The organism is Thioalkalivibrio sp. ALE23, from assembly GCF_000378545.1.
In the GTDB taxonomy this organism is placed as follows: domain Bacteria; phylum Pseudomonadota; class Gammaproteobacteria; order Ectothiorhodospirales; family Ectothiorhodospiraceae; genus Thioalkalivibrio.
In genome coordinates this window covers 628,544-683,971 of the sequence record NZ_KB900031.1, presented here as the reverse complement: position 1 = coordinate 683,971, position 55,428 = coordinate 628,544, and the positions used below count along the sequence as shown (strand labels likewise).

General features: G+C 69.1%; 57 protein-coding genes and 1 other RNA gene (2 of these 58 only partly in view). 40 read left to right on the top strand and 18 right to left on the bottom strand.

Going from position 1 to position 55,428, the window contains the following annotated elements:
* From rapZ to F573_RS0103355, 13 genes are all read right to left on the bottom strand, one after another.
* Nucleotides 1–13, bottom strand: the start of a protein-coding gene (gene rapZ / locus F573_RS0103415; protein WP_019021463.1) for an RNase adapter RapZ. The gene continues 875 nt to the left of window position 1, outside the view; 13 of the gene's 888 nt are visible here — the first part of the coding sequence; it begins with the start codon at nt 11–13; its stop codon lies off the left edge, out of view.
* Between the two features lie 5 nt (nt 14–18).
* Nucleotides 19–1,059, bottom strand: coding sequence for an HPr(Ser) kinase/phosphatase (gene hprK / locus F573_RS0103410; protein WP_019021462.1), 1,041 nt, complete (start codon nt 1,057–1,059; stop codon nt 19–21).
* Nucleotides 1,060–1,061: 2 nt separating this feature from the next.
* A complete protein-coding gene (locus F573_RS0103405) occupies nt 1,062–1,526 on the bottom strand; it encodes a PTS sugar transporter subunit IIA (protein ID WP_019021461.1) in 465 nt (154 codons plus the stop codon).
* A gap of 4 nt (nt 1,527–1,530) precedes the next feature.
* The gene (hpf, locus tag F573_RS0103400; protein ID WP_018869833.1) at nt 1,531–1,869 is read right to left on the bottom strand and encodes a ribosome hibernation-promoting factor, HPF/YfiA family; all 339 of its coding nucleotides are present in this window, start codon (nt 1,867–1,869) and stop codon (nt 1,531–1,533) included.
* 3 nt (nt 1,870–1,872) lie between these two features.
* On the bottom strand, nt 1,873–3,396 hold the full coding sequence (locus F573_RS0103395) for an RNA polymerase factor sigma-54 (RefSeq protein ID WP_019021460.1): 1,524 nt from the start codon (nt 3,394–3,396) through the stop codon (nt 1,873–1,875).
* 84 nt (nt 3,397–3,480) lie between these two features.
* Nucleotides 3,481–4,221, bottom strand: coding sequence for an LPS export ABC transporter ATP-binding protein (lptB, locus tag F573_RS0103390; RefSeq protein ID WP_019021459.1), 741 nt, complete (start codon nt 4,219–4,221; stop codon nt 3,481–3,483).
* Nucleotides 4,218–4,760 (bottom strand): lipopolysaccharide transport periplasmic protein LptA, encoded by a 543-nt coding sequence (lptA, locus tag F573_RS0103385; protein ID WP_019021458.1) that lies wholly within the window; start codon nt 4,758–4,760, stop codon nt 4,218–4,220. The genes lptB and lptA overlap by 4 nt, the downstream gene beginning before the upstream one ends.
* Entirely contained in the window at nt 4,757–5,335 is a 579-nt protein-coding gene (lptC, locus tag F573_RS0103380) for an LPS export ABC transporter periplasmic protein LptC (protein WP_019021457.1), read from the bottom strand. The genes lptA and lptC overlap by 4 nt, the downstream gene beginning before the upstream one ends.
* Nucleotides 5,332–5,868 (bottom strand): HAD family hydrolase, encoded by a 537-nt coding sequence (locus F573_RS0103375; RefSeq protein WP_019021456.1) that lies wholly within the window; start codon nt 5,866–5,868, stop codon nt 5,332–5,334. The genes lptC and F573_RS0103375 overlap by 4 nt, the downstream gene beginning before the upstream one ends.
* Nucleotides 5,868–6,845, bottom strand: coding sequence for a KpsF/GutQ family sugar-phosphate isomerase (locus F573_RS0103370; RefSeq protein WP_019021455.1), 978 nt, complete (start codon nt 6,843–6,845; stop codon nt 5,868–5,870). Before F573_RS0103370 ends, F573_RS0103375 begins: the two co-directional genes overlap by 1 nt.
* Nucleotides 6,836–7,810: a calcium/sodium antiporter gene (locus F573_RS0103365; RefSeq protein ID WP_019021454.1), complete on the bottom strand. Its 975-nt coding sequence runs from the start codon at nt 7,808–7,810 to the stop codon at nt 6,836–6,838. Before F573_RS0103365 ends, F573_RS0103370 begins: the two co-directional genes overlap by 10 nt.
* A gap of 18 nt (nt 7,811–7,828) precedes the next feature.
* Nucleotides 7,829–8,776: an NAD-dependent epimerase/dehydratase family protein gene (locus tag F573_RS0103360; RefSeq protein WP_026300782.1), complete on the bottom strand. Its 948-nt coding sequence runs from the start codon at nt 8,774–8,776 to the stop codon at nt 7,829–7,831.
* 4 nt (nt 8,777–8,780) lie between these two features.
* Nucleotides 8,781–9,866, bottom strand: a complete 1,086-nt coding sequence (locus tag F573_RS0103355; protein ID WP_019021452.1) for an LLM class flavin-dependent oxidoreductase — start codon at nt 9,864–9,866, stop codon at nt 8,781–8,783.
* A 99-nt stretch (nt 9,867–9,965) separates the two neighbouring features.
* Here F573_RS0103355 and F573_RS0103350 point away from each other — a divergent pair, with 99 nt between their 5' ends.
* The 11 genes from F573_RS0103350 (at nt 9,966) to hisC (ending at nt 19,342) form a co-directional block, all read left to right on the top strand.
* Nucleotides 9,966–10,586, top strand: coding sequence for a hypothetical protein (locus F573_RS0103350; protein WP_019021451.1), 621 nt, complete (start codon nt 9,966–9,968; stop codon nt 10,584–10,586).
* Nucleotides 10,587–10,689: 103 nt separating this feature from the next.
* Nucleotides 10,690–11,523, top strand: coding sequence for an ABC transporter ATP-binding protein (locus F573_RS0103345; RefSeq protein WP_019021450.1), 834 nt, complete (start codon nt 10,690–10,692; stop codon nt 11,521–11,523).
* Nucleotides 11,516–12,298, top strand: coding sequence for a lipid asymmetry maintenance ABC transporter permease subunit MlaE (gene mlaE, locus F573_RS0103340; RefSeq protein WP_018869845.1), 783 nt, complete (start codon nt 11,516–11,518; stop codon nt 12,296–12,298). The genes F573_RS0103345 and mlaE overlap by 8 nt, the downstream gene beginning before the upstream one ends.
* A 17-nt stretch (nt 12,299–12,315) precedes the next feature.
* A complete protein-coding gene (gene mlaD, locus F573_RS0103335; RefSeq protein WP_018869846.1) occupies nt 12,316–12,774 on the top strand; it encodes an outer membrane lipid asymmetry maintenance protein MlaD in 459 nt (152 codons plus the stop codon).
* Between the two features lie 35 nt (nt 12,775–12,809).
* Nucleotides 12,810–13,502, top strand: coding sequence for a phospholipid-binding protein MlaC (locus tag F573_RS0103330; protein WP_019021449.1), 693 nt, complete (start codon nt 12,810–12,812; stop codon nt 13,500–13,502).
* Nucleotides 13,499–13,831, top strand: a complete 333-nt coding sequence (locus F573_RS0103325; protein WP_018869848.1) for a lipid asymmetry maintenance protein MlaB — start codon at nt 13,499–13,501, stop codon at nt 13,829–13,831. The genes F573_RS0103330 and F573_RS0103325 overlap by 4 nt, the downstream gene beginning before the upstream one ends.
* A 99-nt stretch (nt 13,832–13,930) precedes the next feature.
* Nucleotides 13,931–15,190 (top strand): UDP-N-acetylglucosamine 1-carboxyvinyltransferase, encoded by a 1,260-nt coding sequence (murA, locus tag F573_RS0103320; RefSeq protein WP_019021448.1) that lies wholly within the window; start codon nt 13,931–13,933, stop codon nt 15,188–15,190.
* 1 nt (nt 15,191) lies between these two features.
* Nucleotides 15,192–15,842: an ATP phosphoribosyltransferase gene (gene hisG, locus F573_RS0103315; protein WP_018869850.1), complete on the top strand. Its 651-nt coding sequence runs from the start codon at nt 15,192–15,194 to the stop codon at nt 15,840–15,842.
* Nucleotides 15,843–15,853: 11 nt separating this feature from the next.
* Nucleotides 15,854–16,921, top strand: coding sequence for a 3-deoxy-7-phosphoheptulonate synthase (locus F573_RS0103310; RefSeq protein ID WP_018869851.1), 1,068 nt, complete (start codon nt 15,854–15,856; stop codon nt 16,919–16,921).
* A gap of 22 nt (nt 16,922–16,943) precedes the next feature.
* On the top strand, nt 16,944–18,248 hold the full coding sequence (gene hisD / locus F573_RS0103305; RefSeq protein ID WP_019021447.1) for a histidinol dehydrogenase: 1,305 nt from the start codon (nt 16,944–16,946) through the stop codon (nt 18,246–18,248).
* A 32-nt stretch (nt 18,249–18,280) separates the two neighbouring features.
* Complete coding sequence (gene hisC, locus F573_RS0103300; protein ID WP_231384386.1) at nt 18,281–19,342, top strand: histidinol-phosphate transaminase; 1,062 nt, start codon at nt 18,281–18,283, stop codon at nt 19,340–19,342.
* Nucleotides 19,343–19,383: 41 nt separating this feature from the next.
* On the opposite strand, the gene F573_RS0103295 is transcribed toward hisC, so the two are convergent.
* Nucleotides 19,384–20,505 carry a trypsin-like peptidase domain-containing protein gene (locus F573_RS0103295; protein WP_019021445.1) on the bottom strand — a complete coding sequence of 374 codons (1,122 nt, stop codon included), beginning with the start codon at nt 20,503–20,505 and terminating at the stop codon, nt 19,384–19,386.
* Between the two features lie 426 nt (nt 20,506–20,931).
* On the opposite strand from F573_RS0103295, the gene F573_RS0103290 reads away from it, so the two are divergent.
* The 6 genes from F573_RS0103290 to F573_RS0103265 all read left to right on the top strand — a co-directional run bounded on the left by F573_RS0103290 (nt 20,932) and on the right by F573_RS0103265 (nt 25,824).
* A complete protein-coding gene (locus F573_RS0103290; protein ID WP_019021444.1) occupies nt 20,932–21,678 on the top strand; it encodes a Nif3-like dinuclear metal center hexameric protein in 747 nt (248 codons plus the stop codon).
* 233 nt (nt 21,679–21,911) lie between these two features.
* Nucleotides 21,912–22,517 (top strand): ubiquinol-cytochrome c reductase iron-sulfur subunit, encoded by a 606-nt coding sequence (petA, locus tag F573_RS0103285; protein ID WP_026300780.1) that lies wholly within the window; start codon nt 21,912–21,914, stop codon nt 22,515–22,517.
* On the top strand, nt 22,517–23,926 hold the full coding sequence (locus tag F573_RS0103280) for a cytochrome bc complex cytochrome b subunit (RefSeq protein WP_019021442.1): 1,410 nt from the start codon (nt 22,517–22,519) through the stop codon (nt 23,924–23,926). Before petA ends, F573_RS0103280 begins: the two co-directional genes overlap by 1 nt.
* A complete protein-coding gene (locus F573_RS0103275) occupies nt 23,926–24,663 on the top strand; it encodes a cytochrome c1 (protein WP_018869858.1) in 738 nt (245 codons plus the stop codon). Before F573_RS0103280 ends, F573_RS0103275 begins: the two co-directional genes overlap by 1 nt.
* A 100-nt stretch (nt 24,664–24,763) precedes the next feature.
* Nucleotides 24,764–25,390 (top strand): glutathione S-transferase N-terminal domain-containing protein, encoded by a 627-nt coding sequence (locus F573_RS0103270; RefSeq protein ID WP_019021441.1) that lies wholly within the window; start codon nt 24,764–24,766, stop codon nt 25,388–25,390.
* Nucleotides 25,387–25,824, top strand: coding sequence for a ClpXP protease specificity-enhancing factor (locus tag F573_RS0103265; RefSeq protein ID WP_018869860.1), 438 nt, complete (start codon nt 25,387–25,389; stop codon nt 25,822–25,824). The genes F573_RS0103270 and F573_RS0103265 overlap by 4 nt, the downstream gene beginning before the upstream one ends.
* A 9-nt stretch (nt 25,825–25,833) precedes the next feature.
* On the opposite strand, the gene F573_RS0103260 is transcribed toward F573_RS0103265, so the two are convergent.
* From F573_RS0103260 to F573_RS0103250, 3 genes are read right to left on the bottom strand one after another with little or no spacing between them, the layout of a single operon-like run.
* Nucleotides 25,834–27,207 (bottom strand): FAD-binding oxidoreductase, encoded by a 1,374-nt coding sequence (locus F573_RS0103260; protein WP_019021440.1) that lies wholly within the window; start codon nt 27,205–27,207, stop codon nt 25,834–25,836.
* Complete coding sequence (locus tag F573_RS0103255) at nt 27,204–27,560, bottom strand: YraN family protein (protein WP_019021439.1); 357 nt, start codon at nt 27,558–27,560, stop codon at nt 27,204–27,206. The genes F573_RS0103260 and F573_RS0103255 overlap by 4 nt, the downstream gene beginning before the upstream one ends.
* Nucleotides 27,560–29,383 (bottom strand): penicillin-binding protein activator, encoded by a 1,824-nt coding sequence (locus tag F573_RS0103250; RefSeq protein ID WP_019021438.1) that lies wholly within the window; start codon nt 29,381–29,383, stop codon nt 27,560–27,562. Before F573_RS0103250 ends, F573_RS0103255 begins: the two co-directional genes overlap by 1 nt.
* 105 nt (nt 29,384–29,488) lie before the next feature.
* Between F573_RS0103250 and rsmI the strand changes: the two genes are divergently transcribed.
* From rsmI to lpxC, 19 genes are all read left to right on the top strand, one after another.
* Complete coding sequence (gene rsmI, locus F573_RS0103245; protein ID WP_019021437.1) at nt 29,489–30,385, top strand: 16S rRNA (cytidine(1402)-2'-O)-methyltransferase; 897 nt, start codon at nt 29,489–29,491, stop codon at nt 30,383–30,385.
* 51 nt (nt 30,386–30,436) lie between these two features.
* Nucleotides 30,437–30,791: RNase P RNA component class A (gene rnpB / locus F573_RS14610), an RNA gene on the top strand.
* Between the two features lie 274 nt (nt 30,792–31,065).
* Entirely contained in the window at nt 31,066–31,506 is a 441-nt protein-coding gene (mraZ, locus tag F573_RS0103240) for a division/cell wall cluster transcriptional repressor MraZ (RefSeq protein WP_019021436.1), read from the top strand.
* Entirely contained in the window at nt 31,506–32,441 is a 936-nt protein-coding gene (gene rsmH, locus F573_RS0103235) for a 16S rRNA (cytosine(1402)-N(4))-methyltransferase RsmH (RefSeq protein ID WP_019021435.1), read from the top strand. The genes mraZ and rsmH overlap by 1 nt, the downstream gene beginning before the upstream one ends.
* The gene (gene ftsL / locus F573_RS0103230; protein ID WP_018869867.1) at nt 32,441–32,725 is read left to right on the top strand and encodes a cell division protein FtsL; all 285 of its coding nucleotides are present in this window, start codon (nt 32,441–32,443) and stop codon (nt 32,723–32,725) included. Before rsmH ends, ftsL begins: the two co-directional genes overlap by 1 nt.
* The gene (locus F573_RS0103225) at nt 32,713–34,425 is read left to right on the top strand and encodes a penicillin-binding protein 2 (protein ID WP_019021434.1); all 1,713 of its coding nucleotides are present in this window, start codon (nt 32,713–32,715) and stop codon (nt 34,423–34,425) included. Before ftsL ends, F573_RS0103225 begins: the two co-directional genes overlap by 13 nt.
* Nucleotides 34,422–35,939, top strand: a complete 1,518-nt coding sequence (locus F573_RS0103220) for a UDP-N-acetylmuramoyl-L-alanyl-D-glutamate--2,6-diaminopimelate ligase (protein WP_019021433.1) — start codon at nt 34,422–34,424, stop codon at nt 35,937–35,939. Before F573_RS0103225 ends, F573_RS0103220 begins: the two co-directional genes overlap by 4 nt.
* Nucleotides 35,936–37,309: a UDP-N-acetylmuramoyl-tripeptide--D-alanyl-D-alanine ligase gene (gene murF, locus F573_RS0103215; protein WP_019021432.1), complete on the top strand. Its 1,374-nt coding sequence runs from the start codon at nt 35,936–35,938 to the stop codon at nt 37,307–37,309. The genes F573_RS0103220 and murF overlap by 4 nt, the downstream gene beginning before the upstream one ends.
* Entirely contained in the window at nt 37,290–38,372 is a 1,083-nt protein-coding gene (mraY, locus tag F573_RS0103210) for a phospho-N-acetylmuramoyl-pentapeptide-transferase (RefSeq protein WP_019021431.1), read from the top strand. Before murF ends, mraY begins: the two co-directional genes overlap by 20 nt.
* On the top strand, nt 38,372–39,724 hold the full coding sequence (murD, locus tag F573_RS0103205; protein WP_019021430.1) for a UDP-N-acetylmuramoyl-L-alanine--D-glutamate ligase: 1,353 nt from the start codon (nt 38,372–38,374) through the stop codon (nt 39,722–39,724). The genes mraY and murD overlap by 1 nt, the downstream gene beginning before the upstream one ends.
* The gene (gene ftsW, locus F573_RS0103200) at nt 39,721–40,929 is read left to right on the top strand and encodes a putative lipid II flippase FtsW (protein WP_018869873.1); all 1,209 of its coding nucleotides are present in this window, start codon (nt 39,721–39,723) and stop codon (nt 40,927–40,929) included. Before murD ends, ftsW begins: the two co-directional genes overlap by 4 nt.
* Entirely contained in the window at nt 40,926–42,023 is a 1,098-nt protein-coding gene (murG, locus tag F573_RS0103195; RefSeq protein ID WP_019021429.1) for an undecaprenyldiphospho-muramoylpentapeptide beta-N-acetylglucosaminyltransferase, read from the top strand. The genes ftsW and murG overlap by 4 nt, the downstream gene beginning before the upstream one ends.
* Entirely contained in the window at nt 42,020–43,444 is a 1,425-nt protein-coding gene (murC, locus tag F573_RS0103190; RefSeq protein ID WP_019021428.1) for a UDP-N-acetylmuramate--L-alanine ligase, read from the top strand. The genes murG and murC overlap by 4 nt, the downstream gene beginning before the upstream one ends.
* Nucleotides 43,441–44,415: a UDP-N-acetylmuramate dehydrogenase gene (gene murB / locus F573_RS0103185; RefSeq protein WP_019021427.1), complete on the top strand. Its 975-nt coding sequence runs from the start codon at nt 43,441–43,443 to the stop codon at nt 44,413–44,415. The genes murC and murB overlap by 4 nt, the downstream gene beginning before the upstream one ends.
* Nucleotides 44,412–45,362, top strand: coding sequence for a D-alanine--D-alanine ligase (locus tag F573_RS0103180; protein ID WP_019021426.1), 951 nt, complete (start codon nt 44,412–44,414; stop codon nt 45,360–45,362). Before murB ends, F573_RS0103180 begins: the two co-directional genes overlap by 4 nt.
* Complete coding sequence (locus tag F573_RS0103175) at nt 45,359–46,138, top strand: cell division protein FtsQ/DivIB (RefSeq protein ID WP_019021425.1); 780 nt, start codon at nt 45,359–45,361, stop codon at nt 46,136–46,138. The genes F573_RS0103180 and F573_RS0103175 overlap by 4 nt, the downstream gene beginning before the upstream one ends.
* Nucleotides 46,139–46,152: 14 nt before the next feature.
* Nucleotides 46,153–47,388: a cell division protein FtsA gene (gene ftsA, locus F573_RS0103170; protein ID WP_018869879.1), complete on the top strand. Its 1,236-nt coding sequence runs from the start codon at nt 46,153–46,155 to the stop codon at nt 47,386–47,388.
* 77 nt (nt 47,389–47,465) lie between these two features.
* Nucleotides 47,466–48,635 (top strand): cell division protein FtsZ, encoded by a 1,170-nt coding sequence (gene ftsZ / locus F573_RS0103165; protein ID WP_019021424.1) that lies wholly within the window; start codon nt 47,466–47,468, stop codon nt 48,633–48,635.
* A gap of 119 nt (nt 48,636–48,754) precedes the next feature.
* Nucleotides 48,755–49,675 carry a UDP-3-O-acyl-N-acetylglucosamine deacetylase gene (gene lpxC / locus F573_RS0103160; RefSeq protein WP_081617416.1) on the top strand — a complete coding sequence of 307 codons (921 nt, stop codon included), beginning with the start codon at nt 48,755–48,757 and terminating at the stop codon, nt 49,673–49,675.
* 6 nt (nt 49,676–49,681) lie between these two features.
* Here lpxC and F573_RS0103155 read toward each other — a convergent pair whose 3' ends face one another.
* Nucleotides 49,682–50,125: a DciA family protein gene (locus F573_RS0103155; RefSeq protein WP_019021422.1), complete on the bottom strand. Its 444-nt coding sequence runs from the start codon at nt 50,123–50,125 to the stop codon at nt 49,682–49,684.
* Between the two features lie 51 nt (nt 50,126–50,176).
* On the opposite strand from F573_RS0103155, the gene F573_RS0103150 reads away from it, so the two are divergent.
* The 4 genes in view from F573_RS0103150 to F573_RS0103135 are tightly spaced (at most 58 nt apart) and all read left to right on the top strand, a layout consistent with a single transcriptional unit that may run on beyond the window.
* Nucleotides 50,177–51,046, top strand: a complete 870-nt coding sequence (locus F573_RS0103150; protein ID WP_019021421.1) for a M23 family metallopeptidase — start codon at nt 50,177–50,179, stop codon at nt 51,044–51,046.
* Between the two features lie 58 nt (nt 51,047–51,104).
* On the top strand, nt 51,105–53,909 hold the full coding sequence (gene secA / locus F573_RS0103145) for a preprotein translocase subunit SecA (RefSeq protein ID WP_019021420.1): 2,805 nt from the start codon (nt 51,105–51,107) through the stop codon (nt 53,907–53,909).
* Nucleotides 53,910–53,933: 24 nt separating this feature from the next.
* Nucleotides 53,934–55,151, top strand: coding sequence for a bifunctional glutamate N-acetyltransferase/amino-acid acetyltransferase ArgJ (gene argJ, locus F573_RS0103140; protein ID WP_019021419.1), 1,218 nt, complete (start codon nt 53,934–53,936; stop codon nt 55,149–55,151).
* Nucleotides 55,132–55,428, top strand: the start of a protein-coding gene (locus F573_RS0103135) for a Nudix family hydrolase (RefSeq protein ID WP_026300776.1). The gene runs 690 nt beyond the window's last position; the window shows 297 of its 987 coding nt (coding positions 1–297); the start codon lies at nt 55,132–55,134; the stop codon falls past the right edge of the window. Before argJ ends, F573_RS0103135 begins: the two co-directional genes overlap by 20 nt.

The window sequence follows — 55,428 nt, the reverse complement described above, 5'->3', positions numbered from 1 at the left end:
GCAGCAGACGCATGTCGGTCAGCCCTCGGGATCGGGGTTGGGGACCGTGGTGCTGGGCCCGCCGATGTGGAAGATGGATTCCTCCTGCTGATCCTCGCCCATCTGGCGCCGCTGGCGGGCGCGCAGGTCGTCCCCGGCGATGTAGCCCTGCATGTGCAGCAGGTGATTGCGGACCGCGGCCTCGATCATGACCGCGATGTTGCGCCCCGGCGCCACCGGCAGGCTGATCAGCGGGATGCGCAGGCCGAGGATCTCGCTCTCGCCGCGGCGCCCGTTCAGGCGATCGTCCGGCACCGGCGAGGGCTCGTTGTGATCGCGCAGATCGATGATCAGGCGCAGATACTTGCCGCCCTTGATCGCCGAGTCGCCGTACATCGCGCGGATGTTGAGCACGCCCAGGCCGCGCACCTCGAGCAGGTCCTGGAGCAGGGCGGGGCAGTGTCCGCGCACGATATCCGGGGCAATGCGCGCGAACTCGGGGGCATCATCGGCGATCAGCCGGTGGCCACGCGAGATCAGCTCGAGTGCGACCTCGCTCTTGCCGACGCTGGAGGCCCCCGAGATCAGTACACCGATCCCGAGGATCTCCATGAACACCCCGTGGCGCACCTCGAAATGGGCGAGGCGCTGCTGCAGGAAATAGCGCAGCAGCGCGATGACTTCGTGCGAGGATGTGCGTGTGCACAGGATCACCGGCAGGGGGTCGTCACCTGTCTGCGGCATGCGCGGGAACGGGCAGGTGTCCTCGGCGAAGATCACCATGGTAGTACCGGTGCGGGCCATTTCCAGCACCAGGTGGTCACGCTGCTCGTCGGACAGGCCGGCGATGTAGCGGGCCTCGTAGTCGCCGATGACCTGGATGCGGTTGGGGCGGATCAGGTTCAGGTGGCCGGCCAGCGGCAGGTCGCCATCCCCGAATCCCAGGAGTTCGCGGTCGCCCGCGGCCTCCTCTCCGTGGACGTAGCGCAGGTCCAGACGGCTCCCCATCGCCCGCGTGAGCGCGGCGATGGTGATGTTGCTCGCGGTGCCGTCGGCTGCCGCTTCCGCCCGGTCGGCCATGGTCAGGTGTCTCCCAGCGCCCGGCTGAGGGCCTGCTGGACCCCCGTGCTGTCCGCGGCGCGCCGGATGCCGGCGAGGGTGTCCGGCTGCGACAGCCCGCGCGCGAGCTGGGCCAGCAGGTCCAGGTGTTCGCTGGTGGCCTCTTCCGGCACCAGCAGGGCGATCAGGATGTCCACCGGTTCGTGGTCCATGGCTTCGAAATCCACGCCCTGATCCAGACGCAGGACCGCGATGCGGGGCGTATCCAGCTCGGCGAGACGGCCGTGCGGGATCGCCACGCCATGGCCGAGCCCGGTGGAGCCCAGTTTTTCGCGGGCCGACATGGCTTCGAACGCGGCACTGGCCGCCAGTCCGTCCGCGGCCCCGTCCACCAGCAGATCGGCGAGGGTTTCCAGCGCTCGTTTCTTGCTGGAGCAGTCGGTTTCCAGTCCGATGCGCTCCGGGGTGATGAGCTCGGCCGGATTCATCGGCTTACTCGGGTTGTTCGCGGTTGCGCTGGGCGCCCTCGGCGCGATGATGATCCTTGACCTTCTCCTTGTGCTTGATCAGCTGGCGGTCGACCTTGTCGATCAGGCCGTCGATGGCGGCGTACATGTCATCGTGGCTGGCCTCGGCGTGGATGTGGTTGCCGCTGACCTGCAGATTCGCTTCCGCCTTGTTGTGCAGCTTCTGCGTCTTCTCGTGGTTCAGCACCACGTGCACGTCGATCACCTTGTCGAAGTGGCGTTCCAGCTTCTGGAATTTCTCGTTGACGTAGTCGCGCAGGGCGTCGGTGATGTCGACGTGGTGTCCGGTGAGATTGATCTGCATGGGTCAGGCTCCTTTCGGTTTGCTTCCGGTCGGCATGGCGGCCATCTGGCGGCGCTCGCTGGAGGATGGCAGGTTCATGCCCTCCCGGTATTTGGCCACGGTACGCCGGGCCACGTTGATGCCCCGATCCGCCAGGATCTGGGCGAGGCGGGAATCGCTGAGCGGTTTGCCCGGCGTTTCCTCTTCGATGAGTTCGCGGATCATGGCACGAATCGCGGTCGCGGAGCATTCCCCGCCGTCGCTGGTGCCCACGTGACTGGAGAAGAAATACTTGAATTCGAACACCCCGCGGGGGGTGTGCATGTATTTCTGCGTGGTCACCCGCGAGATCGTGGACTCGTGCATCTCCAGGGCTTCGGCGATGTCGCGCAGGATCAGCGGCTGCATCGCCACCTCGCCGTGTTCCAGGAACCCCTGCTGGCGTTCGACGATCGCGCGCGCCACGCGCAGCAGGGTGTCGTTGCGGCTGTGCAGGCTCTTGATGAACCATCGCGCCTCCTGCAGCTGATCGCGCATGAAGGCGCTGTCGCGGGCATCGGAGACCTGGCGGACCATGCCGGCGTAGAGGTCGTTGATGCGAATGCGCGGGGCGATCTCGGGATTCAGGTCGACCTGCCAGCCCCGGTCGGTATGACGCACGTAGACATCCGGGACCACGTATTCCGGCGGTGTCTCGCTGATCTGGGCGCCGGGGCGCGGGTTGAGCGTGCGGATCAGGTCCAGCGCCGCGGCCAGTTCGTTGCCATCGCGTACGCCGCTCTGGCGCTGCAGGGCCTTGTAGTCACGCCGGGCAAGGGCGTCCATGCCGTGTTCCAGGAGCGCGCGCGCCGCCTCGCGCGAGGGGGCGTCCGGCGCCAGCTCGCCCAGCTGGACCTCCAGGCACTCGCGCAGATCCAGCGAACCGACCCCCAGCGGGTCGCAGTGCTGCAACCAGTGGCGTACGGCCTCGACCTCGTCGGTGTCGACGGGGGGGTCTTCACTCCGGCTGATGGTCTCGGCCAGGGTCTCGACGTCACCCTCGAGGTAGCCGTCGCCGTTGATGGTGTCGATCAGGGCGGCGCCGATGCGCTGGTCGCGCGGGGTCAGGTGCGACAGATGCAGCTGCCACAGCAGGTGATCCTGCAGCCCGCCGCCGCCGTCGTCGTCCGAGGTGTTCTCCAGCGGGTCGCGGTCGTCCAGACCGCGCGGGCTGGCGCTGGCGTCGTAGATGTCTTCCCAGCGGCTGTCGGTCACCAGCTCGTCGGGGATGACGTCCTCCGAGCCGCCGGCATCCACCGTTTCGCCGGTGCCGGCGTTGTCGCTGCCGCTCTCGCCGTCGTCGGTGTTCGCGTCGCTGTCGGTGTCCCCCGCGTCGGCACCGAGTTCGTCATCCTCGGCCTGTTCCAGCATGGGATTGCTTTCCAGCGCCTGCTGGATCTCGGCCTGGAGCTCCAGCGTGGACAGCTGCAGCAGCCGGATGGCCTGCTGCAGCTGCGGCGTCATGGTCAGCGTCTGACCGAGCTGCAGATTCAGCCCGGGCTTCAGCATGAGTTGGGAAAGGCGTTGGTCACCATAAGTGAATAGTAATCCCTTGCTGCGGGCTTGTGCACCGTCCGGGTGCGGCGGTCGGTGTCACAGGCGGAAGTTTTCGCCGAGGTAGACCTCGCGCACGCGGGTGTCGGCCAGCAGTTCGTCCGGCGTGCCCGCGCTCAGCAGGCGCCCCTCGCTGAGGATGTACGCGCGATGGCAGATGCCCAGGGTCTCGCGTACGTTGTGATCCGAGATTAGTACGCCGATGCCGCGTTCGGCCAGGTGGCGGATGACTTCCTGGATCTCGCCGACCGAGATCGGATCGACCCCGGCAAACGGTTCGTCCAGACAGATGAACCGCGGATCGCCGGCCAGCGCGCGGGCGATCTCGGCGCGCCGCCGCTCGCCTCCGGACAGCGCGATCCCGGGGCTGTGGCGCACGGTCTCCAGCTGGAATTCCTCGATCAGGGCGTCGCCGATGCGGCGGCGCTCGTGGCGGTCGAGTTCCGGGCGCAGTTCCAGCACCGCCTGCAGGTTGTCCTGGACCGACAGGCGGCGAAAGATCGATGCCTCCTGCGGGAGATAGCCCAGCCCGGCGCGGGCGCGTTCGTGGATGGGCGCCCGGGTGATGTCGCGCCCGCCCAGGGTGATGCGCCCGGTATTGGGCCGGATCAGTCCGACCAGGCTGTAGAAGCAGGTGGTCTTGCCGGCTCCGTTGGGTCCCAGCAGGCCGACCACTTCGCCGGGCACCAGGTCCACATCCATCGCGTCCAGCACGGTACGCTGGCCATAGCGCTTGCTCAGCTCGCGGGCGACCAGATGGCCGTCGGCCGCGGGGGTCATGGATTGTCCTCGCGTGGCTGCAGGCGGATGTGCACGCGCTCGTCGTCGGTGTCGCCGCGTTCGGCGCGGATCACGTCGCGTTCGAGATCGTAGGTGATGCGCTGCCCGCGGGCATCCTCGGCGGCGGTGATGACGCGTGCCCGTTCGGTCAGGATCACGCGTTCCTCGTCGAGGAAATAGTCGATGCGCAGCCCTTCGGCGATGCGCGTCTCGCCGGTCTCGGGATCGGGCGACTCCAGGCGTGCGGGCTCGCCGTGGGCCTCGATCTCGTAGGGGCGGCGCTCGCGCATGTGCACGATCACGCGGTCCGCTTCCAGCGTGGCATCGCCGCGCACCACGATCACGTCGCCGGTGTAGGTTCCGGTGCCCGCGCGTTCGTCCATCTCGGCGTGGTCCGCGGTGATCTCCACCGGCAGGGCATCCTCGCGGCCGGTCGCCGGCGGGGCCGCCAGGAACAGTGCGAGTATGCCCGCCACGGCAAGCAGCGGGGCCGGTCGGCGGATGCCCGCGCGGCGATGTTCGGTTGTGGCCGGGTTCATTCCGGGCGGTCCTCCTGCGGCAGGTCGCTGTACAGCGTGTAGACCTCGGCGAGCAGCTCAATGGTATCCGCTTGCGGGTCGGCGCGCAGGCCGGTACCCCTCTGGAACAGTCCCGGCTGTTCCAGGGTGCTCGGGGCCGACGAGGTCGTCAGCCGGGTGTCCAGCGCCACGCGCACGTCGCGCGACTCGATCACCGTGCGTACGCGCGCGTCGCGTTCGGGGCGCAGGCCGCGGGTGTGGCCGAAGGTATGCAGCAGTTCGCGATCGGGCTGATGTGCCGCGCGCGGGGCGCGCCAGGTCCAGTTCAGGCCCCGTTGGTCCAGCAGATCCAGCTCCGGGTCATCGATGAACTGGACCGCATCCCGGTCGTATTCGCGCAGCCGCGACCCCTGCAGGCGGTGGGTGGGCCGCCCGTCCTCGCCGGTGACATGCGCGGTAAACCCCTCGATCTGCAGCGTAGGTTCCGCGTCGGCCGCGGGTTCGGCGGGCGGCTCGGCCGCTGCCGGCCCGGCGAGCAGGCATCCGGCGGCCAGCAGCCGGGCGGCGAGCGGGGTGCGGCGCGGATCCGGGGTCATGCGTGCAGGTAGCTTTCGAGCACGGCCTCAAGGCGGCCGCGCGCGGCCAGCAGGTCCTCGCAGACTTCGCGGACCGCGCCGCGCCCGCCACCGGCCGTGGTGACCCATTGCGCGTGCTGGCGCACGAACGGATGGGCGTCGCCGACCGCGATGCCCAGGCCAACCCGTCGCATCGCCGGCAGATCGACCACGTCGTCGCCGACGAACGCGGCCACGTCGGCGCGGTGCCCGGTCTGCTGCAGCAGCTGTGCCAGTGCCTCCCCCTTGTCCCGCCGGCCCTGGATGCAGTGGCGGATGCCCAGATCCTGCAGGCGATGTTCGACGACCGCCGACTGCCGCCCGGTCAGGATCGCGACCTCCAGGCCTTCGTCCATGGCCATGCGCAGGCCGTGGCCGTCGCGGCTGTGGAAGGCCTTGTACTGTTCGCCACCGTCGCCGAGGAACAGCGCGCCGTCGGTCAGCACGCCGTCGACGTCCAGGATCAGCAGTCGGGTGCCGCGCTGCAGGCCGGCGAGATCGATGTCGTCATGCATCAGGCGACCCCCGCGCGCAGCAGGTCGTGCATGTTGATCACCCCCTGCAGCCGGCCGTCCGCATCGGCGACCGGGAGGGCGTTGATGCGGCGGCTTTCCATCACCTCCAGGGCCTCCGCGGCCAGCCAGTCGGCGCGGGCGGTGTGCCCGCCCCGGGTCATCACCTCGCCAATGGTCAGCGTCTCCAGGCTCTCGCCCCGGTCCAGGGTGCGGCGCAGGTCGCCGTCGGTGAAGACCCCCAGGATTCGCGCGTCGGCGTCGCTGACGATCACCAGTCCCAGTCCCTTGCGGGTGATCTCGAACAGCGCGTCCTTCAGCGGCGCTTCGGGCGCGATGCGCGGGATCGCCTCGCCGGTATGCATGATGTCGCCGACGTGGATCAGCAGGCGCCGCCCGAGGCGCCCGCCGGGGTGCGAACGGGCGAAATCGTCGGCGGTGAAGCCGCGCGCATCCAGCACCGCCACCGCCAGGGCATCGCTCATCGCCAGGGCCGCGGTGGTGCTGGAGGTGGGGGCCAGTCCCAGCGGGCAGGCCTCGCGTTCCACGCTGACGTCCAGATGGACGCTGGCATCGGTGCCCAGGCGCGAACCGGGATTGCCGGTCATCGCGATCAGCGGGACGTCGAGGCGCCGGATCAGCGGCAGGATGGTCAGGAGCTCGTCGGTCTCGCCGGAGTTCGACAGCGCGATCACCACGTCGTCGCGGGTGATCATGCCGAGATCGCCGTGGCTGGCCTCCCCGGGGTGCACGAAGAACGCCGGCGTGCCGGTGGAGGCGAGGGTGGCCGCCAGCTTGCTGCCGATGTGGCCGGACTTGCCCATGCCAGTGACCACCACGCGCCCGCGGCAGTCGAGGATGTGGCGGCAGGCCGCGAGGAAGGCGTCGTCGATGCGCGCGGCGAGGCCGCGCACCGCATCGGCTTCGTTCTCGAGGACCGCGAGGGCGAGCTTGCGGGTGGTTTCGGGGTTCAGATCCATGCCGGTGCCGTGATTGCGAGAGTCACAAGGTAGCCGCTGAAGGCCAGCAGGAGAAGGGCCCCGTGCCAGCGGGTGATGCGGCCGGCGCCGAAGCGGGCGGCCAGCAGCACCGCCACGGTCAGGGCCAGCATCACCGGATAGTCACGGGTCAGCACTGCGGGTTCCACCGCCAGTGGCGCGATCACGGCGGGTACCGCCAGCACCGCCAGCAGGTTGAACAGATTGGAGCCGACGACGTTGCCGAGGGCCATGCCGGTTTCGCGCCGCAGCGCGCTGGCCACGGTGGTGGCCAGCTCCGGCAGACTGGTGCCGATCGCGACCAGGGTCAGGCCGATCAGCAGTTCGCCGGCTCCCAGGGCGGTGGCGATCTCGACCGCCCCCCAGACCAGCGCCTGGCTGCTCGCCAGCAACGCCACCAGACCGCCGGCGAGCCACCCCAGGGCCGCCGGGAGACCGCCGGGCGTGGCCGCCGGCGGGCGCGGGGTCAGCCCGGGGTCGGACTCCGGGGGCGTGCCGGGGTGGCGGGCCGCGCGGATCATCCAGACCACGACCGCGATCAGGCCGGCCAGCATGATCACCCCTTCCGCCCGCGCCAGCCGGCCGTCCAGCAGCAGCAACAGCACGCCGAGCGTGGCCAGCAGCAACAGTGGCAGTTCGCGTCGTACCAGCCCGTGACCGGCGATGATCGGGGCGATCAGGGCGGCCAGCCCGAGTACCAGTCCCAGGTTGGCGATGTTCGAGCCGATCGCGTTGCCCACCGCCAGCCCCGGCGCCCCCTGCAGGCTGGCCAGCAGCGAGACGATGATCTCCGGGGCCGAAGTGCCGAAGGCGACTACGGTAAGGCCGATCAGCACCGGCGAGACCCCGAGCCCGCGCGCCAGGCCGGCGGCGCCGAACACGAAGCGATCGGCACTGGCGGCGAGCAGTACGAGACCACCGACGACGGCGAGCAGCGGCAGCAGCATGCGCGGTCCGGTCGCCCCCTATCGATGGCCGACCCGCAGGAGCTCGAGGCACTCTGGGGTCGTGACCCGGGGTTGCCAGTCGAGTTCCCGGCGTGCGCGGGTGCAGTCCAGGACCAGCGGGCCGTCGAGCCCGCGCACCCAGCCCGGGTCGCCGGCGCGCGCGCTCAGGCGCCAGGCCAGCGGGTGCAGTCTGCGGATGAGGCCGGCGGGCACCGGCAGGGTCAGGCGCCGACCGTGACGGGCCATGGCGCGCAGCGACCACACCGGTTCGGTGCCCAGGTTGAAGCAGCCCGGGGCACGGCGGGTGACTGCGGCGGCGATCGCTCGCGCGGCGTCCTCCTCCCACAGGATCTGCACCGGTGCGTCGATCCCGGCGGGGTGAAGGCGGCTGCGGGCGATCCGCTGCAGCAGCGGCTGGGCATGTGGCCCGACCACCGCGGGCGGCCGCAGCACGGTGGTCACCAGCTCCGGATGCTCGCGGTCCAGAGCCTCCAGGGCCTGTTCGGTGGCGACCTTGTCCTCGGCATAGGGGAAGCGCGGGCGGGGCGGCTGGTCCTCGCTCAGGGGGACGGGCGAGTCCGGCCACGGGCCGTAGACCGCGGCGCTGGAGAGGAACACCACATGGCGCACACCGGCCTGCGCGGCGGCCGCGAAGACCGACCGCGACAGGTCCACGTTCTGCCGGCGAACCCAGTCGCGGTCGTGGCGCCGGCGTCCGCCGTGCCCGCCCATCAGCTGGAAGGCCAGGTGCACCAGGGTATCGGTCCCGGCGAGGTCTTCGGGCGTCAGTTGCGCCAGATCCTTCTGGCGCAGGTCGTAGCGGTCCGCCGGCAGGGTCGCGGCCCCGGGGAAGTCCGCCGGTTCGCGATCCAGGGCAATGATCCGCTCCACCTCCGGGGTGTGCAGCAGTTCGGGCAGCAGGACCCGGCCGATGCGACCCGCCGCACCGGTGACGGCAACACGCATGCGGTTATCCGGTCGGGGCGGGGCCATCGAGGAATTCCGGCATGACCTCTTCGGCGAAGCAGCGCATGGACTCCTCCGCCAGTTCGCGCGGCACGGCCCCGGCGCCGAAGGCCAGCAGCAGATGGTCCACGCCCGCCTCGCGCAGGGCCTCGATGCGCTCGCGGCATTCCTCGGGGGTGCCGACCAGCGTCATGCCCAGCATGTCGAGGATCTTCAGATTGATCCCGGCCTTGACCAGGTGGCGGAAGCGGCCCAGCGAGCGGTAGTAGTCGTAGCCCTCGATCAGGCGTTCCAGCACCGGCAGGGTCTGCCGGAACATGTTGCGGTAGAACCATTCGAACGCGGGCTTGGCCTCGCGTCGGGCACGCTTGCCGTCCGGCAGACACAGCACGCCGAGGGTCATGCCCACGCGCGGCGGATGCGGGGTGTCGCCGGCGGCATGGGTCCAGCCCTCGCGGTACAGGCGGATGTCCTCGCGGATCATCTGCCACGGCTTGAACGGGCCGGCCAGCGCACCGATGCCCTGTTCGGCTGCCCAGGTGAACGACTCGGGACTGACCGCGGCGGTCCACAGCGGCGGGTGCGGGTCCTGCAGCGGTGCCGGCATTACCGGGACGTCGTCGAGGTGGTGGAAGGGCCCGTGCTGGGTGATGCGGCCGGTGGCGAAGGCCTGGCGCAGCGCATCCAGTCCGGCATCCACCCGGGCGCGGCCCTCGCTCATCTCGGCGCCGAATGTGGCATATTCCGGCGGCGAGAAGCCGCGGCCGATGCCCAGCTCCAGGCGTCCCCCGGAGAGCTGGTCGAGCATGCCGACGCGCTGCGCGACCCGCAGCGGGTGGTGATAGGGCAGGGGCACGACCCCCAGGCCCAGGCGCAGGTTCCGGGTGCGCTGGCTGGCCGCGGCGAGCACCAGATCCGGCGCGGTGGAATGCGAGAACTCCGGCATCAGGTGGTGTTCCACCAGCCACGCGGTGTTGAATCCGAGGGTGTCGGCGAGATCCCACAGTGCCAGGGTGTCCTCGATCGCGCGGTGTTCGTCGATACCGAGGAATTCGGGGACGGAGATCTCGTGGAAGAGGTCGAAGTGCATCGGGAAACTGTGCCGCGCCACCGGGGTGCTGGCAAGTCGCAACGGGGGAGACACATGACGGCAGGAGATCCATCGGGCGCGGCAACCGAAGGGAAGCGCGTGCAGCTTCAGCCGGCCGCGGTCGCCCGGCCGGGTACACCGGCCTGGGACGGGTATTTCCCGGCCAGTCTGCCGCTGGACTGGCAGCTGGCCTATCTTGGCCATTTTCGTTCGCGGGTGTTCGTGCCCGGGGTGCTGGGGGCCGACGGGGCGCTCTCCGCCCCGTTCGGGGACTGGGACGACGCGGTGCCGCTCAACCTGCGCGTGACCGTCAGCTGGCCCGCGGACGTGCCCGCGGAGGCGGGGACCGCCGCTCTGGCCCGTCTCGCCGCGACCCTCGGCGAGCGTCTCGAGGGGGTGGCGTTCGAGCCGGGGGCGGCCGTCGAGGCGGCGGTTGCCGGGCTGCGGGGCGCAGGCCTGGAACGCCTGCAGGCGACAGGTCCGGGCGAATCCGTGGGGTTGCCCGGGGTGGACGAGGCGATCTGGTACCCGCAGCTCCATGCCGGCGAGGGGCCGGGGCTCTGGCGTCTGCGTCCTGCGGGCGAGCCGGATCCCGCCGGCTGGCGCGTGCTGGTGGAGGCACTGGCCGGATGCAGCCCCGCCGGGACGGTGCCGGTGTTCCTCGAGGCCTCGCCGGGCGTGCTCGACGATGTGCGCACCATCGCGAAACTGTTGACGTGATTCACGCTGGTTTGACGCACCGTGCGGCCGGGGCCAGACTCCGGCGTCCATGCCTGCGCCGCGCCGCGAGGGTCGTCGCGCCCGCATCCCGGGAGACTCGAATGTGAGCCAGTCCGCATCCGCCGAAACGCCGCACATCGTGGTGGAGGACCTGCATTTCCGCCGTGGCCGGAAGCCCGTGTTTGACGGGCTTTCGCTGGAGGTGCCGCGCGGGCGCGTGACCACCGTGATGGGCCCCAGCGGCAGTGGCAAGACTACGCTGCTGCGGCTGATCGGTGGCCAGCTGCGCCCGGATGCGGGACGCATCCTGGTCGACGGCGAGGAGATCGGGCGGCTGTCGACACGCCGCCTGTACGCGGTGCGCAAGCGCATGGGGCTGCTGTTCCAGACCGGGGCCCTGCTGACCGACCTGTCGGTGTTCGAGAATGTGGCCTTCCCGCTGCGCGAGCACACCGATCTGCCCGAGGATATCCTGCGTACCCTGGTGCTGATGAAGCTGGAGGCGGTCGGCCTGCGCGCGGCCCGCGACATGGACCCGGCCGAGCTGTCCGGCGGCATGGCCCGGCGCGTGGCGCTGGCGCGGGCGCTGGCGCTGGATCCGGAACTGATCATGTACGACGAGCCGTTCACCGGTCTCGACCCCATCACCATGGGCCAGATCGTGACCCTGATCCGGCGCACCAACCACAGCCTCGGGCTCACCAGCGTGCTGGTGTCGCACGACGTGAACGAGGCCATGAGTATCTCCGATCACGTGGTGCTGATCGCCGAGGGACGCGCGGTGGACGCCGGCCCGCCGGATGCGCTGCAGGCGCGGGCATCCGACTGGTCCGCCCAGTTCCTGGAAGGTCGGCCGGACGGGCCGGTGCCGTTCCATTATCCCGGGGACTCGTATCAGGACGACCTGCTGGACGTGGGAGGGCGCAACCATGATTGACGCGATCGCGTCGGTCGGGCGCTTCAGCCTGAATGCCCTGGCGGTGCTGGGGCGGGCCTCGATGTTCCTGCTGCGGACCTTCGCCGCGCTGGATGCGGTGGTGCGGCGCTTCGGCCTGACCGTGTGGCAGGTCTATTCGGTGGGCGTGCGCTCGCTGCTGATCGTGGTCGTCTCGGGGCTGTTCGTGGGCATGGTGCTGGGCTATCAGGGCTATATCACCCTGGTGGACTTCGGCGCTGCCGAGGCCCTGGGCGGGGTGGTCGCGCTGTCACTGGTGCGCGAGCTGGGGCCGGTGGTGACCGCGCTGCTGTTCGCCGGACGCGCCGGCTCCGCGCTGACCGCCGAACTGGGCCTGATGAAGACCACCGAGCAGCTCTCGGCGATGGAGATGATGGCGGTGAATCCCTACCGCCGGGTGTTCGCACCGCGCTTCGTTGCCGGCTTCCTGTCCATGCCGCTGCTCGCCGCGATGTTCAGCGCGGTGGGCGTGATGGGCGGTTACATCGTCGGGGTCGGGCTGCTGGGCGTGGACAGCGGGGCCTACTTCTCGCAGATGCAGGCGGTGACCGACTGGAACGAGGATGTCCTCTCCGGGGTCATCAAGAGCATCGTGTTCGGCTTCGTGGTCACCTGGATCGCGGTGTTCCAGGGCGTGGACGCCTCGCCGACCTCGGAGGGTATCTCGCGCGCGACCACGCAGACGGTGGTGGTCTCCTCGCTGGCCGTGCTGGGGCTCGATTTCATCCTGACCGGCCTGATGTTCGGCGGGGACTGAGAAGTGGAGAAGCAATCATGAAGATGCGTTTCGTCGAACTGGCCGTCGGGGTGTTCGTGCTCCTGGGCGTGGCGGCGCTGTTCTATCTGGCGGTGCAGGTCAGCAACATCACCGAATATCGCGACGGCGACACCTACGAGGTAACCGCCTACTTCTCCAACGTGGGCGGGCTGAAGGTGCGCGCGCCGGTCAACATCTCCGGGGTGCGGGTCGGCCGCGTGGCCGACATCCGCTACGACCCCGAGGCCTTCGAGGCGAAGGTGACCCTGGCGATCCGTTCGGAACACGACTACCTGCCGGCGGATACCCAGGCGAGCATTCATACCGCGGGCCTGCTGGGCGAGCAGTACGTCGCGCTGGAGCCGGGTGGCGACTACGATACCCTGCAGGACGGTGACCGGATCCTGTTCACCCAGTCGGCCGTGGTCCTCGAGAACCTGATCGGTCGGTTCATGACCAACATGGGGGATGACTGAGTCATCCCGGCCACCCAACCCCGAGGGAGTGTGCCATGCGTTTGTTGCCGAATTTCGTTCGTTCCCCGCGTACCGCGCCGGCATGGCTGGCCGCGGCGGCCCTGCTGCTGGCGACGCTGGCCCCGGCCGCTCAGGCCGAAAGCCCGGTGCAGATGATGGAGCGCTCGGTGAACGAGGTGTACGAGGTCCTGCGCGAGAACGAGGAGCGCGCGCAGGAAGAGCCCGAGTTCGTGATCGAGGTGCTGCGCGAGCGGGTGCTGCCGCATGTCGACGTGGACGGCATGGCACGGCTGGTACTGGCGCGCCACTGGCGCGATGCGTCCGACGAGCAGCGCAGCCGCTTCACCGAGGCCTTCACCACGACCCTGCTGCAGGTCTACGGGGTGCAGCTGGCGGATCACCTGGACAAGGAAGTGCGCATCATCGAACGGCGCTCGCGCGAGGACGACCGCATGGCGGTGGTGGCCAGCGAGATCGTGATGGGGTCCGGGCAGTCCAACCTGCAGGTCAATTACCGCCTGCGTCCGGTCAATGGCGAATGGAAGGTGTTCGACGTGGAGGCCGAGGGGCTGTCGTTCGTGGGCAATTTCCGCAGCCGCTTCGGTGACGAGATCTCCCGTGACGGGCTCGAGGAGCTGATCGTGCGCCTGGAGGATGGCGACGAGGAGCTGATCGAGGAGGCGGTGGACGACGTGGCCGAGGAGACCGGCGCTGCGGAGGACCGGTGAGCGACGCCCGGATTACCGCCGATGACGCGGGCCTGGTGCTGCGCGGTCATCTGACCTTCGTGACCGTGCCGGGGCTGGAACGCCAGGTGCGGCCGCTGTGGCAGGGCCTGCCCGAACATGCCCGGGTGGCGCTGGACGACACCGGGCGCATCGACAGTGCCGGTCTGGCGTTTCTGGTGACCCTGTGGCGCCAGGCCCGGCACCGGGGGCATTTCCTGGTGTTCGAGCCGGTGCCCGCACGGCTGGCGCCCCTGCTGGAACTGTACGACCTGCGGGGCGTGATCAGTGAATCCGCGGCGAAGGCGGCGGATCCGCCCGGCTGCCACTGACCGGCCCGGGGCGGGGCGCCGCGCGCCGGCGACGCAGTTTCGTTATCATTGCGGGTTTTGCCGGTCCGCTCCTGGCCCGGCGTGCGAACCGGGCAATACATGGACAAGCTCATCATCACCGGCGGCGAGCCCCTGGACGGTCAGGTCTGGGTCTCCGGCGCCAAGAACGCGGTACTCCCCATCCTGTCGGCGACGCTGCTGGCCGACAGCCCCATGGTGATCGGCAACGTACCGCACCTGCAGGACGTGACCACCACCATGGAACTGCTGGGGCGCATGGGCGTGAGCCTCACGGTGAACGAGCGCATGCGCATCGAGGTGGATCCCGCCACCCTGACCCAGTGCGTTGCGCCCTACGATCTGGTCAAGACCATGCGCGCGTCCATCCTGGTGCTGGGGCCGCTGCTGGCGCGCTTCGGCGAGGCCGAGGTGTCCCTGCCCGGGGGCTGCGCGATCGGTTCGCGGCCGGTGAATCTGCATCTGCGCGGGCTGGAGGCGCTGGGCGCCGAGATCGACGTCGATGGTGGCTACATCCATGCGCGGGCCGGGCGGCTGCAGGGCGCGCGGGTGGTGTTCGACCAGGTCACCGTCACCGGCACCGAGAACCTGCTGATGGCGGCGACCCTGGCCGAGGGCGAGACCCTGATCGAAAACGCCGCCCGCGAGCCGGAGGTGGTGGACCTGGCCGACTGCCTGACCGCGATGGGGGCCAGGATCCGCGGCGCCGGGACCGACACCATCCGGGTCGAGGGCGTGGAGCGCCTGCATGGCTGCGATTACGACGTGATGCCCGATCGCATCGAGACCGGGACTTTCCTGGTCGGAGCCGCGATGACCCGGGGGCATGTGTGCACCCGCAACACCCGGCCGGAGCTGCTCGATGCGGTGCTGGCCAAGCTGGACGAAGCGGGCGCCCGGGTGGAGACCGGTCCGGACTGGATCGATCTGGACATGCGGGGGCGTCGCCCGCGGGCGGTGAATCTGCGGACCGCGCCCTTTCCCGCGTTTCCGACCGACATGCAGGCGCAGATGATGGCGATGAACACGGTCGCCGAGGGAACCGGTTCGGTGGTGGAGACGGTGTTCGAGAACCGCTTCATGCATGCGCTGGAACTGCAGCGCATGGGCGCCCGGATCACCATCGAGGGGAACACCGCGATCGTCGAGGGTGTGGAACAGCTGGTCGGTGCGCCGGTGATGGCCACCGACCTGCGCGCCTCGGCCAGCCTGATCCTCGCCGGTCTGGTCGCCGAGGGGGAGACCGCCGTGGAGCGCATCTACCATATCGATCGCGGTTATGAATGCATCGAGGAAAAACTGAGCCAGATCGGCGCAACGATTCGCCGGGAGCCTGCCTGACATGATGGACGCCAATACCCTGACCATTGCCCTGTCCAAGGGCCGCATCCTCGAGGACACCCTGCCGCTGCTGGCACAGGCGGGGATCGAGCCGCTGGAAGATCCGGACAGGACACGCAAGCTGATCCTCGACACCACTCGCGAGGACGTGAAGATCGTGGTGGTGCGGACCACCGACGTGCCGACCTACGTGCAGCACGGTGCCGCCGCGGTGGGAGTGGCCGGCAAGGACGTGCTGATGGAGCACGGGGCCGCCGGGCTGTACGAACCGCTTGATCTGGGCATCGCCCGCTGCCGCATGATGCTGGCGGGCCACCCGGGGCAGCAGCCGGACCCGGGCACGCGCCTGCGGATCGCGACCAAGTTCGTGAACATCACGCGTAATTATTTCGCCAGCCAGGGGCGCCAGGTGGAGATCGTCAAGCTGTATGGCTCGATGGAACTCGCGCCGCTGGTGGGGCTGGCCGACTACATCGTGGATCTGGTGGATACCGGCAATACGCTGCGCGCCAACGGCCTGGAGCCGCTGGAGGAGATTACCCCCATCAGTTCCCGGTTGATCGTGAATCAGGCAGCCATGAAGATGAGACATGGACTGATTCAAAATCTCATTGAGAACCTGCGCGAGGCCGTGACGCCCGCGACGACGTAACCGAGACTGCCATGACCGCCGATACCGACGACCTCAGGATCCGTGACATCCAGGAGGTGTCCGCCCCGGACACCGTGCGCGACGAACTGCCGATCACCGATGCGGCATCCGACACGGTGTACGAGGCCCGCCAGGCCTGCCATCGGATCCTGCATGGCGAGGACGACCGCCTGCAGGTGATCGTGGGCCCCTGCTCGATCCACGACGTGGATGCCGCGCTGGACTATGCCGACCGCCTCAAGCCCCTGCGTGATGAACTCTCCGATGCGCTGAACATCGTGATGCGGGTGTATTTCGAGAAACCGCGTACCACGGTGGGGTGGAAGGGCCTGATCAACGATCCGGATCTGGACGGCAGCTTCCACATCAACAAGGGGCTGCGCGTGGCACGCGGACTGCTGCGCGATCTGGCGGTCAAGGGCATGCCGGCGGCCACCGAGTACCTCGACCTGATCAGCCCGCAGTACATTGCCGACCTGGTCGCCTGGGGCGCGATCGGCGCCCGCACCACCGAGAGCCAGGTGCATCGCGAGCTGGCCTCCGGGTTGTCGTGCCCGGTGGGCTTCAAGAACTCCACCGACGGCAGTCTGCGGGTGGCGATCGACGCGATCCGTTCGGCGTCGCGGCCGCACCACTTCCTGTCGGTGACCAAGGCCGGGCGCTCGGCGATCTTCTCCACCACCGGCAACGACGACTGTCACATCATCCTGCGCGGTGGCAAACAGCCCAACTACGATGCCGAGAGCATCGACCAGGCGTGCCGGGAGCTGCAGATGGCCGAGCTGCCCGAACAGGTGATGGTGGACTGCAGCCATGCCAACTCGCGCAAGGACCCGGCGCAGCAGATGGAGGTCGCGCGGGTGCTGGGCGAGCAGATCGCCGGGGGGGATCGGCGGATCATTGGGGTGATGCTGGAAAGCCATCTCCTCGGCGGGCGCCAGGATATCCTCCCGGGGCAGCCGCTGAACTACGGCCAGAGCATTACCGACGCCTGCATGGGCTGGGATGACTCCGAGGCCACCCTGCGCGGGCTGGCGGAAGCCGTGCGCGCGCGCCGCAAGCACAACACCCCGGCCTGACGCCCGGGCACGAGGACACGCCATGCCTTCGATCAAGCGACTCGACACGCGGGACACCGGATTCGCAACCGAGCTGGAGCGCCTGCTCGCCTGGGAGTCGGGCGAGGAGGCCGGGGTGCGCGACGCGGTGCGCGAGATCCTCGACGCGGTGAAGGCCGAGGGGGACGCCGCGGTGCTGCGCTACACCGAGCGCTTCGACCGCCTGGAGCGCGACTCGGTCGCCGGGCTGGAAGTCCCGCAGCAACGCCTGCAGGCGGCGCTGGAGGCGATACCCGCGGCGCAGCGCGAGGCGCTGGAGACGGCCGCCGAACGCATCGGCGAATACGCCCGACACCAGTCGATGCAGGACTGGCAGTTCACCGACGCCGACGGCACGGTGCTGGGGCAGCGGGTGACCCCGCTGGACTCGGTAGGGCTGTATGTGCCGGGCGGCAAGGCCGCCTACCCGTCCTCGGTGCTGATGAATGCGGTGCCGGCGCGGGTCGCGGGGGTCGAGCAGCTGATCATGGTGGTGCCGGCGCCGGACGGCGAGCTGAATGATCTGGTCCTGGCGGCTGCTGCGGTCGCCGGGGTGGACCGGGTGTTCACCGTGGGCGGTGCCCAGGCCGTCGGGGCGCTCGCGTTCGGAACCGCCACCATCCCGGCGGTGGACAAGATCGTCGGCCCCGGCAACATCTTCGTCGCCGCGGCCAAGCGCGAGGTCTTCGGCACCGTGGGGATCGACATGATCGCCGGTCCGTCGGAGATCCTGGTGGTCTGCGACGGCGAGACCGACCCCGAGTGGATCGCGGCCGACCTGTTCTCGCAGGCGGAGCACGACGAACAGGCCCAGGCGATCCTGGTGTCCTGGGACCATGCCTTTCTCGATCGGGTGAACGAGGCGATGGACCGCCTGCTGGCGGACATGCCGCGGGCCGACATCATTCGCACGAGTCTGCAGGACCGCGGCGCGCTGATCGCCGCGCGCGACCTGGACGATGCCGTTGCGGTGGCCAACCGGGTCGCCCCCGAACACCTGGAGCTGTCGCTGGCCGACCCGCAGGCGGCGCTGGACGCCGGACTGCGGCACGCCGGCGCGGTGTTCATGGGCCGGCACACCTCCGAGGCCCTGGGCGACTACTGCGCCGGGCCCAACCACGTCCTGCCGACTTCGCGCACCGCCCGTTTCTCGTCCCCGCTGGGGGTCTACGACTTCCAGAAACGCTCCAGCATCATTCAGTGTTCGCCCGAAGGCGCGGCGCGGCTGGGTCGCACCGCTGCGGAGCTGGCCCATGGCGAGGGGCTGACCGCGCACGCACGCTCCGCGGAACTGCGGCGGGAATCGTGAGCGTGAGCCGCCACGACCGGCCGGAAGACCTGATGCGCCCGGAGGTTCTGGCGCAGCCGGCCTACGCGGTGGCGGATGCCACGGGGCTGCTCAAGCTGGACGCGATGGAAAATCCGTGGCCCTGGCCGGGCGAGCTGGAGGCCGCCTGGCTGGAAGCCCTGAGCGAGCCCGAGCTCAATCGCTACCCGGATGCCGCGGCGCGCGACCTGGCGGCGCGCGTGCGTGCGGTTGAGGCGGTGCCCGAGGGCGCCGGGCTGATGTTCGGCAACGGCTCCGACGAGCTGATCCAGATTCTGATCCAGGCAGTGGCCGGCAGCGGGCGGCCGGTGATCGCGCCCGAGCCCGGATTCGTGATGTACGGCGTGCTGGCGCGCGCGCTGGGTGTACCCTTCCGCGGCGTGTCCCTGCGGCCCGACTTTGCCCTCGACCTGGATGCCCTGCTGGCGGCGATCCGCGAGGAGCAGCCGGCGATCGTGTTCCTGGCCCACCCCAACAATCCGACCGGCCGTCTGGAAGACCCCGCGACGGTGCAGGCGGTGATCGAAGCCAATCCCGGCATCACCGTGGTGGACGAGGCCTACGCGCCGTTCGCGGGTCACAGCTTCATGCCACAGGCCGGGAGTACCGCGGGCCTGCTGGTGATGCGGACGGTATCCAAGCTCGGCCTGGCGGGTACCCGGCTGGGCTACCTGGCGGCGGAGTCTGCCTGGATCGACGCGCTGGACCGGCTGCGCCTGCCCTACAATATCAACACCCTGACGCAGCGCAGCGTCCGCTTTGCCCTGGATCATCGTGACGTACTGGACGGTCAGGCGCGGGCAATCATGGCCGAACGGGGTCGTCTGCTGCAGTCCCTGGAAGGGGTGGCTGGCGTCACCTCGGTGGTTCCGTCGCAGGCCAATTTTGTCCTCTTCCGGGTCGGGGAGGGGCAGGGGCCGGCGGTGTTCGCCGGGCTGCGCGAGCGGGGCGTGCTGATCAAGGACGTGGGCCGTGCACATCCGCTGCTGGCCGACCACCTGCGGGTCACCGTGGGCCGCCCGGAGGACAACGACCGTTTCCTCGAGGCGCTGGAGGCCGCGCTGGGGCAGAGCTGAGGCCCCGAGGCCGCGGCACCCCGGAAGGGTGGCGGCCGGCGTCAGATGGGGCGCTGGGCGACTTCTGCTGCCAGGTCGTGGCGGTCGCCGGCGCGCTCGATGCGGATGCCCAGCGACTCGCCCGGCGCCGTGCGGGCGATGATGTCGAGGGCATCGCGCGGGGATTCCACCCGGTCACCGTTGAGGTGAGTAATCACGTCCCCGGGCTCGATGCCGGCCTGTGCGGCGGGTCCTTCGCGCAGCACACCGGCGACCAGTACTCCCAGGGCATCGTCGACACCGAACGAACGGGCGAGGTCCGGGCTCAGGGACTGGACTTCGATCCCCAGCCAGCCGCGCGTTACATAGCCCTGTTCGATGATCTGGGTCATCACGTCACGGGCCAGATCCGCCGGGATGGCAAAGCCGATCCCGTGGGAACCGCCGGAGCGGGAAAAGATCGCGGTGTTGATCCCCACCAGCTCGCCGTGCGCATTGATCAGCGCCCCGCCCGAATTGCCGGGGTTGATGGCGGCGTCGGTCTGGATGAAATCCTCGAAGGTGTTGATGCCCAGGCGGTTGCGGCCGGTGGCCGACACGATGCCCTGGGTGACGGTCTGGCCCACCCCGAACGGATTGCCGATGGCGAGGACCACATCGCCCACCCGCAGATCGCTGGACCGGCCCAGGGGGGCGACCGGCGGCTCGTCGGTCTCCACCCGCAGCACCGCCAGATCCGTGTCCGGATCGATCCCGATGATCTCCGCGGGCAACGCCCGGCCATCGGGCAGGACCACCGCGATCGCCTCGGCTTCTTCGATCACGTGATGGTTGGTCAGTATGTGCCCCTGCCCGGTCATGATCACGCCCGAGCCCAGGCTGGATTCCTCGCGTTCGCCGGGCGGCGGGACCCGGCGGCCGAAGAATTCCTCCAGCAGCATGCCCGGGTCCGGCTCCACGGTGCGCGAGGCCATGATGTTCACCACGGCCGGGGCCGAGCGTTCCACGGCCGGCGCATAGGAAGCGGGCGCGGCTGTGGCATCCTCGGCCGGCGTTGCCACCCGGTCCACGGTCGTGCCGTCCTCGCCGGTACCGAGCCAGTCCGGGAAGAACACCGCGATCGCCACCGCGATCAGGACGCCGGTCGCCGCAGCTTGCAGGAAGAAGCGAGAAAAATTCACCATATGGGGCAGCTTAAGGAAACACTGGTCCATGTGCACGTGCGCGTTGGTGCCCCGGGTTTTCCGAGACAAGGCGCGTCGTGCAGCGGGTAGTCGTGCAGCGGGTAGTGGTTCTTACCCGCAAGCGGCGCAACGCAGGATCGGGGAACCCGGGGCGCCAACCCCGAAGGGGCTCGGCCGCCCGTTGTTGATCAAAACGGGCGCGCGCACGGCGTTGCGGCTTCCTTGTGCAGAATGACTGCACGGCGGTCGCCGCGCCTTGTTCGCACGCAAAAGCGTCTCGAGCGCGAACGTGCACATGGACCAGTGTTTCCTTAAGGAAACGCGCGTCCATGTGCACGCCCGCCCGCGCGGATCATGTGATCCTGACACCCCCAGTCCCAACCCCTTGCCCGGGTCGTCGGCCCGGCCGGAACCGGAGTCCCTCCCATGCATCGTGACGAGCTGCTTGCGGGCCTCGACGCCCAACTCGAGCCTGCCCTGTTTACCGATTACTGTCCCAATGGCCTGCAGGTCGAGGGCCGCGCCGAGGTGCGCCACGTGGTCAGTGCCGTGACCGCCTCCGCTGCCACCATCGAGGCCGCCGCGGAGCGCGGCGCCGATGTCCTGCTGGTGCATCACGGCTATTTCTGGAAAGGCGAGCCGCAGGTCATCACCGGCATGAAGCAGCGGCGGATCCGTCGCCTGCTGGAGAGCGGAATGAACCTCGTCGCCTACCATCTGCCCCTGGATGCCCATCCGGAGATGGGCAACAACGCCTCCCTGGCACGCGACCTGGGGCTGATAGCCGACGGTACGCTGCGTGACGACGGCGTGGGCCTGGTCGGCGCGCCGGACGAGCCGCTCTCGGCCCCGGGGCTTGCCAGCCGCATCGCCACCGCCCTCGGACGCGAGCCCCTGCTGGTTACCGCCGGCGAACACCCCGTGCGCCGGGTGGCCTGGTGCAGCGGGGGCGCCCAGTCGTTGCTGCCCCGCGCCGCCGAGCTGGGCGCCGATGCCTACATCAGCGGCGAGATCTCCGAACAGACCACGCACGAGGCGCGCGAGCTGGGCGTGCACTACCTGGCCGCCGGCCACCACGCGACGGAGCGGGGCGGACCGCGGGCGCTGGGCGAATGGTGCGCGCGGACGTTCGACCTGACCCACGAATTCCTCGATCTCGACAACCCGGCCTGATACCCTGCGCCGCGGGCCGCAGCCGTCTGCTGCCGGCGGACGCCCCGGATCCTGCGACGCCGCGACGATCCGCGTCGTACTTGACCTTATTAGCGTGTTCGGGAATTCTATTACGATTTTCCTGCCCGCCCGTCGGGTCCGAACAAGAGAGCCACAAGGCTCCTTCGAGCAGGCTGCGCCCGGCGGGTGCATCCTCGCATCACGCTTTCAACACGTTGTTTGGAGAGACAAACATGGCAAACCAAGGCGTAAATCGAGGCCGTCGCCGGTTCCTCGTCGCCGCGACTTCGGTCGTGGGCGGGGCCGGTGTGGCTGCAGTCGCCGCACCGATGCTGGCGTCCCTGCAGCCGAGTGCGCGCGCCCAGGCGGCCGGGGCTCCGGTCGAGGTCGCCCTCGGCGAGATCGAACCGGGCCAGCGCATCTCCGTCGAGTGGCGCGGCCAGCCCATCTGGGTGGTCCGGCGCACGGACGAGATGATCGAAGGGCTGTCCAAGATCACGGACCGTCTGCGCGACCCGAACTCCGAAGTCGAGGAGCAGCAGCCTCCTTACGCCCAGAACGAACACCGTTCGATCGATCCCGAATTCCTCGTCGTGATCGGCATCTGCACCCATCTGGGATGCTCGCCGACCTATCGTCCGGAAATCGGTGATCCCGAGATGGGGGCCGCCTGGCAGGGCGGCTGGCTGTGCGGTTGCCACGGTTCCCGCTTCGACCTGGCCGGACGCGTCTACTCCAACATGCCGGCGGCCACCAATCTCGTGATCCCGCCGTACAAGTATCTCACGGACGACGTGATCCTGGTTGGCGAAGACGACGAAGAAGGAGGGACCGTCTGATGGCCAGTAATCCGGACGAAAAGATCCAGGGCGGCTTCCTGGGCTGGGTGGATGCACGCTTCCCCCTGTCCCAGATGTGGAACGACCACCTGGCCAAGTATTACGCGCCGAAGAACTTCAACTTCTGGTATTTCTTCGGCTCGCTGGCCCTGCTGGTGCTGGTCATCCAGATCGTCACCGGCATCTTCCTGACCATGTTCTACAAGCCGGACGCGGAGCTCGCCTTCTCGTCCGTCGAGTACATCATGCGTGACGTGGAATGGGGCTGGCTCATCCGCTACATGCATTCCACCGGCGCCTCGATGTTCTTCGTCGTGGTCTATCTGCACATGTTCCGGGCGCTCCTGTACGGCTCCTACAAGAAGCCGCGCGAGCTGATCTGGATCTTCGGCATGCTGATCTACGTCGTGCTGATGGCCGAGGCCTTCGCCGGCTATCTGCTGCCGTGGGGCCAGATGTCCTACTGGGGCGCGCAGGTGATCGTGAACCTGTTCCAGACCATCCCGTACATCGGGCCGGAGCTGGTGACCTGGATTCGCGGTGACTTCCTGCTCTCGGATGCCACGCTGAACCGGTTCTTCGCCCTGCACGTGGTGGCCCTGCCGCTGGTGCTGATCCTGTTGGTGGCCGCGCACATCATCGCGCTGCACGAGGTGGGTTCGAACAACCCCGACGGCGTCGAGATCAAGGCCCACAAGGGCGAGAACGGCATTCCGAAGGACGGCATCCGGTTCCACCCGTACTACACGGTGAAGGACATCGTGGGCGTGGGCGTGTTCCTGATCGTCTTCTTTGCCATCGTGTTCTTCGCCCCCGAGGGTGGCGGCTACTTCCTGAAGCCGGACAACTTCATCCCGTCCGATCCGCTGGTGACCCCTGACCTGATCCCGCCGGTCTGGTACTTCACCTCGATGTACTCGGTGCTGCGCTCCGTGCCGGATCCGTTCCTGGGCGTGGTGGCCATGGGGGCCGCGGTGGTGATCCTGTTCGTCATCCCCTGGCTGGACCGCAACCCCGTCAAGTCGATGCGCTATCGCTCGTTCGCGGCCAAGTTCAACCTGGCGGTGTTCGTGGTTGCGTTCGTGATCCTCGGCTGGCTGGGCCTGCAGCAGGCCACCACCGCGGTCAGCGACATGAGCCTGCGCTTCGCTCAGGTCTACTTCCTGTTCTTCTTCCTGCTGTGGTTCCTGTCGCGGGAGCGTTCGGCCGGCTTCAGCATCCTGGCGTTCCTGGTGCTGGTCGCGATCTACACGTTCTACGACGTGGTCCGCTTCGATCCGGACGAGGCCTCCCTGATCATGTGGGGCTGGCTCATCCCGACCGTTTATCTGTTCGTGACCATGGTGGCCCCCGTGTTCGCACGTGGTCTGGGCCGTGACCGTGCCGTTCCGCAAAGGGTGACTTCGTGATGAAAAAGCTGATTGCTGCAACCTTCGTGGGCCTCGCGGCCCTGTTCATGGGGCCGGCGGGTACCGCCGGCGCCAGCGAACTGATGTCGGCCAACGTGGACATCTCCAACCAGAACGCGCTGCAGCGGGGTGCCCGCCTGTTCGCGGACAACTGCATGGGATGCCACTCGACCAAGTACGAGCGTTACAACCGGGTCGGCAAGGGCATCGGCCTGACCGAAGAGCACATGGAAGAGCACTTCATCTTCGTCACCGACGAAGAGGGTGAGCCGGTAGGTGTCGGTTCGCTGATGGAGATCGCCATGGAAGACGACTATGCCGAAGAGGCCTTCGGCGTTGTCCCGCCGGATCTGACCCTGACCGCCCGCATCCACGGCGAGGACTGGCTGTATACCTTCCTCAAGTCGTTCTACCGTGACGAGTCCCGTCCGCTGGGCGCCAACAACACCATCTTCAGTAATGTCGGCATGCCGCATGTCCTGTGGCACAAGCAGGGCTGGCAGGAGCTGGTCGAGGACGAGGATGGCAACGAACGCCTGGAACTGGTCGAGAGCGGCAGCATGAGTCCGACCGAATACGATCGAGCGGTGCGCGACATCGTTACCTATCTGTCGTACATCGGCGAACCCGTGCAGCTGGAGCGCCAGCGGATCGGGGTCTTCGTGATGATCTTCCTCGCCTTCTTTACCGTGCTGGCGTACTTCTTGAAAAAGGAATACTGGAAGGACGTACACTAGGCGGGACGAGCCGTAGTCGGCGTGCCCCGGAAGACCGGGGTGCGCCGGCATCCTGTACCGTCGACCCGGCGGAACCCCATGCCGGGCTAGGGAGAATGCCATGGCGCTGGTCGCCAACCGCCGTTCCGTTATGACGCTGTTTTCTGCACACGACTGCGTGCGCTGTCACCGGGTGCGCATCATCCTCGCCGAGAAGGACATCGCGGTGGACGTGGTCAATCTCGGGCCCGACGACATGCCCGAAGATCTCTCCGACCTGAACCCGTACAACGAGGTCCCCACCCTGGTGGACCGGGATCTGGCCCTGTACGGGACCCATGTCATCACCGAGTATCTCGACGAGCGCTTCCCGCATCCGCCACTGATGCCGGTGGATCCGGTCTCGCGCGCGGCCGCGCGTCTGGCGCTCTATCGCGTCGAGCGCGACTGGTACGAGGGACTGGACAACCTCGCGAAGGCTTCGGGTTCCGGTATCAGCAAGGCCCGCAAGGTGCTCAAGGAGAGCTTTATCGCGTCCGGCGAGATCTTTGAACTCAAGCCGTACTTCCTGAGTGACGAGTTCAGTATCGTGGATGCGGCCATCGCCCCGGTCATCTGGCGGTTGCCGGCCGTGGGCATCGAACTGGAAAGCCTGCCGCAGGCGATCCAGGACTATGCCGAACGGGTGTGCCGGCGCGAATCCTTCTCCATCAGCCTGACCGAAGCCGAACGGGAGCTGCGGCTTTGACTTCTTCCCGCCCCTATCTGCTGCGTGCCCTGTGGGACTGGATCACCGACAACGGCATGACACCGCACCTGCTGGTGGATGCCACGGTGGACGGCACGGTCGTGCCGGACGCGTTCGTCGAGCAGGGCAAGATCACCCTGAATGTGGGCCCCACGGCCGTGCAGGGTCTGGAGCTGGGGGACGAGTACGTGTCGTTCTCGGCACGGTTCGCCGGCAGTCCGATGGATGTCTTCGTGCCGCAGACCGCGGTGATGGCGATCTACGCGCGCGAGAACGGCCAGGGGATGATGTTCGGCAGCGAGCCCGGGCCGGATCCGGACCCCGGTCCCGGAGACGGGCCGCCGGATGACGGCGACGACGCGGGTGATGGCGGCGAGGGCGGCGACGAGGCGCCCCGGCGCAAGGGCGGCCCGTCCCTGACCGTGGTCAAGTAAGGCCGCGCGTCACGGCGCGGGCGGCGCCTTCCCCGGATTGAGGATCCCGTCCGGATCGAACACCGCCCGCACCCCTTCCATCAGCGTCAGTGCGGCCGGATCCAGTTCGCGATCCACGAACGGTCGCTTGACCAGTCCTACGCCATGTTCCCCCGACAGGCTGCCGTCGAGCGACAGGACGAGGCGGAACACTTCATCCAGACACACTTCGGCCCGTTGCATCTCTTCCGGGTCGTCCGGATTGACCAGCAGGTTCACGTGGATGTTGCCGTTGCCGGCGTGGCCGAAATTGACGATGCGGATGGCGTGCCGCTCGGCCAGTTCCTCCAGGCCGCCGATCAGGGCGGGGATCCGCGATACCGGCACCACGACATCTTCGTTGATCTTCTTCGGGGCAATGGTCCGCAGCGCCGGTGACAGGGCCTTGCGTACCTGCCAGAGACGGTCCATCGCCTGGGGTGTGTCGGCGACATCCACGCTCAGGGCCCCTTCCGCAGCCGTCCGGCGGATCCCGTCGGTCCGGGGTTCGATGATCTCCGCGGGACCGTCGGATTCGATCATCAGGATGGCCCCGGCGTCTTCCGGCAGTTCCACCCCGCCATACCCGCGGATCATCCCGATCGCCGAGCGATCCATGAACTCCAGCGCCGAAGGCGACTCCGCGCGCGCCATCAGTTTTGCGACTGCCCGGGCCGCCGCATCGATGCTCGGGTAGACCGCCTGCAGCAGGCGGGTACACTCCGGACGGGGTGTCAGCTTGAGGGTCGCCTGGGTGATGATCCCCAGAGTTCCCTCCGAGCCGATCAGCAGGCGGGTGAGGTCGTAGCCGACCACACCCTTGGTGGTGCGTACGCCGGTGCGAAAGTGTTCCCCGGTGCCCGCGACGGCCTCCAGACCGAGCGTATTGTCGCGCGGCGTTCCGTACTTCACCGCGTGCGGCCCGGCCGAGTTGTAGGCGAGATTCCCTCCCAGGGTGCAATACGCGGCACTGGTTGGGTCGGGCGGCCAGAAGAAACCGTGTTCGCCTGCCGCGGCCTGAATCTCGGCGTTGGTGACCCCGGGTTCGGCAATCAGCCACCGATTCGCGGGATCCACATCCACGATGCGGTTCATGCGCTCCAGGGACAACACCAGTCCGCCGTGGTCGGGAACCGCCGCGCCGGTCGTCCCCGTCCCCCGGCCACGCGCCACCAGCGGCGCCCCGAGGCGCCGGCACAGGCGGACGAGTTCGACGACGGTCTCACTGTCGCGGGCGAACGCCACGGCTTCGGGCGCGGCGTGCAGGCGGGAATTGTCGGCGCCATAGGCCCAGCAGTCCGCCGGGTCCAGCAGGCGGTCCTCCGGCGGCAGCAGACGTTCGATCTCGCGCGCCAGATCGCTCATGAGTCGTCCGCCCGGATCGCGTCCACGATCCATTCCAGCCCGCCATCACCGTCCACCGCCACCACGTCGAAGCGCGCCGGGCCGTTCCAGTCTTCCTCCAGCATCCAGGTTTCCGCCATGCGCACCAGTTTGCGGCGCTTGCGCCGGTCGACGCTCTCGAGCCCGCCTCCGTAGTCCTGATTGCTGCGCATGCGGACCTCGACGAAGACCACGGTGTCCCCGTCGCGCAGAACCAGGTCCAGCTCGCCCCAGGGCCGCCGGACATTGCTGGCGACCAGCCGAAGCCCGCGATCCTGGAGATAGCGCGCGGCGCGTTGTTCGGCCTGCTGGCCGGATTCTCCCGGACGGAACATCAGTCGGAGGGAGTTCCGGCATCCAGCCGCCGGGGTTCACCACGGACGAACCGTGCCCAGGCCGGCGTCCGCTGCCAGTCACCGGTCAACGGGTTGAGTTGCCACTCGCCGGCGGTGCCGACGAGCGTTGTATGCGGGGCCGCGTAGCTTGTATCGGCGCGTATGGCCAGCCGCCGGGCGTCCATGCCCAGGGCATAGAAGCGCGGCAGCCCGGATTGTTCCCGCAGCGGCTCGGCTCCGGTGTTCCCCAGCGCGGCGATTTCAGTGAACAGCCCGGGCGCATCCGGGAACGCGATCCCGTTGAGATCGCGGTCGCGCGAGGCGTCGGGGCGACCGGGATAGACATGTGGTGTGGACATCATCGGCAGGCGTGAGGCCTGGTGGAAGTGCAGATGCGGCGCGATGCGGCGTACGTCGGCAGCGCTTCCCGCGACGAAGATGTAACCGACATCGGCGCGGATCTGCGGGTCGCCTTCGAGACCGAGTCCGAGGCGGCGGGACACCGACGCAATGCGCTCGCGACTGCGATCAATACCGACATGGGCGGCGATGCGGTCGTTGAGGTCCCCGGCACGGGTGTCCACTCGCGCCACCTCCCGTGGGGGTGCCCCGTGTTCCTCGGCGGCCAGTGACCATGCGGATGCCAGGCGATCACCGAAGGCCCCCTCGGCGATGATGCCGAGGCCGGCGCCCCAGCCGGTGCGAGCCGCGCGGTCGGCCACGGCGCGGGCGTCGGCCTCGGGATCCAGCGCCAGTGTGGTTACGCCGCGCGGCAGGGCGTTGGCGGTGCGGTTGAGGAGCACCCCGGGCCGATGATCCTCGAGGTCGGCGACCGCGGCGACGGCATCGCGCTGCAGCGGGCCGATAATGTGATCGGCACCTTCGAGGACTGCATCCCGGTAAAGGGCAACGGCCTGGCGTGGATCGCCCCGGGTGTCGCGCACCCGCAGCTGCCCCTGGTCGTCGGCATAATGCGCCCGGGTGATGCCGTCGAGAACCGCCTCTCCAAGGCCGGCCAGATTGCCCGACATTGGCAGCAGGACCACCGTATCTCCGGCCGGGTCCGCGCTGGCGCGCGACGCCGCGAGCAGCTCCGGGAGATGGCTGTTCGCGGGATGCCGGGGGAAGGCTTGCTGCCAGCGTCGGGCAAACGTTTCCGCTGCGGCGGCATCGTCTGCCCGGCCCAGTCCCCGGAACAGTTGGTGCCAGCCATCGGCCCCGACGATGTTCTCGCGCCCGAGTCGTTCCCGCTGGGTCGGGCGCAGGGCGGCCATCAGGCCCCAGATCCGCTCATGGTTGGCGGTCTGCAGATCGGGTTCCAGGGTCAGCAGCGAATCCAGCCGAAATCGCACATTCAGGGCCTGATACCATTGCTGCTCCCGTTCCAGCAGCCGGGCATGCAGCTCCATCCCGCGCCGATGGAATTCCGGGGTGCGTGTCGGATCGTCCGGATCGTCAGCCCCCAGGCGCTCGGCCGCGAGGTCGGCCTCCCCACGGTGCCAGGCCAGCCAGCCGCCGCGCACGCGGTCGGCAAGCGGGCGTGGCTCCGCGTCGAGCAGGCGGTTCCAGGCCGCCTCCGCGCGTTCCAGCAGCGGTTCCGGGACCGGGTCCAGTGCCAGCACCGCGTCGACCGCGGCCCGCAATTCCTGCGGCTCGGCCTGCTCGTCCGGCAACGCCTCGATTCGCTCGAGCCGATGCTCGGCCAGCGGCTCCGGGGCCAGCTCGATCTCGGCCGGGATTTCGGGGTCCGGATCCGGTGTCGGCGCGGGATCCGGTTGCGGCGCAGCGCAGGCGGCCATCAGGCCGGCCGCCAGCAGTACCATGAGCGGGCGCGTCAGGCCCGGGCCCGGCACGGAGCGGTGTAGCGGGCGGAAGGGGAGCGGGAGTCGGTTCACGGCAGACATCGGATTGGCGATAAGGAGTCAGTATTGGAAGCGCGCGAAACAGTGTCAACGCAGGGCGGAACCCTGTGGGTGGTGGCCACCCCGATCGGCAATCGGGCCGATCTGGGACAGCGCGCCCGGGATGTATTGTCGCATGTCTCGCGCATCGCGGCGGAGGATACGCGTCACAGCCGCGCGCTGCTGGCGCCGCTGGGCATCGACACGCCGCTGGTCAGTCTGCACGAACACAATGAAGAACAGCGCGTCGCGGGGCTGCTCGCGCAGCTGGCCGCGGGCGAAGATGTGGCGCTGATCTCGGATGCGGGCACCCCGCTGGTGTCGGACCCCGGGTTTCGCCTGGTCCGCGGGGCCCGCGAAGCCGGCCATGCCCTGCGCGCGGTGCCCGGCCCGAGCGCCCCCCTGGCCGCGCTGGCGGTCTCGGGGATGCCGAGCGACCGGTTCTGTTTTGAGGGCTTCCTGCCGCACGCCGCGGGTGCGCGCGAAAGACGCCTGGCCGAACTGCTGGCGCGTCCGCAGACCGGCATCGTCTTTGAATCCGCGCATCGCATCCTCGCGGCGGCCCGGGAGCTGGCGGTGCAGGCCCCGGATCGCTCCGTGTTCCTGGGGCGCGAGCTGACCAAGCAATACGAGGAACATTATTACGGTCCGGCCGGCCGCCTGCCCGAATGGCTGGAAGCGGATGCCTGGCGCACCCGCGGCGAATTCGTGCTGGTGCTGGCCCCGGCGCCGACCGTCGACGAAGACGGCGACGCGCTGTCCGGTGAACATGAACGGCTGCTGGCCGGCCTGGTCGCCGAGCTTCCCGTCAAGCGGGCCGCGCGCCTGCTGGCCGATGCCACCGGGCTGCCGCGCAACCGGCTCTACGCCCGCGCGCTGGAGCTGCAGCAGGCGGACCGCGAAGAGGGCGATGATCCCGCCTGACTGCCCCGGATATCCTTGCATCGGGAGCAGGGCGCGGGTAAAAGGGGAACGGGAGTCGGCCGGACGGTCGCTGCGCCTGCGTGGCGTGGAGGAAAGTCCGGGCTCCGCAGGGCAGGACGCCAGGTAACACCTGGGCGGCGCAAGCCGACGGAAAGTGCCGCAGAAAACATACCGCCGATGGCCCGGCTCGTTCGGGCACAGGCAAGGGTGAAATGGTGCGGTAAGAGCGCACCGCACGGCTGGTAACAGTCCGTGGCAAGGTAAACCCCGTCCGGAGCAAGGCCAAATAGGGGTGCATGGTGTGGCCCGCATCGCACCCGGGTAGGCTGCTCGAGGCGTCCGGTGACGGACGTCCCAGATGAATGATCGTTCTCGACAGAACCCGGCTTACAGGCCGGCTCCCACTTTTCCCCACCATTGTCCCCGCGTGTCTCGCGCGCCCCGGTCGGGTGCTCGCGAAATCATCAAGTAATTTCTCAAGAGTGATCGCCAGGCTTCTGGTTTTGAACGGTCCGCTCCCGTCCTCTCCCGTCGCATTGACGGGGTTCCGTAAGTCTCTGTGATGCAAGGCTTATTTTTCTCGTGCAAGCCCGTTTTTCCTTGACCCTCAACAGGGGTGTACCTATAGTGGGTTCAAGTGGGGAAAAGTGGGAGAAGGTGGGATTCCACCGCCAGCGGCCATGTTTCGAGGCGTCAGTCAGCTCAATCTGGATGCGAAAGGACGCCTGGCCATGCCGGCGCGTTATCGCGATGAGCTCGTGGCGTCCTGCGACGGCCAGCTGGTGGTTACGGTTCACCCGGATCGCTGTCTTCTGGTGTATCCGCGCCCGGAATGGGAGCGGGTCGAGCAGAATCTGATGTCGCGCCCCAACCTGAAGCCGGCCGTGGTCCGCCTGCAGCGCCTGCTGGTCGGGCATGCCTCCGACTGCGAGCTTGACGGCAACGGGCGCCTGTTGCTGCCGCAGCCGCTGCGCAAGTTTGCCGGCATGGACAAGCAGGTCGCCCTGCTGGGTCAGGGCAAGAAGTTCGAGATCTGGGATCAGGCGACCTGGGATCAGCGCTGCGAGGAGATGTTCGAGGATGGCATCGATACCGAAGAACTCGAGTCTATCTCGCTGTGATGCAGGAACCGCAACAGGCCCATGTTCCGGTCCTGCTGGACGCCGTGCTCGAGGGGCTGGCGGTGCGCGCTGACGGTTTCTACGTGGACGGTACCTTCGGAAGGGGCGGGCACAGCCGCGCCTTGCTTGACCGTCTGGGGCCGGACGGTCGCCTGCTGGCGATGGACCGGGATCCCGAGGCGGCCGAGGCCGCCTCTTCGTTTCTGGGGGATCCGCGTTTCGCGTTCGAGTCCGCGCCGTTCTCGTCCATGGCCGAGCTGCTGCGGCAGCGCTACCCGGATCGCCGGCCGGATGGCGTGTTCCTCGATCTCGGGGTGTCATCGCCGCAGCTGGACGATGCCGCGCGTGGTTTCAGTTTCCAGCATGACGGCCCGCTGGACATGCGCATGGACCCGTCGTCCGGCGAAAGCGCGGCCGACTGGCTGGCGCGCGCCGAGGAAAAGGAGATCGCGGACGTGATCTATCAGTACGGCGAGGAGCGTTTCTCGCGGCGCATCGCCCGCGCGATTGTGCGCGGCCGTGCCGAAGGTCCGATTACCCGCACGGCGCGCCTGGCGGAACTGGTGCGTGCCGCGGTGCCGCGCCGCGAGCCCGGCAAGCACCCCGCGACGCGCACCTTCCAGGCCCTGCGCATTCACGTGAACGCCGAGCTGCGCGAGCTGGAGACGTGGCTGGAAACCATTCCCGAGGTCCTGCCGTTCGGGGCGCGCCTGGTGGTGATTGCCTTCCACTCGCTGGAGGACCGCATGGTCAAGCGGGCCTTCCGCGGGGACCGTGACGATGCGCCGCGCATCCCGCGCGGGCTGCCGGTCATGCCGGAGGCGGCGCCGCGTCCGTTGCGCCCGCTGGGCAAGCCGGTGCGGGCGGATGCCGGGGAACAGCAACGCAATCCGCGGGCACGCTCGGCCGTGCTGCGCGTGGCGGAGCGCAACTGATGGTCTGGCGCGGGCTCGCGATCGTCGCGCTGTCGGTGGGCGCGTTTGCGTCGGCGATTGGCGTGGTGGTGGCGCGCCACGAGGCGCGTCAGGCGTTCGTTGAGCAGCAGGCCGTGCTGGCCGAGCGCGACCGGCTCAACCTGGAATGGACCCGGCTGCAGATCGAGCAGTCCACCTGGGCGACGCCCGGGCGTATCGAGCGTCATGCGCGCGAGGAGCTGGGCATGTTGCGCCCCGATGCGGATCGCCTCGTGGTGATCGGGAGGGACGCATGGGCGCGCTGAAACGCGAAATCTCGATGCGCCGTCTGCGGGCGCTGGTGGTCCTGCTGGTCCTGATGCTGATCGCGCTGGTGTTGCGCGCCGCCGATCTGCAGATGTTCAAGAGCGAGTTCCTGTCCGCCCAGGGCGAGGCGCGCCAGGTGCGCACGCTGACCGAGACCGCCCACCGCGGTGCGATTACCGATCGCCACGGCGAACCGCTGGCGATCTCGGCACCGGTGCAGACCGCGTGGGCGCATCCGGGGGCGCTGCTGGAGGCGCGCGAACGCTGGGGCGAGCTGGCCGCGGCCCTGGACATGGACCGCGAGACCCTGGCGGAGCGCATCGAAAATCGCGCCGACCGCGAGTTCGTCTATCTGCGTCGGCACATGCTGCCGGCCCGGGCCGAAGCGGTGGCCTCCCTGCGCGTCCCCGGGGTGTCCCTGACGCGCGAGTTTCGCCGTTACTATCCGCATGGTGAGGCGGTCGCGCATGTGCTGGGTTACACCGACATCGACGACCAGGGCCAGGAAGGGGTCGAGCTCGCGTTCGACTACTGGCTCTCCGGGCAGCCGGGCGCCAAGCGGGTACTGCGCGACCGGCATGGTCGTACCATCCGCGACGTCGCCAGCATCCGTCCGGCGCGCGAAGGCAACCCCCTGCGGCTGACGCTGGACGCACGGCTGCAGTTCCTGGCCTACCGCGAACTCAAGGCCGCGGTGCAGCGCCACGACGCGCGCGGCGGATCGGCCGTGCTGCTGGATGCGCGCAGCGGCGACATCCTCGCGATGGTCAATCAGCCCGGTTTCAACCCCAACAATCGCAGTTCGATCCGCTCCGATCGCGCTCGCAACCGGGCGGTCGTGGACGCGTTCGAACCCGGCTCGGTCATCAAGCCGTTTACCGTCGCGGCGGCCCTGGATGCCGATGCGGTCGACCCTCACGTGACCCTGGACACCGCGCCCGGCACGATGCAGGTGGGACGTCTGACGGTCCGTGATCTGCGCGACTACGGCACCATCGACCTGACCACGCTGATCGCGCGGTCCTCCAACGTGGGCGCAACGCGTCTTGCCCTGGACACCGATCCGGCCGATTTCTGGCAGACGCTGCACCGCGCCGGTTTCGGGCAGGCAACCGGCCTGCATTTTCCGGGCGAGGCGCGTGGCACCCTGCGCGACTTCACCGCCTGGCGCGAGGTCGAGCAGGCCACGCTCGGCTACGGTTACGGGCTCGCGGTCACGCCGCTGCAGCTGGCTGCCGGGTACACGGCCTTTGCCAATGACGGACGTCGCCTGCCGGTGCGCCTGGTCGAGACCGCCGATGATGCCCGCGAGCCGCAACGGGTGATGAGCGCGGACACCGCCGGACGCCTGCGCGCGATGATGGAACATACCGTGGGCAGCGAGGGCACCGCGCGCCAGGCCGTGATCGACGGATATCGGGTCGCCGGCAAGACCGGCACCGCGCGCAAGGCGGTGCGCGGCGGTTATGCCGAGGACCGTTACTACTCCAGTTTCGTCGGTCTGGTCCCGGCATCCGAGCCACGGTTCGTGATGGCGGTGGTGGTGGACGAACCCGCCGACGTGCATTACGGCGGGGCGGTCGCGGCGCCGGTGTTCCGCGAGGTCACCGCCTCGGCCCTGCGCATGTACAACGTGCGCCCGGACGCGATGCCCGAGATCCCGATGCAGCTCGCCACCGGCGAGGAGGCGCAGCCATGACCGCCGCGGCGACCGATCCACGGGTGGCCGGGGTGGATCTGCACGCGCAGTTCCCCGAGGCCCTGGAGGGCCACGGCCCGCTGGTCGTGACCGACCTTGTGCAGGACAGCCGCGCGGTGACCCCGGGCGCCGGGTTCGTGGCTCTCCGGGGAACCCGCGAGCACGGCCTGGCCCACGCCGAGGATGCCGCGGCGCGCGGCGCCGGCGTGATCCTGTGGGATGAGGCCGATGCGGGGCCCCCCGCCGGCTCGCCCGGGGTGCCCGGCGTTCATGTCCCGGGGCTGCGTGCCCTGCTGCCGGCCATGGCGCAACGGGTATTCGGCGCCTGGCCGGAGGCCGCACCGATCGTCGCGGTGACCGGCACCGACGGCAAGACCTCGGTGACGCATCTGATCGCAGCGGCACTCGAACGTCTGGGTACCCCGACCGGACTGGTTGGCACCCTGGGCGTCGGGCGCCCGGGGCAGCTGCGCCCGGCCGGACACACGACCCCGGGCGTGCTCGAGCTCCATCGGCATCTGGCCGGGCTGGCGCGCGAAGGCTGCGAAGCCGCGGCGCTGGAGGCCTCTTCGCACGGGCTCGTCCAGGGGCGTCTGGACGGGGTTCCGGTGCGCGTCGCGGTGCTGACCCGCCTGGGCACGGATCACCTGGATTTCCATGGCAGCCAGGCCGCGTATGCCGAGGCCAAGGCCATGTTGTTCGACCGCCCGGGACTGCGCACGCGGGTGATCAACGCCGATGACGAGCTCGGTCACGAGCTTCTGCGCCGCCCGGTGCCCGAGGGTATCACCGACATCACCTGGGGTCTGGAGTCTTCCGCAGCGATGGCGCGCGCCGAGGCCATCGAGGCCGGCCCGGAGGGACTGCACTTCGTGCTCGTTGCCGACGGGCGGCGCGTGCCGGTGCGGTCGCGGCTGTACGGACGGTTTCAGGTCGAGAACCTGCTGGCCACTCTGGCCGCCCTGCATGCCCTCGGACATGCCTGGGAGGCCGCCGCGGACGCGGTGGCGGAGCTGCCCGGGGTCCCCGGGCGCATGGAGCGTCACGATCTGCCGGGCGGCGCCCAGCTGGTGGTCGATTACGCCCACACCGCGCAGGCCCTGGAGGCCGCATTGAGTGCGTTGCGTCCGCACGTGCGCGGCCGCCTGTTCGTGGTTTTCGGCTGCGGCGGCGAACGCGACCGGGGCAAGCGTCCGGCGATGGGGCGCGTGGCCATGCGTGCAGCGGACCGGGTGGTCGTGACCGATGACAATCCGCGCCACGAGGATGCGGCGGCCATCCGTCACGCGGTGCTCCAGGGCTGTGACGATCCCGCGCGCTGCCGCGAGATGGGCGATCGCGAAGCCGCGGTGCGTACCGCGGTCGCCGATGCCGGGCCGGGCGACATCGTGCTGCTGGCGGGCAAGGGGCACGAAACCACCCAGCAGATCGGTGACCGGTTTCATCCATTCAGTGATCGCGAGCTGGCCGCCCGGCTGGCGCGCGAGGGGATTTCCGGGGAGGGGGAGCGATGATCCGGATGACGGCCGGAGAACTGGCGACCGCCGTGGGCGGGCGCCTGCAGGGGGACGCCGGGGCGGCATTCACCGGCGTGTTCAGCGACACGCGTGACCCGCGTGTAGGCGGGCTGTTCGTCGCCCTGCGCGGTCCGAACTTTGATGCCCATGACCATCTGCACGCCGACTTGCCGGCACCGGTGCTGCTGGTTCGCCGCGCACGCGAAGACCTGCCGCAGACCCAGGTGGTGGTGCCCGATACCGGCGAGGCCCTGGGGCGACTGGCCGCGACCTGGCGCAGGCGGTGCCACGCGCGGGTGATCGCGCTGACCGGCTCCAACGGCAAGACCACCACCCGCGAGATGCTGCGCTCGATCCTCGCGCGCATGGGGCGGGTGCATGCCAGCGAAGGCAACCTGAACAACGAGATCGGGACACCGCTGACCCTGCTGGCGATGCCGGAGGATACCGACTTCGCGGTGATCGAACTGGGCGCCAACCACGCCGGCGAGATCGGCCGCATGGCCGCGTGGACCCAGCCGCACGTCGCCATGATCACCAACGCCGGTCATGCCCACCTCGAAGGTTTCGGCAGCCTGGAAGGCGTGGCGCACGCCAAGGCCGAGATCTACTCGGGTCTGCCGGCCCAGGGCGGAACCGCAGTGGTGAATCTGGACGACCCGTTCGCCGACTACTGGCTCTCGCTCAACGAGCACCATCATCTGCAGCGCTTCTCCCTCGAGGGGGGCGGCGAGGTCGAGGGCGTGTGGGTCGCCCCGGATCGCCTGCGCCTCACGATCCTCGGGGCCAGCCGCGAGATCCGCCTTGCCGGTCCCGGCCGCCATGTCGCGGCGAATGCCGTGGCGGCCGCTGCCGCCGCCAATGCCGCGGGCGCCGCGATCGACACCATTGCGCAGGGACTGGGCGACTGGCGCCCGGTCGCCGGTCGCCTGCAGGCACTGCAGCACGCCGGCGGTGCCCGCATCTGGGACGACAGCTACAACGCCAACCCCGATTCCCTGCGGGCCGGCCTGGAGGTGCTGGCGGCGGTGCCCGGTCGGCGCATCCTGGTGCTGGGGGAAATGGGGGAGCTGGGCGGCGACGCCGCGGCCCTGCACGCGGCCACCGGGCAGGAGGCCCGCGCAATGGGGATCGATTTCTGCCTGGCGCTCGGCGAGCTGGGCCGCGAAACCGCCGAGGCCTTCGGCGAGCAGGGCGAGTGGTTCCCCGATCATGCCGCACTGGTCGCGCGGCTGCAGGGGTTGCTGGACGAGCGAACCACCGTGCTGGTCAAGGGCTCGCGCAGCCAGCACATGGAATCCATCGTGGAGGCGCTGGACGCGCAGCCCGTGAATCCGGAGGCGGCGGATGCTGTTCGCACTGACTGAATATCTCGCCCAGTTCCATTCCGGGTTCACGGTCTTCCAGTACCTGACCCTGCGCGCCATCCTCGGGGTGGTGACGGCGCTGGCGATCGCGCTGCTGATCGGTCCCTCGGTGATTCGCCGTCTGACCCTGGGCAAGGTGGGCCAGAACATCCGCGAGGACGGCCCCGAATCGCACCTGAGCAAGGCCGGCACGCCCACCATGGGCGGTGCGCTGATCCTGGTGGCCGTGGCGGTGGCCACCCTGCTGTGGAGCGACCTGACGAATCGTTTCGTCTGGATCGTGCTGCTGACCACGCTGGCCTTCGGCGCCGTCGGTGGCTGGGATGACTATCTCAAGCTGCGTTACGGCAACAGCCAGGGGCTGTCGGCGAAATCCAAGCTGCTGTGGCAGACCCTGTTCGCCCTGGTGGCCGCCGGGGTGATCATGCTCACTGCCCAGGATCCGGTGGAAACCACCTTTTATCTGCCCGTGTTCAAGGACATCGAGTTCAGTCTGGGCTGGCTGTTCATCCCGCTGGTGTGGCTGGTGGTGGTGGGCTCGTCCAATGCGGTCAACCTGACCGACGGGCTCGACGGCCTGGCCATCATGCCGGCGGTTCTGGTCGCCGGCGCGCTGGGCATCTTCGCCTATGCCGCGGGCCATGCGGTGTTCGCCGACTATCTCGGCATTCCCGCGGTGCCCGGGGTCGGCGAGGTGGGCATCTTCGCCGCCTCGCTGGTGGGAGCGGGGCTCGGCTTCCTCTGGTTCAACACCTATCCGGCGCAGGTGTTCATGGGCGATGTCGGGGCCCTCGCCCTGGGCGCCGCGCTGGGAATGATGGCCATCCTTACGCGCCAGGAGATCGTGCTGCTGATCATGGGCGGCGTGTTCGTGCTGGAGACCGTCTCGGTCATGCTGCAGGTCGCCTCGTTCAAGCTGACCGGACGGCGGATGTTCCGCATGGCGCCGCTGCATCACCACTTCGAACTCAAGGGCTGGCCGGAGCCGCGCGTGATCGTGCGCTTCTGGATCCTGACCGTGGTGTTCGTCCTCATCGGTCTGGCGACCCTGAAGGTGCGCTGATGGAACGGGTGCGAAGCGACAACCTGATCGTCGGGCTGGGCGCCACCGGGCAGTCGGTGGCGCGCTACCTGCTCGCGCGCGGGATGTCGTTCGCGGTCACCGATACCCGTCGCGAGCCGCCGGCCTGTGACGATCCCGAACTGGCGCGGATCCTGAACGAGCGTTGGGTCGGCCCGCTGGACGGCCTGGATGCGAGCGGGGTGCGTCGCCTGATCGTCTCGCCCGGGGTGGCCCTGGAACACCCGGTGATCGCCGCCGCCAGTGGGGCCGGTGCCGAAGTCACCGGCGACATCGACCTGTTTGCCCGCGAGGCCGGAGCCCCGGTGATCGCGATCACCGGTTCCAACGGCAAGAGCACCGTGACCGCGCTGGCCGGCGAACTGCTGGATGCGGCCGGCTACGCGGTGGCGGTGGGGGGCAACTACGGGACCCCGGCGCTGGACCTGCTGGAACGCGACCCGGAGGTGTTCGTGCTGGAGCTGTCCAGCTTCCAGCTGGAACGGTGTCACGAGCTTGCGCCCGCTGCTGCCGTAGTGCTCAACCTGTCGCCGGATCACCTCGATCGCTATCCCGACATGGCCGCCTATCTGCGCGCCAAGCAGCGGGTGTTCCGCGGCGCGCGGCGCGGACTGCTCAATCGTGACGACCCGATGGTGGCGGAACTGACCACACCGCCGGGCATGGCACGCGAGACCTTCGGTCTGGGCGTGCCGGCGGCGGACGCCGACTGGGGCGTTTGTGTCGGCGGCCACGGGGAGGGACCGCACCTGTGTCGTGGCGGCCAGGCCCTGCTGGAGACCGCGCGCCTGCGCATGCGTGGCCAGCACAACTGGGCCAACGCCCTGGCCGCACTGGGCCTGGTCTGGCCGTGGCTGGACTCGGCCGGGCGCCGGGCGCGGGCCCTGGCGGCGCTGGCCGATTTCCCGGGGCTGCCGCATCGCTCGCAGTGGATCGCCTCGGTCGAGGGCGTGGACTGGATCAACGATTCCAAGGGCACCAACCTCGGTGCCACCCTGGCCGCATTGCGCGGCACGCCCGGGCCGCTGGTTCTGATCGCCGGTGGCCAGGCCAAGGGGCAGGATTTCGCCCCGCTGGCCGATCAGCTGGCCGGCAAGGTGCGCGGCGCAGTGCTGCTGGGAGAGGACGCACCGTTGATCGCGCGTGCCCTCGCCCCGGTGGTGCCGGTGCAGCGGGTCGACGACATGGATGCGGCGGTGGCGCATGCCGCGGAATGGGCGCAGCCGGGTGACACCGTGTTGCTGTCGCCCGCCTGCGCCAGCCTGGACATGTATCCGGACTATCGCGCCCGGGGTGACGCCTTCGCCCGGGCCGTGCGGGAGCTGGCCGCATGAGCGCCCCGGTCAGCCAGCCGACTTCGCCCATGGTCCGGCGCCTGCAGCAGGAGGTGGACCTGCCGCTGCTGGCGTTGACCGCGGCGCTGGTGGCGCTGGGGCTGGTGATGGTCGCTTCGGCCTCCATGGAGATGGGTGCGCGTGATTTCGGCAATGCCTGGCACTTTCTGCAGCGCCAGGTGCTGTTTGCCGCCCTGGGTACGATGGCCGCGGTGGCGGCATGGAACGTGCCGCTGGCGCGCTGGGAACGCGCCGGCCCGTGGCTGCTGGCGCTGTTCCTGCTGATCCTGGTGGTGGTCCTGCTGCCCGGCGTCGGACGCACGGTCAACGGGGCAACCCGCTGGATTCCGCTGGGAGCGTTCAACCTGCAGGTGGCCGAGCTGGCCAAGTTGCTGGTGGTGATGTACCTGGCGGGCTACATCGTGCGCCATTACTCCACCCTGCGCCTGCAGCTGGCCGGGTTCGTGCGTCCGCTGGTGGTGCTGGGGGCCGGTACCGTCCTGCTGTTGCTGCAGCCGGATTTCGGCGGGGCCGCGATCATGCTGGCGATCGGCATGGGCATGCTGTTCCTCGCCGGCGCCCGCCTGTCGCAGTTCCTCGCGCTGGGGGGCACGATCGCGGCGGGCATGGCGGTCGCCGCGGTTGCGGCGCCTTACCGCATGGCTCGCCTGACGGCCTTCCTGGACCCGTGGCAGGACCCGTTCGCGAGCGGTTTTCAGCTGACCCAGTCGCTGATCGCGATCGGCTCCGGCGGGGTGACCGGGTCGGGGCTGGGCGGCAGCGTGCAGAAGCTGTTCTACCTGCCGGAGGCACACAACGATTTCCTGTTCGCGGTGTTCGCCGAGGAGTTCGGTTTCTTCGGTGTGCTGGTGCTGATCGCACTGTTCGCAGGGCTGGTCTGGCGCTGCCTGCGCATCGGCCTGGAGGCCCAGCGCAGCGGTCATGCCTTCGGTGCCCATCTGAGCTTCGGCGTGGCGATCTGGCTGGGCCTGCAGGCGGCCCTGAACATGGGCGTGAACATGGGGCTGCTGCCGACCAAGGGGATGACGCTGCCGTTTTTGTCCTACGGCGGCAGTTCGCTGATCGTCAGTCTGATCGCGGTCGGTCTGGTACTGCGGGTGGCCCGCGAGGCGCGGACCCCGGCACCGGCCCCGGTGCCTCGCCGGCGTTCGCGCACCGCCCGGCAGAGCGGAGGTGCGGCATGACGGCCCCGCGCGTGCTGATCATGGCCGGCGGTACCGGCGGCCATGTCTTCCCCGGGCTGGCGGTGGCCGAGGCCCTGCGCGAGCGCGGGGTCGAGGTGGTCTGGCTGGGGACTCGTGCGGGCGTGGAGGCGCGCCTGGTGCCGCAGGCCGGGATTGACCTGCACACCCTCCCGATCGCCGGTATTCGCGGCAAGGGGCTGTTCGGCCTGGCCTTCGCCCCCTGGCGCCTGGGGCTGTCGCTGTGGGCGGCCCTGGTGCTGCTCCGGCGCATCCGCCCGCAGGCGGTGATCGGTTTCGGCGGGTTTGCCGCCGGACCCGGCGGGCTGATGGCCGCGGCCCTGGGACGCCCCCTGGTGATTCACGAACAGAATGCGGTGGCCGGCCTGACCAACCGCTGGCTGGCGAAGGTCGCCGACCGCGTGTTCGCCGGTTTCGACGGTGCGTTCCCGCCCGAGGTGCGCGCCACGCGGGTTGGCAATCCCGTGCGCTCCGCGATCGCGGCCCTGCCCGCCCCGGGCGAGCGCTACGCCGCACGCAGCGGGCCGCTCAATGTGCTGGTCCTGGGGGGCAGCCTGGGCGCGCGTTCGCTGAATCACGCGGTGCCCGCCGCGCTCGGCCTGCTGCCGTCGGAGCAGCGCCCGCAGCTCCTGCACCAGGCCGGCTCGCGCACCCTGGAAGAAGCCCGCGCGGCGTATGCCGAAGCCGGGGTGGAAGCCACGGTCACCGAGTTCATCGCGGACATGGAGGCGGCCTGGGCCGAGGCGGATCTGGTGATCTGTCGCGCCGGGGCGCTGACCGTGGCCGAGGTGGCGGCCGCCGGTGTGGCCGCGGTTTTCGTGCCCTATCCGCATGCGGTGGACGATCACCAGTACGCGAATGCCGAGACTCTGGTGGAGGCCGGGGCGGCCTGGCGTTTCCGCGATGCCGAGCTGGAGCCGCAGGCGCTGGCGGATCTGCTGGGCTCGCTGGACCGCGAGACCCTGCGCGACCGTGCCGAACGCGCGCGGGCGCTGGCCTGCCCCGACAGTGCCGCGCGCCTCGCCGATGTCTGTGTGGAACTGGCGGGGCCGGGCCCCGCGGGGGAGGGATCATGAGCCACGCGCGCCTGCCGGAACATGCGATGCGCCGCATCCGCCGGATCCACTGCGTGGGGATCGGCGGCTCCGGGATGAGCGGCATCGCGGAGGTGCTGCATCAGCTGGGTTACCGGGTCTCCGGTTCCGATCTGGGCCGGTCGCCGATGATCGACCGCCTGGTGGAGATGGGCGTGCGCGTGGTCGGCGAGCACCGGCCGGAGAACGTGGCCGAGGCCGATGTGCTGGTGGTGTCTTCGGCCATCGATCCCTCCAACCCCGAGGTCGCCGCGGCGCACGAGCGCGGTATCCCGATCGTGCGGCGTGCCGAGATGCTGGCGGAACTGATGCGTTTCCGCTTCGGGATTGCGGTCGCCGGGACCCATGGCAAGACCACCACGACCAGTCTGGTGGCCAGCGTGCTGGCGGAGGCGGGCATGGACCCGACCTTCGTGATCGGCGGCCGACTCAATTCCACCGCCAGCCACTCGAGCCTGGGCGCCGGTGACTACCTGGTGGCAGAGGCGGACGAGAGCGATGCCTCGTTCCTGCATCTGCAGCCGCTGCTCGCGATCGTGACCAACATCGATGCCGATCACCTGGGGACCTATGGCAATGATTTTCGCCAGCTGCACGAGACCTTTCTCGAGTTCCTGCACCATCTGCCCTTCTACGGGCTGGCGATCCTGTGCGCCGATGACCCGCAGGTGCGCGAGCTGATGCCGGAGCTGGAACGCCCGCGGCTGACCTACGCGATCGATGCCGACGCCGATGTGCGCGCCCTGGACGTGCGCCAGAAGGGCGTGCAGACGCATTTCCGCCTGCAGCTGCCGGAGGCCGGCGAGCCGTTCCCGGTCACCCTCAATCTCCCGGGGCGCCACAACGTGCTCAATGCCCTGGCCTCGGCGGCCGTGGCCTGGGAGCTGGAGGCCCCGCGCGAGGCGATCGCCACGGCGCTCGAACGCTTCCAGGGCATCGGGCGGCGGTTCCAGGTCCACGAGTGGGCGGGGCCGGCCGGGCCGGTGACGCTGGTCGACGATTACGGCCATCACCCGCGCGAGATCGCCGCGACCCAGGCCGCGGCGCGGGATGCCTGGCCCGGTCGCCGGCGGATCACCGTGTTTCAGCCGCATCGCTACACCCGCACCCGCGACCTGTTCGAGGACTTCGTGGAGGCGCTGTCGGAGACCGACGTGCTGATCCTGCTGGAGGTGTATGCCGCAGGCGAGGCGCCGATCGCCAGCGCCGACGGGCGCAGCCTGGCGCGGGCCATCCGTCTGCGTGGCCAGGTCGAGCCGATTTTCGTGGAACAGGCCGCGGACGTGGCCGGCGTTCTGGAGGGCCTGCTGCAGGCGGACGACGTGATCATCGCCGAGGGGGCGGGCGACATCGGTCGCCTGGCGGCCCTGCTGCCGCGAGAGCTCACCGGAGGTGGCGCATGACACCGCTGGACCCTGCCGCAGCCGCGGCGCGTCATCTGCACGAGCTGCAGCCGCGCGGCGAACTGCAGGCGCGGGCACCGCTGGCGCAGCTGACCTCATGGCGTGCCGGCGGGCATGCTGACTGGCTGTTCCGCCCCGCGGACCGCGAGGATCTCGCGAACCTGCTGGCGCAGGTCGCCCGCCTTGCGCCCGACCTGCCGATCACCTTCCTCGGGCTCGGCAGCAACGTCCTGGTGCGCGACGGCGGCGTTGCCGGGCTGGTGGTGCATCTGCAGGGCGTTCTGGCCGAGCGCGAACGCCTGGACGGCGACCGGGTGTTTCTGGGTGGCGGGCTGGCCTGTGCCCAGGCGGCGCGCTTCTGTGCCCGCGAGGGCCTGGTGGGGGCGGAGTTCCTCGCCGGCATCCCCGGCACCGTGGGCGGCGCCCTGCAGATGAACGCCGGTGCCTGGGGCGGCGAGACCTGGCCCCTGGTGGAATCGGTGGAGGTGATCGACCGTGAGGGCCGGCTGGAAACCCGCCGCCCGGATGCGTTCCGGGTCGGTTACCGCCGGGTCCAGGGGCTCGATCCGCGTGAACGCCTGTGGTTCACCGGGGCGACCCTGCGTCTGAGCCCGGGCGACCCGGAGGCCGGTACCCGGCGCATCCGCGAACTGCTGCGCGAACGCTCGGCGAAACAGCCGCTGGGTCAGCCGTCCTGCGGCTCGGTGTTCCGCAACCCGGAAGGCGATCACGCCGCACGCCTGATCGAGGCCGCCGGGCTCAAGGGCCTGCGCGCCGGCGCGGCCGAGGTGTCGCCGGTGCATGCCAATTTCATCACTCACGACGGTACGGCGCGGGCGGAAGACATCGAGCGCCTGATCGACACGGTGCGCAACACGGTGGAGCAGCGGTTCGGCGTCCGCCTGGAGCCGGAGGTACGCATCCTGGGCCGGTTCATCGACCCGGGCGACGACAGCGAGGGAACGGCATGAATCGTAACGACGCAGAACCCCGCGACTATGGCCGGGTGGCGGTATTGATGGGCGGCTGGTCCGGAGAGCGCGAGGTCTCGCTGGCCAGCGGCAACGCCGTGCTGGCGGCCCTGCGACGTCAGGGCGTGGATGCGCATCCGGTCGATCTCACGCCGGCGCACATGGGGCATCTGCACCTCCCCCTGGAGGGGTTCGACCGGGTCTTCATCGCGTTGCATGGAGAGTGTGGCGAGGACGGGGCCCTGCAGGGCTGCCTGGACCTGGCCGGCATGCCCTACACCGGCACCGGCGTGCTGGGTTCCGCCCTGGGGATGGACAAGCTGGCCTGCAAGCGACTGTGGACCGGGAGCAACCTGCCCAGTGCGCCCTACCGGTTGCTGAACCCGGGGTTCGACCCGGATGCGGTGGCCGAGGCGCTGGGGCTGCCCCTGATCGTGAAGCCGGCCCGCGGGGGCTCGAGCCTGGGCATTACCCGGGTGGATCGGGCGGCCGATCTCCCGGCCGCCTGGGAGGCGGCGCGCAGCCAGCCCGGGCAGATCTTCGCCGAACAGTGGATCGAGGGCCACGAATACACCGTGGCCATCCTCGACAACCAGCCGCTCCCGGTGGTCGAGATCCGTGCCGACGGCGGGTTCTACGACTACCACGCGAAATACGAGTCGGACCGCACCGGGTATGTCTGCCCGCCGCCGCTGGATGAAAGCTCGTTACTCGAATTGCAGTCACTGGCGCTGGGTGCGTTTGCCGCGCTGGAAGGCTGCGGCTGGGGTCGGGTCGACATCCTGCAGGACGAGCACGGCGACAACCATCTGATCGAGATCAACACCGTGCCCGGCATGACGGATCACAGCCTGGTGCCCAAGGCGGCGGCCGAGGCGGGGATCGATTTCGACACCCTGTGCCTGCGCATCCTGGACTCCAGTTTCCAGTGCGGAGGGCTGCGATGAATCGCCGGCGCACCCCGCCGGCAGCGCGCTTCGCGCGGCTGCGCAGCGTGTCCGGCCCGGCCCTGCGCCTGCTGGCCGGAATGGCGCTGGCCGCGGCGATCGTGCTGGTCCTGCTGGCGACGACCCGCTTCGAGCCGGACGCGCTGGTGCCGGTGGAAAGCATCGAGATTGCCGGCGAGCCGCGCTATGCGGACGTGGAGCGGGTGCGTGAACTCGCGCGTCGCCACGCGTCGGGGTTCATTACCGCCGATCTGGCGGCACTGGAACGTTCGCTGGTCGCCGAGCCCTGGATCGATGGCGTGCAGCTGCGCCGGCAATGGCCGGGGACGCTGGTGGTCGAGGTGCGCGAACCGGTACCGGTGGCGCGCTGGGGCGAGGACCAGCTGGTCGACCGGCATGGCCGGGTGTTCGGGCCGGTGGATCAGGCCGAGTGGGACTACCTGCCCGCGCTGGAGGGGCAGGACGGGCGCCAGGTGGTGCTGATGCGCCGTTACCTCGAGGTGTCGGCACGTCTGGCGGATGCCGGCCTGGAGGTGGCCGGCGTGGCCGAGGGTCGTCGCCATGACTGGACCATCCGTCTGGAGTCCGGGGGGCGGATCCTGATGGGGCGGGACGCCGAGGCGGCCCGCCTGAATGCTCTGGTACGGGCGGCCGACGTCGTGCGCGAGCGCCGCGACGCGCCGGTGGAACGCTGGGACCTGCGCTATCCGCACGGCATGGCGGTGGCCTGGGCCGATGAAGACGGGGACGCCGCCGGCGATCCCGGGACACAGTGAAAGGACGCGGGGAGATGATGGCAAAGAAGGCGGAATCGGGTCTGATCGTCGGGCTGGATGTCGGGACCTCGAAGATCGAGGCCATCGTCGGCGAGCTGAAGGACGATGGCGAGATCGAGATTATCGGCATCGGCTCGTCGCCCTCGCGCGGCCTGAAGAAGGGCGTGGTGGTCAACATCGAGTCCACCGTGCAGTCGATCCAGCGCGCGGTGGAGGAGGCCGAGCTGATGGCCGGCTGCGAGATCCACTCGGTGTATACCGGTATCGCCGGGAGTCACGTGAAGAGCTACAACTCGACCGGCGTGGTGGCCATCAAGGACGGCGAGGTGGGGCCGGGCGACGTCGAGCGGGTCATCGACGCCGCGCGGGCGATCGCGATCCCCGCCGACCAGCGCATCCTCCACGTGCTCCCGCAGGAATACATCATCGACGAGCAGGAGGGCATCCGCGAACCGGTGGGGATGTCCGGCGTGCGCCTGGAGGCCAAGGTCCATCTGGTCACCGGCGCGGTGTCGGCGGCGCAGAACATCGTGAAGTGCGTGGAGCGCTGCGGCCTGCGGGTGGACGACATCATCCTCGAGCAGCTGGCGTCGTCCTATTCGGTGCTGACCGAGGACGAGAAGGACCTGGGGGTCTGCCTGGTGGATGTCGGGGGCGGCACCACCGACATCGCGGTGTTCTCCCACGGCGCGATCGCGCACACCGCGGTACTGCCGATCGCCGGTGACCAGGTGACCAACGACATCGCGGTCGCGCTGCGCACGCCCACGCAGTACGCCGAAGAACTGAAGATGAAATACGCCTGCGCGCTGCGCTCGCTGGCCGACCCCGGGGAGTCCATCGAGGTCCCGGGGGTGGGCGACCGCGAAGCGCGCCGGCTGTCGCGGCAGACCCTCGCCTCGGTGGTGGAGCCGCGTTACGAGGAGCTGCTGCAGCTGGTTCAGGCCGAACTGCGCCGTTCCGGGACCGAGGAAATGATCGCCGCCGGTGTCGTTCTGACCGGCGGATCGTCGCGGATGGAAGGTGGGGTGGATCTCGCCGAGGAGGTCTTCCACATGCCCGTTCGCCTGGGGGTCCCGCAGCACGTGACCGGGCTGCTGGACGTGGTGCGCAACCCGGTGCACGCCACCGGGGTGGGCCTGCTGCTGTATGCCCGCGAGTCACGGGCCCTGCAGGAGGCCCGCCCGGTGGAATCCGGGTTCCAGGGGATCTGGGCGCGCATGAAGCGCTGGTTTACCGGCCAGTTCTAGGCCGGACCGAAGGGCCGGACCGCTCTCCGGCTACCGAGAAGGAAGGACATGTACACACGAAACAAGAGGACGCAATCATGACGTTCGAACTGATGGATACCTTTAGCCAGAGCGCCACGATCAAGGTCGTGGGCGTGGGTGGCGGCGGCGGCAACGCCGTACAGCACATGGTTCATTCGCAGCTGGATGGCGTGGATTTCATCTGCGCCAATACCGATGCCCAGGCGCTCAAGAGCCTGGATTCCAAGACCCTGCTGCAGCTGGGCGGGGACATCACCAAGGGCCTGGGCGCCGGGGCCGACCCGTCGGTGGGCCGCGAGGCCGCACTGGAGGATCGCGAGCGGGTGCAGGACCTGCTGCACGGCGCGGACATGGTGTTCATCACCGCCGGCATGGGCGGCGGCACGGGCACCGGCGCGGCCCCGGTGGTGGCACAGATCGCCAAGGAGATGGGCATCCTGACGGTCGCCGTGGTGACCAAGCCGTTCCCGTTCGAGGGCAAGAAGCGCATGCAGGTCGCCATGTCCGGGATCAAGGCGCTGACCGAGCAGGTGGACTCCCTGATCACCATCCCCAACGAGAAGCTGCTCACGGTGATGGGCAAGAACACCACCCTGCTGGACGCCTTCAAGGCCGCCAACGATGTGCTGTTCGGCGCGGTGCAGGGCATCGCCGAGCTGATCACCCGTCCGGGTCTGATCAACGTCGACTTCGCCGACGTACGCAACGTGATGCGCGAGATGGGCATGGCAATGATGGGGACCGGCACCGGTTCCGGCGAAGACCGTGCGCGTCAGGCCGCCGAGGCCGCGATTGCCAGCCCGCTGCTGGAGGACATCGACATTTCCGGGGCCCGCGGCATCCTGGTCAACGTGACCGGCGGCATGGATGTCGGTATCGGCGAATTCGAGGAAGTCGGCGAAGCGGTGAAGGCTCTGGCCTCCGAGGACGCCACCGTGGTGGTGGGTACCGTCATCGATCCCGAGATGAGCGACGAGATGCGGGTCACGCTGGTGGCCACCGGCCTGGGCGCGCAGACCGAGCAGCCCGAACGCCCGCAGGTGCGCGTGGTGGATGCCCAGCCGCAGCAGGCGGCGGCCGGTTCCGACGTGGACTTCGACCGCCCCACGCACCAGCGTCAGCGCCGCGGCCAGGACGAGGTCGCGACCGATTACGGCAGCGGTAACCAGCAGTCGAATATCGATGTGCTCGACATCCCGGCTTTCCTGCGCAAGCAGGCTGACTGAGGGACTTGACATGCAGGAGGAGCGGAATCCTGCAATAATGGAGTATTCGTTGTGTGCATGAACGGAGCCCGGGAGGGCCCGGGCTCCCCTCCATGCGCTCTCGCAGAAGAGGCAGTGCGTTGATCAGGCAAAGAACGCTCAAGAACAGCATCCGGGCGACCGGAGTGGGGCTCCATACGGGCGAGAAGGTGGTCCTTACGCTGCGTCCGGCCCCCCCCAATACCGGAATCGTGTTTCACCGCGATGACCTCGACCCGCCGGTGGAAATCCCGGCACGGGCCGAGAACGTCGGGGACACGCGGCTGTCCACGACCCTGGTCAACGGCGATGCGCGGGTTTCCACCGTGGAACATCTGCTGTCGGCGGTGGCCGGTCTGGGCATCGACAATCTCTTCGTCGACGTGAGCGCTGCGGAGGTCCCGATCATGGACGGCAGCGCGGGACCGTTCGTGTTCCTGCTGCAGTCCGCGGGTCTCAAGGAGCAGGATGCTCCCAAGGAATTCATCCGGGTGAAGCGCAGCGTGGAGGTTCGCGACGGCGACAAATGGGTGCGCTTCGATCCCTATGAAGGGTTCAAGGTCGGCTTCTGCATCGACTTTGAACACCCCATGTTCACGGACGGGAGCCAGCGCGCAGAGCTGGATTTCTCGTCGACCTCGTTCGTGAAGGAAGTCTCGCGCGCCCGGACCTTCGGGTTCATGCGCGACATCGAGGCCCTGCGTGCGAATCAGCTGGCACTGGGCGGCAGCCTGGACAATGCCGTGGTGCTGGACGACTTCAAGATCCTCAACGAGACCGGGCTGCGCTACGACAACGAGCTGGTAAAACACAAGATCCTCGACGTGGTCGGCGATCTCTACCTGCTGGGCCACAGCCTGATCGGGGCCTTCACCGGGCACAAGTCCGGCCATGCCCTGAACAATCAGCTCATCCGTCAGCTGGCCGCGGATCGGACGGCCTGGGAAAAGGTCACCTTCGAGGATCCCTCCGAGCCGCTGCCGATCTCGTTCGGGCAGCTGGAGCCGGGCGCCACCGGCTGAGGGACGTCACTCTCTGTCGTTCCCCGCATCGCGGGGACGGGCGCGGGCCAGCCGCCGCAGTGCTCCCGCCAGCCGGGGATCGTCGACCTCGCCGGCCGTCTGTTCCAGGGTCTGGCGGGCGCTGTCCGGGATCGGCGGACGGCTGCGCACCGGATCCGGTTCGGTGGAGCGGGCCGCACCGCCCAGGGCGACCCGCACGCGCTCCACTTCGGGGTAGCCGGCCGCCTGCAGGGTCTTGAGGATCTCGCGCTGCTGGAAGCGCATCTCGGTACACAGGGCACGGTCGCGGCAGACCGCCACCAGGGTGGTGTCGTGGCGCACCAGCTGGAGTCGCCCGCTGGCGACGTGCGTTCCGACCAGCCCGGCCAGCGCCCGTTCCAGTGCCCGGTCCGGGGTGACGTGGCTCTGCCACGCGGCGCGGATGTATCGGCCGATGCGGGGCGGCGTCATGGCTGACATGGCGCCTTCCGCTCGAGTCTTGCAGGAATCAACGGAGGTTGCATGGACCTGATGCTACTACGAGCCGGCGGTGTCTGTACCCGGATCCCGCTGTGGCTGGTGGTTCCGATGCTGCTGGGGGTGCTGGCCGCGGTCGTGACCGCCGGCTATCAGCTGGGCCAGCAGCAGCGCGACGTGGTCGAAATCCCCGTGCTTCCGACCGTGGGCTCGCCCGATCTCGAACCCGCGGAACGCGAGCTCGCGCGCGAGGGGGTGGAGTCGCTGGCGTCCCGTCTGGTCGAGCTGGAAAACCGCCAGGCGCGTCTGGACCTGCGCCTGTCCGGTCTGGGCGACGCCCTGGATCTGGACCCGGAGGCGCTGGAACCGGAGACCGGAGGTCGCGGCGGACCCGCGCCGCCGGATTCCGCGGCCGCGATGGACCGTCGCATCGCTGCGCTGGATCACCTGCTGGGGCGGCGCGACACGACGGTCGCGCGCCTGGACGAGGCGGTGCGCGGCGATGCCCGGGACGCGCGCATGCGCCCCGGCGTCCGGCCGGTGGAATCCGAGGCCTGGGTCAGTTCGGCCTTTGGATACCGCGACGATCCGTTCACCGGCGAGCGGCGTTTCCATTCCGGCATCGACTACGCGGGACGCGAGGGATCCGAGATCCGTGCGGCCGCGGACGGGATCGTGGTCCGGACGGACACCAACGGCGGGTTCGGGCGCAGCGTCGACATCGTTCATGCCGACGGATTGCTGACCCGTTACGCGCATAATTCGGAGTTGCTGGTCGATCCCGGGGAACGGGTGGAAGCGGGCCAGCCCATCGCCCGCATGGGCAGTACCGGACGGGCTACGGATACCCACCTCCATTTCGAAGTCCACGGTCCCGGCGGGCCGGAAAATCCGGCCGACTACGTTCATCGCTGAGCGTGACCTCCACGGATCGTTTATCCTAGGTCGGTTTCAGGCAATCTTCCGGATCCCCATGAAGCAGCTCGTACGCAAGTTCTTCGGCAGTCGCAACGACCGCATCATCAAGCGCTACGCGAAAAAGGCCGAGCGCATCAATGCCCTGGCCCCGGCCATCGACGATCTGCCGCAGGAAGAGCTGCGGCACAAGACCGATGAATTCCGCCGGCGGCTGCAGTCGGGCGAGGACCTGGATGCGCTGCTGCCCGAAGCCTTCGCGGTCTGCCGCGCGATGAGCGACCGCGTGCTGGGTCTGCGCCACTTCGATGTCCAGCTGATAGGCGGGATGGTCCTGCACGACGGACGGATCGCGGAAATGCGTACCGGCGAGGGCAAGACCCTGGTCGCGACCCTGACGGCCTATCTCAATGCGTTGCCGGGCGATGGCGTGCACGTGGTGACCGTGAACGACTATCTCGCCCGCCGCGATGCGGCCTGGATGGGACGGCTCTACCAGGCCCTGGAGCTGACGGTCGGTGTCATCAACTCTTCCGGCGGGCAGTCGGGCGGTGCGTCCTCGTTCGTTTTCGACCCCGACCATGTGGCGGGTGAGGAAGGCATGGACGGGCTGCGACCGGTCACCCGTACCGAAGCCTACGCGGCCGACATCACCTATGGTACGAACAACGAGTTCGGTTTCGACTATCTGCGCGACAACATGGCTTTCTCGGCCGATCAGCGCGTGCAGCGGGGCCTGAACTACGCGCTGGTCGACGAGGTGGACTCGATCCTGATCGACGAGGCGCGCACGCCGCTGATCATTTCCGGCCCGTCCGGTTCGGACTCCGAGCTGTACGAGCGCATGAACGCGATCCCGCCGCAGCTGACGCGGCAGGAAGACGAAGAGAGCGAGGGCGATTACTTCGTTGACGAGAAGGCCAAACAGGTCTTCCTCAGCGAGGAGGGCCACGAGAAGGCCGAGGCCCTGCTGCGCGAGGCCGGCCTGCTGGAGGAGGACCAGTCGCTGTACGACGCCGGCGCGATCGCGGTCCTGCACCATCTGAACGCAGCGCTGCGCGCGCATGCCCTGTTCCAGCGGGATGTCGACTATCTGGTGCGCGACAACCAGGTCCAGATCATCGACGAATTCACCGGCCGCATCATGACCGGTCGGCGCTGGTCCGAGGGGCTGCATCAGGCGATCGAGGCCAAGGAGGGCGTGCCGATCCAGCGCGAGAACCAGACGCTCGCCTCGATCACCTTCCAGAACTATTTCCGCCAGTACGACAAGCTGGCGGGCATGACCGGCACCGCGGATACCGAAGCCTACGAGTTCCAGACCATCTACGGCCTGGAGGTTGTGGTGGTTCCCGGTAACAAGCCGCTGATCCGCGAGGACATGCAGGATCTGGTGTACCTGACCCAGGACGAGAAGTACGACGCGATCGCGAAGGAGATCCAGTGGTGCGTCGAACGCGGCCAGCCGGTGCTGGTCGGCACGGCCTCGGTGGACAGCTCCGAGCGGCTGGCGAAGTCCCTCAAGGAGAAGGGCATCGAATTCGAGGTGCTCAACGCCAAGCAGCACGAGCGCGAGGCGCACATCATCGCCCAGGCCGGACGTCCGGGGGCGGTGACTCTGGCCACCAACATGGCCGGGCGCGGTACCGACATCGTCCTCGGCGGCAGTCTCGACGCGGAACTGGCCGGTGTCGATCCGAACGACGAGCAGCAGCGCGAACGCATCCGCGAGGACTGGCAGAAACGTCACGACGACGTCCTCGCCGCCGGCGGCCTGCACATCATCGGCTCGGAGCGGCACGAATCGCGGCGCATCGATAACCAGCTGCGCGGGCGTTCGGGGCGCCAGGGTGACCCGGGCTCCAGCCGGTTCTTCCTGTCCCTGGAAGACAACCTGATGCGGGTGTTCGCGTCCGAACGGGTGAAGTCCCTGATGGGACGCCTGGGCATGAAGGAAGGCGAGGCGATCGAGAACGCCTGGGTCTCGCGCGCCATCGAGAACGCCCAGCGCAAGGTCGAGGCGCACAACTTCGATATCCGCAAGCAGCTGCTGGAATACGACGACGTCGCCAACGACCAGCGCCAGGTCATCTACGAGCAGCGCGCGGAACTGCTGACCACCGAGGACATCAGCGACACCATCGATGCCCTGGTGGCCGACGTGATGAATGCGCAGATCAGCGAGTATATCCCGCCCGGCAGCATCGAGGATATCTGGGATCCGGAAGGGCTGGAGCAGGCGCTGCGCAACGAATTCGGCCTGGAACTGCCGGTCAAGCAGTGGCTGGATGACGAGGACGACCTGCACGAGGAGCCGCTGCGCGAGCGCATCATCGAGCGGGCGCGCGAGGCCCTCAACGGCAAGCGCGAACAGCTGGGCGATGCCACCATGAATCGCCTGCAGCGCGACGTGATGCTGCAGGTGCTGGATTCGCAGTGGAAGGAACACCTGGCGGCGATGGACTATCTGCGCCAGGGGATCGGCCTGCGCGGGTATGCCAACCGCAATCCCAAGCAGGAATACAAGAAAGAAGCGTTCGCGATGTTCCAGTCGCTGCTGGAGCGCATCAAGCACGACGTGATCAAGATGCTGCTGCGTATCCAGCTGCGTTCCGCCGAGGACGCCGAACAGCTGCAGCCGGAACGCCAGGCACCGGACACCGGGGCCATGAATTTCCGCCACGAGAACCCCGACAGTCCGTTGGCCGCGGACGAGGACGACGGGGGCGCCGCGGACGAGGACGCGCGCAAGGTCGCCGGTGGTGACGAGACGTACCGGCGGGAGGAGCCCAAGCTCGGACGCAACGAGCCCTGCTGGTGCGGTTCCGGCAAGAAATACAAGCACTGCCACGGCCGTCTCTGACGGCCGGTCCGGGGAGACGCGCTGATGGCCGTGGGACTGCAGGAACCGTCGGCGCCGCCGGCCGTGCCGGGCATCCGTCTGGCAGCCGGGGCGGCCGGCATCCGGTATGCCGGTCGTGATGACCTGGTGCTGATGGACGGTGGCGAACACGCAGTGGTCGCCGCGTTGTACACAACCAGTGCCTTTCGCGCCGCGCCGGTGGAGGTTGCTCGCCGCCATCAGGCGGACGGGCGCCCCCGCTGGCTGCTGATCAACGCCGGGAACGCGAACGCGGGTACCGGCGAGCCCGGGCTGCGTGCGGCCGAGGCCAGCTGCACGGCCCTGGCCCGGCTGGTCGACAGCGAGGCCTCGGCGGTGCTGCCGTTTTCCACCGGGGTGATCGGCGAGCCGTTTCCGCTGGAGCGGCTGGAGGCGGCCCTGCCTGCGGTCCACGCCGGACTGGCCGAGGATGGCGAGAGCTGGCTGCGGGCGGCGCGGGCGATCATGACCACCGACACGGTGACCAAGGTCGCAAGCCGCGACGTCCAACTGTCCCAAGGGCGCGTGCGCCTGACAGGCATGGCGAAGGGATCGGGGATGATCCATCCCGACATGGCGACGATGCTGGGTTTTGTCGGCACCGATCTGGCCACCGATGCGGACGAGCTGGACGCGCTGCTGCGCGAGGCGAACCGTGACAGTTTCAACGCCATTACCGTGGATGGCGATACCTCGACCAATGACGCGCTGGTCTGCATGGCCAGCGGGGCCAGCGGTGTCCGCCTGGCTGGCGATGCCGACCGCACCGCGTTCGCGCAGGCGCTGGGGTCACTGTGTCTGGAACTGGCGACCGCGATCGTGCGCGACGGGGAAGGGGCGACCAAGTTCGTGACCGTGGAGGTGACAGGCGCATGCGAGCGGGCGGAAGCCGAGCGCGTTGCCGAGACGGTCGCGTTGTCCCCTCTGGTGAAGACCGCGCTGTACGCCAGCGACCCGAACTGGGGGCGCATCCTCGCGGCCGTGGGACGGGCCGGCGTCAGCGATCTCCGGATCGAGGGGGTCACGGTCGACATCAACGGTCTGGCGATCGTGCGCGCTGGCGGCCGCGCGCCCGAATACCGCGAGGAAGACGGCCAGGCCGCCTTCGCGGCCGACGAGATCACCATCGCCATCGACCTCGGACGGGGCGATGCGCGGGCGCGCAAGTACACCTGCGATTTCTCCCACGAGTACGTGCGCATCAATGCCGAATACCGCTCCTGAGGCGGCACCGCTTGATGTGGCGCTGGGCGTGATCGAGGACGGGGCCGGCCGGGTCCTGGTTGGTCAGCGCGGGGCCGGGCAGCATCAGCCGGGCCGCCTCGAATTCCCCGGCGGCAAGCTGGAGGCGGACGAGTCCCCGGTCGCGGGCCTGGTACGCGAGATCCGGGAGGAGACCGGCCTGGGGGTCGAGCAGGCCATCCCCTGCCTGCGGCTGGAGCACGACTACGGCGACCGCCGCGTCAGGTTGCACGTGTTCCGGGTGCCGGACTGGAGCGGC

Coding starts and splice junctions, on each gene's coding strand:
- hprK (WP_019021462.1), bottom strand. CDS start 1,059: ATGGCCGACCGGGCGGAAGCGGCAGCCGACGGCACCGCGAGCAACATC.
- F573_RS0103405 (WP_019021461.1), bottom strand. CDS start 1,526: ATGAATCCGGCCGAGCTCATCACCCCGGAGCGCATCGGACTGGAAACC.
- hpf (WP_018869833.1), bottom strand. CDS start 1,869: ATGCAGATCAATCTCACCGGACACCACGTCGACATCACCGACGCCCTG.
- F573_RS0103395 (WP_019021460.1), bottom strand. CDS start 3,396: ATGCTGAAGCCCGGGCTGAATCTGCAGCTCGGTCAGACGCTGACCATG.
- lptB (WP_019021459.1), bottom strand. CDS start 4,221: ATGACCCCCGCGGCCGACGGCCATCTGGTCGCCCGCGAGCTGAGCAAG.
- lptA (WP_019021458.1), bottom strand. CDS start 4,760: ATGAACCCGGCCACAACCGAACATCGCCGCGCGGGCATCCGCCGACCG.
- lptC (WP_019021457.1), bottom strand. CDS start 5,335: ATGACCCCGGATCCGCGCCGCACCCCGCTCGCCGCCCGGCTGCTGGCC.
- F573_RS0103375 (WP_019021456.1), bottom strand. CDS start 5,868: ATGCATGACGACATCGATCTCGCCGGCCTGCAGCGCGGCACCCGACTG.
- F573_RS0103370 (WP_019021455.1), bottom strand. CDS start 6,845: ATGGATCTGAACCCCGAAACCACCCGCAAGCTCGCCCTCGCGGTCCTC.
- F573_RS0103365 (WP_019021454.1), bottom strand. CDS start 7,810: ATGCTGCTGCCGCTGCTCGCCGTCGTCGGTGGTCTCGTACTGCTCGCC.
- F573_RS0103360 (WP_026300782.1), bottom strand. CDS start 8,776: ATGCGTGTTGCCGTCACCGGTGCGGCGGGTCGCATCGGCCGGGTCCTG.
- F573_RS0103355 (WP_019021452.1), bottom strand. CDS start 9,866: ATGCACTTCGACCTCTTCCACGAGATCTCCGTCCCCGAATTCCTCGGT.
- mlaE (WP_018869845.1), top strand. CDS start 11,516: ATGATTGACGCGATCGCGTCGGTCGGGCGCTTCAGCCTGAATGCCCTG.
- mlaD (WP_018869846.1), top strand. CDS start 12,316: ATGAAGATGCGTTTCGTCGAACTGGCCGTCGGGGTGTTCGTGCTCCTG.
- F573_RS0103330 (WP_019021449.1), top strand. CDS start 12,810: ATGCGTTTGTTGCCGAATTTCGTTCGTTCCCCGCGTACCGCGCCGGCA.
- murA (WP_019021448.1), top strand. CDS start 13,931: ATGGACAAGCTCATCATCACCGGCGGCGAGCCCCTGGACGGTCAGGTC.
- hisG (WP_018869850.1), top strand. CDS start 15,192: ATGATGGACGCCAATACCCTGACCATTGCCCTGTCCAAGGGCCGCATC.
- F573_RS0103310 (WP_018869851.1), top strand. CDS start 15,854: ATGACCGCCGATACCGACGACCTCAGGATCCGTGACATCCAGGAGGTG.
- hisD (WP_019021447.1), top strand. CDS start 16,944: ATGCCTTCGATCAAGCGACTCGACACGCGGGACACCGGATTCGCAACC.
- hisC (WP_231384386.1), top strand. CDS start 18,281: ATGCGCCCGGAGGTTCTGGCGCAGCCGGCCTACGCGGTGGCGGATGCC.
- F573_RS0103295 (WP_019021445.1), bottom strand. CDS start 20,505: ATGGTGAATTTTTCTCGCTTCTTCCTGCAAGCTGCGGCGACCGGCGTC.
- F573_RS0103290 (WP_019021444.1), top strand. CDS start 20,932: ATGCATCGTGACGAGCTGCTTGCGGGCCTCGACGCCCAACTCGAGCCT.
- petA (WP_026300780.1), top strand. CDS start 21,912: ATGGCAAACCAAGGCGTAAATCGAGGCCGTCGCCGGTTCCTCGTCGCC.
- F573_RS0103280 (WP_019021442.1), top strand. CDS start 22,517: ATGGCCAGTAATCCGGACGAAAAGATCCAGGGCGGCTTCCTGGGCTGG.
- F573_RS0103275 (WP_018869858.1), top strand. CDS start 23,926: ATGAAAAAGCTGATTGCTGCAACCTTCGTGGGCCTCGCGGCCCTGTTC.
- F573_RS0103270 (WP_019021441.1), top strand. CDS start 24,764: ATGGCGCTGGTCGCCAACCGCCGTTCCGTTATGACGCTGTTTTCTGCA.
- F573_RS0103260 (WP_019021440.1), bottom strand. CDS start 27,207: ATGAGCGATCTGGCGCGCGAGATCGAACGTCTGCTGCCGCCGGAGGAC.
- F573_RS0103255 (WP_019021439.1), bottom strand. CDS start 27,560: ATGTTCCGTCCGGGAGAATCCGGCCAGCAGGCCGAACAACGCGCCGCG.
- F573_RS0103250 (WP_019021438.1), bottom strand. CDS start 29,383: ATGGTACTGCTGGCGGCCGGCCTGATGGCCGCCTGCGCTGCGCCGCAA.
- mraZ (WP_019021436.1), top strand. CDS start 31,066: ATGTTTCGAGGCGTCAGTCAGCTCAATCTGGATGCGAAAGGACGCCTG.
- rsmH (WP_019021435.1), top strand. CDS start 31,506: ATGCAGGAACCGCAACAGGCCCATGTTCCGGTCCTGCTGGACGCCGTG.
- ftsL (WP_018869867.1), top strand. CDS start 32,441: ATGGTCTGGCGCGGGCTCGCGATCGTCGCGCTGTCGGTGGGCGCGTTT.
- F573_RS0103225 (WP_019021434.1), top strand. CDS start 32,713: ATGGGCGCGCTGAAACGCGAAATCTCGATGCGCCGTCTGCGGGCGCTG.
- F573_RS0103220 (WP_019021433.1), top strand. CDS start 34,422: ATGACCGCCGCGGCGACCGATCCACGGGTGGCCGGGGTGGATCTGCAC.
- murF (WP_019021432.1), top strand. CDS start 35,936: ATGATCCGGATGACGGCCGGAGAACTGGCGACCGCCGTGGGCGGGCGC.
- mraY (WP_019021431.1), top strand. CDS start 37,290: ATGCTGTTCGCACTGACTGAATATCTCGCCCAGTTCCATTCCGGGTTC.
- murD (WP_019021430.1), top strand. CDS start 38,372: ATGGAACGGGTGCGAAGCGACAACCTGATCGTCGGGCTGGGCGCCACC.
- ftsW (WP_018869873.1), top strand. CDS start 39,721: ATGAGCGCCCCGGTCAGCCAGCCGACTTCGCCCATGGTCCGGCGCCTG.
- murG (WP_019021429.1), top strand. CDS start 40,926: ATGACGGCCCCGCGCGTGCTGATCATGGCCGGCGGTACCGGCGGCCAT.
- murC (WP_019021428.1), top strand. CDS start 42,020: ATGAGCCACGCGCGCCTGCCGGAACATGCGATGCGCCGCATCCGCCGG.
- murB (WP_019021427.1), top strand. CDS start 43,441: ATGACACCGCTGGACCCTGCCGCAGCCGCGGCGCGTCATCTGCACGAG.
- F573_RS0103180 (WP_019021426.1), top strand. CDS start 44,412: ATGAATCGTAACGACGCAGAACCCCGCGACTATGGCCGGGTGGCGGTA.
- F573_RS0103175 (WP_019021425.1), top strand. CDS start 45,359: ATGAATCGCCGGCGCACCCCGCCGGCAGCGCGCTTCGCGCGGCTGCGC.
- ftsA (WP_018869879.1), top strand. CDS start 46,153: ATGATGGCAAAGAAGGCGGAATCGGGTCTGATCGTCGGGCTGGATGTC.
- ftsZ (WP_019021424.1), top strand. CDS start 47,466: ATGACGTTCGAACTGATGGATACCTTTAGCCAGAGCGCCACGATCAAG.
- F573_RS0103155 (WP_019021422.1), bottom strand. CDS start 50,125: ATGACGCCGCCCCGCATCGGCCGATACATCCGCGCCGCGTGGCAGAGC.
- F573_RS0103150 (WP_019021421.1), top strand. CDS start 50,177: ATGGACCTGATGCTACTACGAGCCGGCGGTGTCTGTACCCGGATCCCG.
- secA (WP_019021420.1), top strand. CDS start 51,105: ATGAAGCAGCTCGTACGCAAGTTCTTCGGCAGTCGCAACGACCGCATC.
- argJ (WP_019021419.1), top strand. CDS start 53,934: ATGGCCGTGGGACTGCAGGAACCGTCGGCGCCGCCGGCCGTGCCGGGC.